Annotated in this window: 56 protein-coding genes and 2 pseudogenes (1 of these 58 running past the window's edge); 29 read left to right on the forward strand and 29 right to left on the reverse strand. The window is 57.7% G+C overall.

Annotation, left to right across the window (positions count from 1 at the left end; all coding sequences use genetic code 11):
- Positions 1–216, forward strand: a 216-nt coding sequence (locus CLV97_RS18345) for a hypothetical protein (RefSeq protein ID WP_211295714.1), incomplete at its 5' end; no start/stop codon positions are given.
- Here the strand turns inward: CLV97_RS18345 and CLV97_RS09210 are convergent.
- Together CLV97_RS09210 and CLV97_RS18580 are read right to left on the reverse strand one after the other, a co-directional pair.
- The gene (locus CLV97_RS09210) at positions 195–1,808 is read right to left on the reverse strand and encodes a glycoside hydrolase family 43 protein (RefSeq protein WP_106345238.1); all 1,614 of its coding nucleotides are present in this window, start codon (positions 1,806–1,808) and stop codon (positions 195–197) included. The genes CLV97_RS18345 and CLV97_RS09210 overlap by 22 nt on opposite strands.
- 693 nt (positions 1,809–2,501) lie before the next feature.
- Positions 2,502–3,029 (reverse strand): annotated as a pseudogene (locus CLV97_RS18580) (MFS transporter).
- Between the two features lie 982 nt (positions 3,030–4,011).
- Between CLV97_RS18580 and CLV97_RS09220 the strand changes: the two are divergent.
- The 8 genes and pseudogenes from CLV97_RS09220 to CLV97_RS09250 all read left to right on the forward strand — a co-directional run bounded on the left by CLV97_RS09220 (position 4,012) and on the right by CLV97_RS09250 (position 10,103).
- Positions 4,012–4,809, forward strand: a complete 798-nt coding sequence (locus CLV97_RS09220) for an SDR family oxidoreductase (protein WP_106345239.1) — start codon at positions 4,012–4,014, stop codon at positions 4,807–4,809.
- Between the two features lie 84 nt (positions 4,810–4,893).
- Positions 4,894–5,073: pseudogene (locus tag CLV97_RS18950) on the forward strand (HTH domain-containing protein); the annotation flags it as partial.
- Positions 5,074–5,163: 90 nt separating this feature from the next.
- Positions 5,164–6,810 carry a BglG family transcription antiterminator gene (locus tag CLV97_RS09225; protein ID WP_245891450.1) on the forward strand — a complete coding sequence of 549 codons (1,647 nt, stop codon included), beginning with the start codon at positions 5,164–5,166 and terminating at the stop codon, positions 6,808–6,810.
- Between the two features lie 22 nt (positions 6,811–6,832).
- Positions 6,833–7,288 carry a transcriptional regulator GutM gene (locus tag CLV97_RS09230; protein WP_245891451.1) on the forward strand — a complete coding sequence of 152 codons (456 nt, stop codon included), beginning with the start codon at positions 6,833–6,835 and terminating at the stop codon, positions 7,286–7,288.
- Between the two features lie 14 nt (positions 7,289–7,302).
- Positions 7,303–7,848 carry a PTS glucitol/sorbitol transporter subunit IIC gene (gene srlA / locus CLV97_RS09235; protein ID WP_106345321.1) on the forward strand — a complete coding sequence of 182 codons (546 nt, stop codon included), beginning with the start codon at positions 7,303–7,305 and terminating at the stop codon, positions 7,846–7,848.
- Positions 7,849–7,874: 26 nt separating this feature from the next.
- Positions 7,875–8,894, forward strand: a complete 1,020-nt coding sequence (srlE, locus tag CLV97_RS09240) for a PTS glucitol/sorbitol transporter subunit IIB (RefSeq protein ID WP_106345241.1) — start codon at positions 7,875–7,877, stop codon at positions 8,892–8,894.
- A gap of 106 nt (positions 8,895–9,000) precedes the next feature.
- Positions 9,001–9,363: a PTS glucitol/sorbitol transporter subunit IIA gene (locus CLV97_RS09245; protein ID WP_106345242.1), complete on the forward strand. Its 363-nt coding sequence runs from the start codon at positions 9,001–9,003 to the stop codon at positions 9,361–9,363.
- A gap of 59 nt (positions 9,364–9,422) precedes the next feature.
- Positions 9,423–10,103 (forward strand): transaldolase family protein, encoded by a 681-nt coding sequence (locus tag CLV97_RS09250; protein WP_106345243.1) that lies wholly within the window; start codon positions 9,423–9,425, stop codon positions 10,101–10,103.
- 440 nt (positions 10,104–10,543) lie between these two features.
- On the opposite strand, the gene CLV97_RS09255 is transcribed toward CLV97_RS09250, so the two are convergent.
- The 16 genes from CLV97_RS09255 to CLV97_RS09335 form a co-directional block, all read right to left on the reverse strand.
- Positions 10,544–11,065: a hypothetical protein gene (locus tag CLV97_RS09255; RefSeq protein ID WP_211295716.1), complete on the reverse strand. Its 522-nt coding sequence runs from the start codon at positions 11,063–11,065 to the stop codon at positions 10,544–10,546.
- Between the two features lie 77 nt (positions 11,066–11,142).
- Complete coding sequence (locus CLV97_RS09260; protein ID WP_106345244.1) at positions 11,143–12,297, reverse strand: epoxide hydrolase family protein; 1,155 nt, start codon at positions 12,295–12,297, stop codon at positions 11,143–11,145.
- A 376-nt stretch (positions 12,298–12,673) separates the two neighbouring features.
- Complete coding sequence (locus CLV97_RS09265; protein ID WP_106345245.1) at positions 12,674–14,455, reverse strand: acyl-CoA dehydrogenase family protein; 1,782 nt, start codon at positions 14,453–14,455, stop codon at positions 12,674–12,676.
- A gap of 26 nt (positions 14,456–14,481) precedes the next feature.
- Positions 14,482–15,663: an acetyl-CoA C-acetyltransferase gene (locus CLV97_RS09270; protein WP_106345246.1), complete on the reverse strand. Its 1,182-nt coding sequence runs from the start codon at positions 15,661–15,663 to the stop codon at positions 14,482–14,484.
- 42 nt (positions 15,664–15,705) lie between these two features.
- Positions 15,706–18,105, reverse strand: a complete 2,400-nt coding sequence (locus CLV97_RS09275; RefSeq protein WP_106345247.1) for a 3-hydroxyacyl-CoA dehydrogenase/enoyl-CoA hydratase family protein — start codon at positions 18,103–18,105, stop codon at positions 15,706–15,708.
- Positions 18,106–18,400: 295 nt separating this feature from the next.
- Positions 18,401–18,634, reverse strand: a complete 234-nt coding sequence (locus CLV97_RS09280; protein WP_106345248.1) for a ferredoxin family protein — start codon at positions 18,632–18,634, stop codon at positions 18,401–18,403.
- Positions 18,635–18,728: 94 nt separating this feature from the next.
- A complete protein-coding gene (locus CLV97_RS09285) occupies positions 18,729–19,631 on the reverse strand; it encodes a DMT family transporter (RefSeq protein WP_106345249.1) in 903 nt (300 codons plus the stop codon).
- A 500-nt stretch (positions 19,632–20,131) separates the two neighbouring features.
- Positions 20,132–21,202, reverse strand: coding sequence for an S-methyl-5-thioribose-1-phosphate isomerase (mtnA, locus tag CLV97_RS09295; RefSeq protein WP_425440558.1), 1,071 nt, complete (start codon positions 21,200–21,202; stop codon positions 20,132–20,134).
- Between the two features lie 2 nt (positions 21,203–21,204).
- Positions 21,205–22,422, reverse strand: a complete 1,218-nt coding sequence (gene mtnK, locus CLV97_RS09300; protein ID WP_106345251.1) for an S-methyl-5-thioribose kinase — start codon at positions 22,420–22,422, stop codon at positions 21,205–21,207.
- Positions 22,423–22,614: 192 nt separating this feature from the next.
- The gene (locus tag CLV97_RS09305) at positions 22,615–23,310 is read right to left on the reverse strand and encodes an LPXTG cell wall anchor domain-containing protein (protein WP_106345252.1); all 696 of its coding nucleotides are present in this window, start codon (positions 23,308–23,310) and stop codon (positions 22,615–22,617) included.
- A gap of 125 nt (positions 23,311–23,435) precedes the next feature.
- Entirely contained in the window at positions 23,436–24,119 is a 684-nt protein-coding gene (locus CLV97_RS09310) for a site-2 protease family protein (RefSeq protein WP_146130454.1), read from the reverse strand.
- A gap of 45 nt (positions 24,120–24,164) precedes the next feature.
- Complete coding sequence (speD, locus tag CLV97_RS09315) at positions 24,165–24,566, reverse strand: adenosylmethionine decarboxylase (protein WP_106345253.1); 402 nt, start codon at positions 24,564–24,566, stop codon at positions 24,165–24,167.
- Between the two features lie 185 nt (positions 24,567–24,751).
- A complete protein-coding gene (gene fabI / locus CLV97_RS09320; RefSeq protein WP_106345254.1) occupies positions 24,752–25,525 on the reverse strand; it encodes an enoyl-ACP reductase FabI in 774 nt (257 codons plus the stop codon).
- 127 nt (positions 25,526–25,652) lie between these two features.
- The gene (locus CLV97_RS09325; protein ID WP_146130455.1) at positions 25,653–26,333 is read right to left on the reverse strand and encodes a hypothetical protein; all 681 of its coding nucleotides are present in this window, start codon (positions 26,331–26,333) and stop codon (positions 25,653–25,655) included.
- Positions 26,334–26,370: 37 nt separating this feature from the next.
- Positions 26,371–28,173: an ABC transporter ATP-binding protein gene (locus CLV97_RS09330; protein WP_106345256.1), complete on the reverse strand. Its 1,803-nt coding sequence runs from the start codon at positions 28,171–28,173 to the stop codon at positions 26,371–26,373.
- Positions 28,174–28,188: 15 nt separating this feature from the next.
- The gene (locus CLV97_RS09335) at positions 28,189–29,931 is read right to left on the reverse strand and encodes an ABC transporter ATP-binding protein (protein WP_106345324.1); all 1,743 of its coding nucleotides are present in this window, start codon (positions 29,929–29,931) and stop codon (positions 28,189–28,191) included.
- Positions 29,932–30,442: 511 nt separating this feature from the next.
- On the opposite strand from CLV97_RS09335, the gene CLV97_RS09340 reads away from it, so the two are divergent.
- Entirely contained in the window at positions 30,443–30,814 is a 372-nt protein-coding gene (locus CLV97_RS09340; protein ID WP_106345257.1) for an iron chaperone, read from the forward strand.
- A gap of 68 nt (positions 30,815–30,882) precedes the next feature.
- Here the strand turns inward: CLV97_RS09340 and CLV97_RS09345 are convergent, their stop codons facing one another.
- The 3 genes from CLV97_RS09345 to CLV97_RS09360 all read right to left on the reverse strand — a co-directional run bounded on the left by CLV97_RS09345 (position 30,883) and on the right by CLV97_RS09360 (position 33,357).
- A complete protein-coding gene (locus CLV97_RS09345; RefSeq protein WP_106345258.1) occupies positions 30,883–31,962 on the reverse strand; it encodes a Gfo/Idh/MocA family protein in 1,080 nt (359 codons plus the stop codon).
- Complete coding sequence (locus CLV97_RS09350) at positions 31,959–32,612, reverse strand: ThuA domain-containing protein (RefSeq protein ID WP_106345259.1); 654 nt, start codon at positions 32,610–32,612, stop codon at positions 31,959–31,961. Before CLV97_RS09350 ends, CLV97_RS09345 begins: the two co-directional genes overlap by 4 nt.
- A 409-nt stretch (positions 32,613–33,021) precedes the next feature.
- A complete protein-coding gene (locus CLV97_RS09360; RefSeq protein WP_170070431.1) occupies positions 33,022–33,357 on the reverse strand; it encodes a DUF2512 family protein in 336 nt (111 codons plus the stop codon).
- A gap of 125 nt (positions 33,358–33,482) precedes the next feature.
- Here CLV97_RS09360 and CLV97_RS18120 point away from each other — a divergent pair, with 125 nt between their 5' ends.
- A complete protein-coding gene (locus tag CLV97_RS18120) occupies positions 33,483–33,656 on the forward strand; it encodes a hypothetical protein (RefSeq protein WP_170070432.1) in 174 nt (57 codons plus the stop codon).
- A gap of 61 nt (positions 33,657–33,717) precedes the next feature.
- Positions 33,718–34,122 (forward strand): L,D-transpeptidase, encoded by a 405-nt coding sequence (locus CLV97_RS09365; RefSeq protein WP_106345262.1) that lies wholly within the window; start codon positions 33,718–33,720, stop codon positions 34,120–34,122.
- Positions 34,123–34,262: 140 nt separating this feature from the next.
- On the opposite strand, the gene CLV97_RS09370 is transcribed toward CLV97_RS09365, so the two are convergent.
- Positions 34,263–34,649, reverse strand: a complete 387-nt coding sequence (locus CLV97_RS09370) for a hypothetical protein (protein WP_106345263.1) — start codon at positions 34,647–34,649, stop codon at positions 34,263–34,265.
- Positions 34,646–35,578, reverse strand: coding sequence for a hypothetical protein (locus CLV97_RS09375; protein ID WP_106345264.1), 933 nt, complete (start codon positions 35,576–35,578; stop codon positions 34,646–34,648). The genes CLV97_RS09370 and CLV97_RS09375 overlap by 4 nt, the downstream gene beginning before the upstream one ends.
- 120 nt (positions 35,579–35,698) lie before the next feature.
- Between CLV97_RS09375 and CLV97_RS09380 the strand changes: the two genes are divergently transcribed.
- The 4 genes from CLV97_RS09380 (at position 35,699) to CLV97_RS18125 (ending at position 37,900) form a co-directional block, all read left to right on the forward strand.
- Positions 35,699–36,016, forward strand: coding sequence for a DUF1811 family protein (locus tag CLV97_RS09380; protein WP_106345265.1), 318 nt, complete (start codon positions 35,699–35,701; stop codon positions 36,014–36,016).
- Positions 36,017–36,050: 34 nt separating this feature from the next.
- The gene (locus CLV97_RS09385) at positions 36,051–36,764 is read left to right on the forward strand and encodes a 5-formyltetrahydrofolate cyclo-ligase (protein ID WP_342749790.1); all 714 of its coding nucleotides are present in this window, start codon (positions 36,051–36,053) and stop codon (positions 36,762–36,764) included.
- Between the two features lie 107 nt (positions 36,765–36,871).
- Positions 36,872–37,618, forward strand: coding sequence for an FHIPEP family type III secretion protein (locus CLV97_RS09390; RefSeq protein ID WP_170070433.1), 747 nt, complete (start codon positions 36,872–36,874; stop codon positions 37,616–37,618).
- A 111-nt stretch (positions 37,619–37,729) separates the two neighbouring features.
- Entirely contained in the window at positions 37,730–37,900 is a 171-nt protein-coding gene (locus tag CLV97_RS18125) for a hypothetical protein (protein ID WP_170070434.1), read from the forward strand.
- A 272-nt stretch (positions 37,901–38,172) separates the two neighbouring features.
- On the opposite strand, the gene CLV97_RS09395 is transcribed toward CLV97_RS18125, so the two are convergent.
- Positions 38,173–39,120, reverse strand: a complete 948-nt coding sequence (locus CLV97_RS09395; RefSeq protein WP_106345268.1) for a 4-hydroxy-3-methylbut-2-enyl diphosphate reductase — start codon at positions 39,118–39,120, stop codon at positions 38,173–38,175.
- 350 nt (positions 39,121–39,470) lie between these two features.
- On the opposite strand from CLV97_RS09395, the gene CLV97_RS09400 reads away from it, so the two are divergent.
- The 9 genes from CLV97_RS09400 to CLV97_RS18790 all read left to right on the forward strand — a co-directional run bounded on the left by CLV97_RS09400 (position 39,471) and on the right by CLV97_RS18790 (position 48,779).
- Positions 39,471–40,325 (forward strand): hypothetical protein, encoded by an 855-nt coding sequence (locus CLV97_RS09400; protein WP_106345269.1) that lies wholly within the window; start codon positions 39,471–39,473, stop codon positions 40,323–40,325.
- A gap of 7 nt (positions 40,326–40,332) precedes the next feature.
- Positions 40,333–40,950, forward strand: a complete 618-nt coding sequence (locus CLV97_RS09405) for a class D sortase (RefSeq protein WP_106345270.1) — start codon at positions 40,333–40,335, stop codon at positions 40,948–40,950.
- 202 nt (positions 40,951–41,152) lie between these two features.
- Positions 41,153–41,959, forward strand: a complete 807-nt coding sequence (locus CLV97_RS09410) for a conjugal transfer protein (RefSeq protein ID WP_146130456.1) — start codon at positions 41,153–41,155, stop codon at positions 41,957–41,959.
- 15 nt (positions 41,960–41,974) lie between these two features.
- Positions 41,975–42,247, forward strand: a complete 273-nt coding sequence (locus CLV97_RS09415) for a hypothetical protein (protein WP_106345272.1) — start codon at positions 41,975–41,977, stop codon at positions 42,245–42,247.
- 12 nt (positions 42,248–42,259) lie between these two features.
- Positions 42,260–42,694, forward strand: coding sequence for a hypothetical protein (locus tag CLV97_RS09420; protein WP_106345273.1), 435 nt, complete (start codon positions 42,260–42,262; stop codon positions 42,692–42,694).
- Between the two features lie 34 nt (positions 42,695–42,728).
- Entirely contained in the window at positions 42,729–45,416 is a 2,688-nt protein-coding gene (locus CLV97_RS09425; RefSeq protein WP_106345274.1) for an ATP-binding protein, read from the forward strand.
- Between the two features lie 68 nt (positions 45,417–45,484).
- Positions 45,485–47,221, forward strand: coding sequence for a hypothetical protein (locus CLV97_RS09430; RefSeq protein WP_106345275.1), 1,737 nt, complete (start codon positions 45,485–45,487; stop codon positions 47,219–47,221).
- A complete protein-coding gene (locus CLV97_RS09435) occupies positions 47,218–47,814 on the forward strand; it encodes a hypothetical protein (RefSeq protein ID WP_106345276.1) in 597 nt (198 codons plus the stop codon). Before CLV97_RS09430 ends, CLV97_RS09435 begins: the two co-directional genes overlap by 4 nt.
- Positions 47,811–48,779 (forward strand): peptidoglycan DD-metalloendopeptidase family protein, encoded by a 969-nt coding sequence (locus CLV97_RS18790; protein WP_106345277.1) that lies wholly within the window; start codon positions 47,811–47,813, stop codon positions 48,777–48,779. Before CLV97_RS09435 ends, CLV97_RS18790 begins: the two co-directional genes overlap by 4 nt.
- 456 nt (positions 48,780–49,235) lie before the next feature.
- Here the strand turns inward: CLV97_RS18790 and CLV97_RS09445 are convergent, their stop codons facing one another.
- Positions 49,236–49,790 carry a helix-turn-helix domain-containing protein gene (locus CLV97_RS09445; protein ID WP_106345325.1) on the reverse strand — a complete coding sequence of 185 codons (555 nt, stop codon included), beginning with the start codon at positions 49,788–49,790 and terminating at the stop codon, positions 49,236–49,238.
- A gap of 221 nt (positions 49,791–50,011) precedes the next feature.
- Between CLV97_RS09445 and CLV97_RS09450 the strand changes: the two genes are divergently transcribed.
- The 4 genes from CLV97_RS09450 (at position 50,012) to CLV97_RS09470 (ending at position 52,522) form a co-directional block, all read left to right on the forward strand.
- Complete coding sequence (locus tag CLV97_RS09450; RefSeq protein WP_106345278.1) at positions 50,012–50,701, forward strand: AzlC family ABC transporter permease; 690 nt, start codon at positions 50,012–50,014, stop codon at positions 50,699–50,701.
- A complete protein-coding gene (locus tag CLV97_RS09455) occupies positions 50,694–51,011 on the forward strand; it encodes an AzlD domain-containing protein (protein WP_106345279.1) in 318 nt (105 codons plus the stop codon). Before CLV97_RS09450 ends, CLV97_RS09455 begins: the two co-directional genes overlap by 8 nt.
- Positions 51,012–51,501: 490 nt before the next feature.
- On the forward strand, positions 51,502–52,116 hold the full coding sequence (locus CLV97_RS09465) for an FMN-binding negative transcriptional regulator (RefSeq protein ID WP_106345281.1): 615 nt from the start codon (positions 51,502–51,504) through the stop codon (positions 52,114–52,116).
- Positions 52,117–52,159: 43 nt separating this feature from the next.
- A complete protein-coding gene (locus tag CLV97_RS09470; RefSeq protein WP_106345282.1) occupies positions 52,160–52,522 on the forward strand; it encodes a hypothetical protein in 363 nt (120 codons plus the stop codon).
- Positions 52,523–52,744: 222 nt separating this feature from the next.
- Here the strand turns inward: CLV97_RS09470 and CLV97_RS09475 are convergent, their stop codons facing one another.
- The 4 genes from CLV97_RS09475 to metH all read right to left on the reverse strand — a co-directional run.
- Positions 52,745–54,016 (reverse strand): ABC transporter permease, encoded by a 1,272-nt coding sequence (locus CLV97_RS09475; protein WP_170070435.1) that lies wholly within the window; start codon positions 54,014–54,016, stop codon positions 52,745–52,747.
- Between the two features lie 12 nt (positions 54,017–54,028).
- Entirely contained in the window at positions 54,029–54,730 is a 702-nt protein-coding gene (locus tag CLV97_RS09480; RefSeq protein ID WP_106345284.1) for an ABC transporter ATP-binding protein, read from the reverse strand.
- Between the two features lie 324 nt (positions 54,731–55,054).
- Positions 55,055–56,917 carry a bifunctional homocysteine S-methyltransferase/methylenetetrahydrofolate reductase gene (locus CLV97_RS09485; RefSeq protein ID WP_106345285.1) on the reverse strand — a complete coding sequence of 621 codons (1,863 nt, stop codon included), beginning with the start codon at positions 56,915–56,917 and terminating at the stop codon, positions 55,055–55,057.
- A 125-nt stretch (positions 56,918–57,042) separates the two neighbouring features.
- On the reverse strand, positions 57,043–57,671 hold the final stretch of the coding sequence (metH, locus tag CLV97_RS09490) for a methionine synthase (RefSeq protein WP_211295718.1). It continues 2,827 nt past the right edge of the window; only the last 629 of its 3,456 coding nucleotides appear in the window; its start codon lies beyond the right edge, outside the window; its stop codon occupies positions 57,043–57,045.

Consider the following 57,671-nt stretch of genomic DNA (forward strand, 5'->3'; position numbering starts at 1 on the left):
AAACATCAAAAAAATGACCTTGCTCCTCTCGAAGAGAGGAAAAGGCTTTGTGATCCGCCTAATTTACCAAATCTAATTTCCTTTATCTGTTTATTTCCCATAAACATGCAACCCTTGGCGCTTTTCTTGCGAAAAGAGCCAGGGGGTTTGTCATCAATCTCAGGTTGCCAAGGGGATTGGCAACCTTTTTTCCTTTACTCCTCCTCCGGTTTGTAAATAAAGTAATCAAAATCGGCGGGCAGGTTTTGCCCGGAATTGTCCTGACATTGCATTCCGACAAAAGCTCCGGTGAAAAATCCGCCGCCCCTCACGTAATCGTCCGACAGCTTGTAGGAATAAAAGTCGATCGGGATCTCCGTCCAATGCTCGCCGTCGAAGGAATAGAAATAGCGATAGGTGTTCGTCCGGACTTTGACCCGGAGATACACGTATTCAAGTTCGTCCGGAATCTCGATTTCTCTTCCTTTCAACGGCTGATCAAAGGCAAAGTTGTCGCAGGTCGTGATGGCGAGGATCCTTCCCTTTTCCTCGTCCCACGTGATTTGCAGGGCCGTCCAGTTTTCGGTATTGTAGTAGTTCACCAAACCTGCTGCTTGCTGGAACGTATTCGGCCTGAAGGCAACCTTCGTTTCCGCGGTGAAGCGGAAATGCTGCCAGCGCCTGGCAACCAGCGCCTGCTTGAATTTCGACGTCAACGATTCTTTTCCGTACAGCCGGAGATGTCCGGGGCGGTCCGCCAGGGACAACGTATCTTCCCCAAGCGGAATGCGCAAGGTCTGAAAATGCAGATTCAACCGGTCGCCGTCAAAATCGTCTTTTTCCGGATAATCCCTTTCCCATTTCACTTCTTCGATGTCGGGTCCCTCGATCGTCAAAGAGGGCTGATTTCCTCCGACGACATACGGCCAGCCGTCTCTCCATTCCAAACGCTGGATCGCCGTCTCCCGCCCCAGCGGACAATAGCCCCGCGGGCTGAGGAGCGGCTCGTTTTCCTTGGGAAGCGGCCGTCCCGTCAGGTGAACCAAAAACCATTCATTGGTATGGGTCTGCACGATCGACGCGTGTCCCGCCTTTTGCAGGGGATTTCTCGGATAAGGATAGGACGTGATCAACGGGTTGTCCGGATGCACTTCATACGGCCCCCACAAATTCCTCGAACGGGCAATCGTCGCCTGATGTTCGTACCTCGTTCCCCCTTCCGCCGTCAACAAATAGTAATACTCGCCGATCTTGTACAGGTGCGGTCCTTCCACCAATTTGACGTCGGTCCCCTTGAAGATGACTTTCCGCTCTCCGACCAGCTTTTTCCGGGCGTGATCGTATTCCTGCATCACGATTCCGTAAAAATGGTGATTCCCGACGCGCGGATCCCAGAGCATGTTGAGCAAATACTTTTTGCCGTCCTCATCGTGGAACAAAGACGGATCAAATCCGGAACTGTTCAGATAAATCGGGTCCGACCATTCACCGTCAATCCGGTCACACGTCACCAAATAATTGTGACAATCCTTCCACTGGCCGTCGGTCACCTTCACATCCGTGTATATCAACCAAAACAGCCCGTCATGGTACGACAGTTGCGGCGCCCAGACCCCGCCCGAATTCGGATTTCCGATCATGTTCAGCTGGCTCAGCCGATTGAGGGGTCTGGCAACCAGGCGCCAGTTCTTCAAATCCTTTGAGTGGTAAATCCCCACTCCGGGAAACCATTCAAAGGTGGAAACCGCAATGTAATAATCTTCCCCGGCACGGCAGATGCACGGGTCCGGATGGAAGCCCGTCAAAATCGGATTTCGGATCGTTGCCATCATGTCCACCCCGCATCAATTTTTTGCTTACCTTTCCACAATGCTTTCGTCGCGTCTTTCGCCGGCGTTTTCTCTCTTTCACGCGCGGAAGGAACCTTTCATCATTGAGCCCGGCCATGGGGACCGGTATGAGTACGACCATGCCGGACGGGAAGTAGCCTTGCATCGATTTCATGGCGCAGATGGCCCTGTCCGGCCGGACCGAAGCCCCGGCGATATACCCTCCCGGCGAGAGGGACCAGGCAACCATCGCAGAGGTGATTCCCAGCCCCCGCACCCGTCAGACTGAACACCGAAACTCGCACGAAAACTCCCGTATTCCAGCACACCAACTCGCCGACATCGGCAACAATCGCTGTGAGTGCCGCTTGCAGCGGAACCGGCCCAGTCGAGTTAATGACAAGGCCAATGAGCATCACCCGGCAAATTTTCGGAGAAGGCGGCCATGATCACATAAACAACAATCAAAATTCCAGGCCCCCAATTGACACATCTGCGACCCCCCATTTTCCGGCCAGTTTGGGAGCAACCAGCGCCCCAGAATCATTGGGGCCGGCGCCGCAAGACTCATCAGTGCCATGACGTTTGCATCATCGAAGATATACGTGGCGTAATAAACCCGGATTCCGTTTTCTGTTTGCCTCGAATACCACAACAGATACAAAACAAGCGCCAAAATGAGGTACTTGTTCGTTAAACAAAGCTTTGAAAACAGCAAGAAACGAAACCTTTTGTTCCTCTTTCGCAAACCAACCGGTAATCATGAGCGGGTCGGTGCAGAACAATGCGACGTCCATGTCCAGCCTTGTTGTCCGCCTCCAAACATTGAAACGAGATCGTCGTAAACGTTGCGATCGACAGCACGGCGGCGTTTGCAAAAATAAAGCGGATACTGCCCAAAGAAACGCGGTTTTCCTCATCGTTGGTCATCAAAGGCGGCAACGAGAAATATGCGATGTTATTCGCCGTATAAAAGGCGGCGGATAGCAGCAGATAAACGATAAACACCTATGCAACCTGTCCTGTTTCACCTAAAAAACCCGGGACATTAAATAACATAAACGTCAAAATTCCCAAAATTGGCGCCGTCCAAAAAATCCGCGGTTTTGCTTTTCCCATTTTTGTGTTCGTATTATCGCTGATTGTGCCCTTGAACAGATCGGTGAATCCATCCGCAATACGCGCTATTAAAATAATTGTCTCGATTACCGCGGCATTCATGCCGACTGTATCCGTCAAATAAAATGAAAGATGTGATAAACGTCCAACTAAAATCTGCTCCAAAATCGCCAAAACCAAATGATTTTGTTTGGTTTATAAACATATTAATTCCTTGGTGTGTATGCGCTTTCAAGTCAGACGCGCTCACCTTATCCCATTGCGCAAACAGACATAATTTGCCCTAAAATCGCGAAAATAAGCGTTAACTCCTCACCGTTTTAGTTTTTTATCAACAGCACCTCACCAACCTCTCCTTTAAACTCACCCCGCTTTGTTTGTTTACTAAACTAATAGTAACTCCCTGTGTAAGCGGTGTCAATCAAACCCGCCCTTTTTTGAATAAAAGTCACGACGGATAATCAGGTGTGTTGACTGGCCAACACTCGGATTTATTGTAGATATTCCATCATTGATAGCTTGAGAAATGCGATTTGAGCTGCTGCCTTACCCATTTCTCGGAGGGGTTGAGCGATCGCCGTCAGGAGAGAAACGGTTAACCCACCGTTTTGATATTGTCGTAGATGATAATGGACAGCTCCTCCGATACCTTGCCGCGCGGTTTATACACGGCGGACAGAGCAGAAACGTAATTCCCGTCGCTTGTGACAAACACTGCGGTAAATCTCCAAGACGGAGAACAAACGTATGGAAGACAATAAAATTCCTCATCAAAGCCCGCTTTTGCAGACGATATAACGGGGCGCAAACCGGAAGATCGCGTTCCCTGAGGGTTGCTATATCCTTCCCACTGTTACCATCCACAGTGTTCCATCTTTGCAATCTTCACTGCAAAATAGTGTATTAATTGTTTCCTGGCAATGATTTATATATTAAGTGAAGAAATCTCTGGCATCTTGTAGAACCAGCCGTGGAACCAATCCTCGCTGTTTCAATGACGCGTAAAATGGAAATTTTTTGATGCATTTCCAACACCAGAATTCGCGCAAATTTTTCAGCTTCTCTCGTCAAGGGGGTTCAACTTGTGAATGATTGGCTTGGTTTAAAGGACAAAGTGGCGATCATAACGGGCGCAGCATCAGGGATTGGTGCCCATATCGCCAAAGAATTGGCGGAAAACGGAGCCAAGGTCGTTGTTGCCGATTTGAAAGTGAAAAATGGCTTTTCAGAGGACGGAACCTACCACTGCCAGTGCGACATTACGAAAAAGGAACAGGTGGATGAGCTCATCCGCCAGACGTTGGACGTGTTCGGCAGGCTCGACATTTTAGTCAACAATGCCGGTATCAATCTTCCAAGACTTTTGGTCGACTATCGGAACGAACGGCCGGAGTACGAGCTGAGTGAAAGGGATTTTGATTTGATGATGGCAGTCAACGTCAAAGGGACGTTCCTTTGCGCCCAAGCCGCGGCACGGGTGATGATCAAACAAAACCGGGGCGTCATCATCAATATCAGTTCAGAATGCGGTCAGGAAGGATCCGTCGGCCAAAGCTGCTATGCGGCAACGAAAGCAGCCATGATGGGATTCACTCGTTCCTGGGGAAAAGAGTTGGGTAAATTCGGCATCCGCGTCGTTGGGATTGCCCCCGGAATCGTGGAAAAGACGGGTTTGCGGACGGACGCCTACAATGAGGCGTTAGCCTACACCCGGAACACCACCGTTGAAGGTTTGAATGCGGATTACAGCAAATCCATCCCCCTCGGACGGGAAGGTAAATTGGATGAAATCGCCAATTTAGCCGCCTTCTTGGCTTCCGACCGGGCCAGTTACATCACCGGTACAACAATCAATATTTCCGGCGGTAAATCCCGCGGGTAAAATATACCAACACGTTGAACACCTTCTTTTAAATGATAAAATATAGTAAAAACTGGTGTTTGTTTCAAAAAGAAGGTGTGATCAATGCCTGTTATTTTTGAAAGCGAAAAACACCTGCAAATCTTGGATTTGATAGAAATGAAGGATTACCTTACCCCGGATTACTTATCCAAGCAGCTGAATATCAGCCAGAGGTCGATTTTCAATTACATCGACCAATTGAATTCCGACCTCGAAGGAATCGCAACCATCCGCAATAAACGTGGGAAAGGGTACTTTTTGACGATCTTCGACAGAAAAAAATTCAATGAGGTAATACAGTACAACAAAGAACGTACAACCGAGAGTGACAGCTTGATCAAACGAATCGCGTTCATCGTCGGTTGTTTGATCGAGGATACCGGTGTAGATACCTTGGATGAACTGGCCTATAAATTGAACATCGCCCGTTCGACATTGGTGAAGGATTTGAAAAAAGCCTCCGTACTGCTGAACCCTTATGATTTGAAAATTGCGGGCAAACCCAACAAGGGCATGAAAATCGAAGGTAGCGAGCTTTCTTTACGGAGCTTCATCATCGAACACCTGTATGAATATTTGTACCGTCGCTCCTCCATTGAGTCGGAAGTAGAAAAGGCCCTGAAAGGCATCATCCAACAGCTCAATTTGGAAGCGGCCACGGAAAAACGATTCATCCGCACAATCGTCGTTTCTTTGGACAGGTTGAAGGGTGGCCATCGGGTTGCCCTTCCGGAGAAATACCGGAAATTGTGCGGATCGACGGGATATACGATTGCTCGGGAAGTGGGGAAGGAAATTGAAAAACGGTTTTCGATATCCATCCCGGAGGAAGAAGTGCTCTTCCTCACCCTTCCCATAGCCGGAAGACACACACCGACCGACATCACTTCGGTCGCCCATATCCCCGTTCCGGCGGAGATTACCGAGCTGATCAATGACATCGTGGAACGGATCGCCTTTGAGATGAACTTTTTGCTAGACTTGAAAAGCATTAAAAGAGAATTGGAGTACCATTTGTATTTCATGATCAACCGATTAATTTTCGGCATTCATTCCCCGAACCCCCTTTTGAACCAAGTGAAAAGAAAATATCCATTGGCCTTCAAAATGGCAGAAATTGCCGGAGAAGTGATCCATGAAAAAATCGACTTAAAACCTTCTCAGGATGAATTGGGATATTTGGCCCTCTATTTCGAAATTTATCTGTCAGAAAATGAATTCAAAATCAAAACCTTTAATCGGGTAGCGGTTGTATGCAGCACCGGGAGGGGATCGGCAAAACTCATCTCCATCCAATTGAAAAAGGTGTTGGGGAATAAACTGACCATCGACCTGTATTCTGACAAAGAAGCGGACCCGCGTATTTTGTCAAAATACGACATTATATTCACGACGGTTCCCTTGCCCGATTCCCCGGGTATGCCCGTGATTCGGATCGAAGAGATTTTCGACGAGGCAAAAATCACAAGACAGATTGAAAACCTGGTTTATTTGCAGAGTCGCAAGAAAACGGAAGCGCCTCCATCCCATTCATCTTTGCTGGGCATTCTTCTTTCCAGGGATCGCTTTTCTGTGCTGGATTCAGAGGACTATATTGAAAGCGTTCGAATCATGGCCGAAAAGTTGGTGGAGCAAGGCTTCGTCGATGATGGATTTCCCGAACGGTTAATCGAACGGGAAAAAAAGTCGACGATGGTTTTCGACAATTTCATCGCTTTACCCCACACGATCAATCACGGGTCCGACCATATCATCCTTTCGGTCGGCGTCTTCAGGAAGACGGTTTTGCACGGGGACAAGCCTATCCGGATTCTCTTCCTGTTGGCGCTCCCCGAAAACATCGGGGAGGAAGAGGGGCTACTGGTCAAATTGTATAACGAAATCATGCGGATTTCTCAGGATGAAAAATGGGTCTTACGATTAGGCGACAGCAGGACGTATGAGCAATTTTTGCTATGTCTGGGAGAAGGTTCAGAGTGATGACAAAAGGGAGGTGATGATCATGATGGAAATGTTGGTTTTGGCCCTGTTCATCGGTGGCGCTTTCATCATCCAGCAGTTACTGGGATTCATCCAGGTCAAACATTTTACGAATGAATTTGTAGCAATGAGAAAAAAGGGGAAAGTCGCCATCGGACGGAGGCCGGGGAAATTTCGTGCCGGAACCATCGTTATGTTCGCCATCGACAAGACGGGGAAAATCCTCGAGGCGAAACGGTTGCAGGGCGTGACAATCATGGCCCGGATGAAAACCTTGGAAGGTTTTAAAGGGAAATATTTGAACCGATTGACGCCATCCGACATGGCTCACTGCAACAAATTGCTCCGATTGGCCATCGAAGATGCACAAAAAAATTACCGGACAGTTATCTCGGGCGGGGTTATTCCTGAAAAGCCCAGTCCGTTCAAAAGCATTTTGTTGAAAGCGGAGCGAATGGTCACTGCAAAAAAATCATGAAGAGGTGACAAATGATGGATTTTCTAGTTAAAGCCGCGGAAGTTTTCATGAATCTATTCCAAACCGGCGCGAAAACGTTTATCAGCTGGATGACTGACATCGTCCCTGTCGTATTGTTGCTGTTGGTGGCGATGAACACTTTGATCCAACTGATCGGGCAAGACAAAATCAATGCTTTGGGACGGGTGTCGGCGAGAAACCCGATCTTGAGGTACATGATCTTGCCTTTCGTCGGTTCTTTCATGTTGGGCAACCCGATGAGCCTGTCGTTAGGACGGTTCCTGCCGGAAAAATACAAACCGAGCTATTATGCGGCCGGCGCGTATTTCTGCCATACAAGCAACGGTTTGTTCCCACACATCAATCCGGGCGAATTGTTCGTCTGGCTCGGCATCGCCCAAGGGGTCGAAGCCCTGGGTTTAAGCACAGCGGATTTGGCGATCCGTTACATGTTAGTCGGTCTCGTCATGAACTTCTTCGCCGGATGGATCACCGACTTCACGACGACAATCGTTGAAAGGCAACAAGGCATCAAATTGAAAACCAAGGTCGACGTGTGAGAATCACAAGGAAAGGAGCAGAAACTATGGCAAACTATCGCTCTGTGAAAGTTGTCAAAGGACCCGGCGGATTCGGCGGTCCTCTGATCATAACCCCCACGGAAAAACGGAACAAAATCGTCTATATTACCGGGGGCGGGGCAAAACCGGAAATCGTGAATAAGTTGGCCGAATTGACCGGCGCGACACCTGTAAACGGATTCAACACGAAGGTGCCGGATGAAGAGATTTGCGTGGCCGTCATCGATTGCGGCGGAACGTTGCGCTGCGGAATCTACCCGCAAAAACGGATTAAGACGATCAACATCATGAACACGGGGAAAGCCGGCCCATTGGCCAAATACATCACGGAGGACATCTACGTGTCCGGTGTCGGGCCGGATCAAATCACCCCGGTGGAAGGGGAAGAAGTTGCGGCGACCGCGACGGAAGACACCTTCGCTGCATCTTCGGCCGAAAAGGAATATACCTACAGCGCCGACAAAAAAGTCTCACAAACCTTAGCGGAAAAGAAAGATAAAAGCTTGTTGACCAAAATCGGCCTCGGTGCGGGAAAAGTGATTCACACATTCTATCAAGCGGCCCGGGAAGCGGTACAAACGATGTTAAACACAATCATCCCGTTCATGGCATTCGTCTCCCTGCTGATCGGTATCATTCAAGGATCCGGGATTGGCGACTGGTTTGCCCACTTGATGACGCCACTGGCGGGCAACATTTGGGGCTTGATTTTGATCGGTTTCATTTGTTCGTTGCCGTTCCTTTCCCCGCTGTTGGGGCCGGGAGCAGTTATCGCTCAAGTCATCGGGACTTTGATCGGCGTGGAAATCGGCAAAGGCAATATCCCTCCCCAATTGGCGTTGCCGGCTTTGTTCGCAATCAACACGCAAAACGCCTGTGATTTCATCCCGGTCGGTCTGGGCTTGGCGGAAGCGGAACCGGAAACCGTGGAAGTTGGCGTGCCTTCCGTTCTGTACTCCCGGTTCCTGATCGGCGTCCCGCGGGTAGTGGTGGCCTGGCTGGCAAGCTTTGGATTATATTCGTAATTGTACTATATAGGGTGATCCTGCAAAATCCATTCCGGATTTTGCAGTTTCCTTTTTCAAAACAACATCAAATACAGAAAAATTTTTAGAAAGAGTGATAGGAGTAATGGCTGAGATTTTTGAAACACAAGTTGTGAACATCGGGAAAAATGCCGATGAATTCCTGAGTGAAAAAATGATTGTGTTGTTCGGGGAAAACGCTCCGGAGGAATTAAAAAATTACTGTTACATGATCCGTGTCACGCAGGTGGTCGGGGAAATTGTGCCGGGCGCAACGTTATACCTAGGCGGCGAACCATTTGAAATCACTGCGGTCGGTGATGCGGTGGTCAAAAACCTAGGGCAACTCGGACACATCACAATCCGTTTTGACGGATCCCGGACGGCCGAGCTTCCGGGCACCTTGTACGTGGAGGCAAAACCGATCCCTTCCATCGCGATCGGAACGACAATAAAAATCATCAAATAATGTTTCCCTGTTACTTAAGGAAACGCAATGGGAACAAGATTGAAAAAGGAGAATGACCGATGAAACTGTACATCGATTCGGCCGATGTAGAAAAAATCGCCAGGATCCAAGACTACTATCCAGTGACCGGCGTCACTACGAATCCAACGATTCTTGCCGCAGAAGGAAGGCCGTATTTGGAAACGTTGAAAGAAATCCGTTCCATCATCGGCATGGAAAAAGAAATTTTCGTTCAAGTGTTGGGAAATTGGGCGGAGGAAATGTTGGAAGAGGGGAAATACATCCTTGACACCATTCCGGGGAACGTGTTGATGAAAGTGCCGGTAACGGAAGAAGGCTTGAAGGCCATTCGGATGCTCTCCTCGGAAGGTATCCCCGTTTTGGCCACAACCATTTACACGGGGATGCAAGCCTTACTAGCGGCCATGGCCGGGGCTAAATATGTGGCCCCTTATGTAAACCGGATCAACAACTTGCCCGGCAATGGAAGGCAAGTCGTTTCCGAAATCGTGGCCTTGTTCGACAGATTTGATATGGGATGCGAAGTGTTGGCCGCTAGTTTCAAGAATGTCCAACAAGTGTATGATGCCGTGTTGGCCGGGGCCCATGCCGTGACGGTCGACCCCGATATCATCGAAAAGTTCGTCGCCTTCCCGTCCACTAAGGAAGATGTCTCCGACTTCCAGCAAAAATGGCAGGCAGCGTTTGGACCGGATCATACGAATTTGATGAAGGGCTGAAAAGCCCATGAGGCACACCGGAGCATGATCCGGTTGGGATCGAACATTGTATACGCCTGCTTGAAGGTCTTGTTACGAAAATCACCCCTTAAAGTAATTTTTACAGGTTGTTTTCCTGTGTCTACTTTAAGGGGTGATTTTTAACCAAACCGAGAATTTGCTAAGCTGACACCTAATAAAGGGGACGATTTTTCTTCCATCGGGAAATTTCGAGACGGAAAATCAATTCTTTCTTGGCAATTTGTCAAAACTAAAAACTCCCGGTTCGATCACCGGGAGTTTAAACTGCTGACAACCCCAAGGTCAGGAGACGCTTTTCCGTCTCGGCTCCACGCAGTGGCGAGTCGCCGGACGAAAAATTGCCTCCCTCCCGAATCGACATTCTGGCATCATGAGACTCCCATTTTGATCACCGGGAGTTTCTTTTAATTACAGGCCCCTTAAACCACATACCCTTCCGCTTCGAGGACCTGCTTGGCGATGGAACGCTTGAGGGCGGCTTCGTTGATCGGGGTGTAACGGGTCAATTTCTTCAGGACGGAAAGCTGGGTGCGGAGGACATCCCCTTCCTCCATCGCCGACAGGATGTGGCGGGCCCGCTGTTCGACCCGCGGGAAGGCTTCGTAGACGTGGGCCCGGGTGAGATCCGCCTTGAGCCGGGCTTTTTCTTCGCCTTCCTTGTCCAGGGCTTTTTTCGCCCGGAGCCGGGCGCTCTCCATGGCGTAAATCTCGATGGCGATGTCGGCGATGTCCCGCAGGATCTCCTGCTGTTTTTCCAGCTCCATCTGGTACTTCTCGACGGCGAGACCGGCGCTCATCAGAAAGATCTTCTTGGCGTTGTCGATCAGGTTGGCCTCTTCTTCCAGCAGGGCCGGTTCCTCTTCCGGCAGCGTCGGCATCATCGTCAGCAGTTCTCCCTGCAGGGCCTGGACGGCCTGGATCAGGGGCAGCTCTCCCTTCATCGCCTTGCGCATCAGGGTGGCGGGAATCAGGAGCCGGTTGATCTCGTTGGCCCCTTCAAAGATGTGGTTGAAAGGGATTAACGGAAACGGCGGAAAAATTTCCGCACGTCTTCCACAAACAAATCAGGTGCCTCTAACGCAGCAAAATGACCACCACGATCAAATTCAGTCCAATGGACAATGGAGTATTGAAGCTCAGCAAAACGACGAACAGGAAGGTTAATATCGTACGGGAAAACAGCGATTCCCACAGGTACTGGACATGACTTGGATTGTACTTTGGACCGGGCATTTTCATAATAAAGAAGGGCCGATGAACCAGCAGTACCTGTGAGCCAGTAGAGCATCACGTTCGTAAGTAGATAATCCTCTGCAACCGGACAAGCTGGATCAGTCCATTCGATAAATTTCTCCGCGATCCAAGCCAGCTGCCCGACGGGCGAGTCAGTAAGGGCATAGGAAATTGTTTGGGGACGAGTGGACTGAAGCCTCATGTAACCAGGAGGAGCCTCTCTTAACCGTTTGGTATTGACGATTCTGGCCTTATCTTCCTCCGATAGATCGCTAATGTCAGCGGACGGAGGAGGGGGAGTCGGCAGATAGTTGAGATGTACACCACAAACGTGTTCCGAGTCTATGGCTCCTAAAGCTCTGGAAATTGCGGAACCCCAATCCCCGCCCTGGGCTCCGTACCGGTCATAACCAAGCCTCCTCATCAATTCAGCCCAGGCGTGAGCGATTCGATTGACATTCCACCCCTTCTCTTTCACGGGGCCGGAAAAACCGAAGCCCGGAATCGATGGGATTACCAAGTGGAAGGCATCCGCCGGATCACCGCCGTGGGATTTCGGATCGGTAAGCGGACCAATAATGTCAAGAAACTCCACAATGGAACCGGGCCAACCGTGGGTGATAATCAGCGGAAGCGCATTCTTCTCAGGAGAACGGACATGCAGAAAATGGATATTTGCTCCATCGATTGTCGCCGTGAATTGGGGGAAGGAGTTCAACAATGCCTCGTATTTTCGCCAGTCGTACGAGGTGCGCCAGTACTCCACCAGCTGTTTTAAACGGTCGAGTGGAACCCCGTAGTTTCTCTCAGGGCCAGGCAGTTCAGCGGGCCAACGGGTGCGGGCCAGACGGTTTTGCAGATCGTCCAGCTCGGATTGGGGGATGGCGATGCGAAAGGGTTGAAGAGAAAAATTCGAACGGTTCGGTCCCGGATGACTCATATCAAGATCACCCTTTTCAAGTAAAATGGGCTGCGATTGCACTTTGGCGCGTTGATGAACGTTCCGGATGACGATGCGAATTTCCCCGGCGTTTGTTCATGCAAACATCCTCTCTTTTGATGAGACGATCGCTGTCGACCGCGGTTTCTCTTTGATGCAACTACACTCAACCTTCCACACCGACTTTTAGAGTAAGTACTTACTTACATCCACTTTATTCCTCCTCTCTTCCGTTGTCAAGCGGGAGCTGCGGCGCCAATTCCTTTCCCATTCCACAAAAGTTCGTACCCCCGGTTGCCCGTTTGCATCCAAGAAAAAACGCCCCCGCTCAGGGAGCGGGGGTGTGTCGATTTCATCCCATTTTCTTCTTGCACCCTCATACCACATAGCCGTCCGCTTCGAGGATCTGCTTGGCGATGGAACGCTTGAGGGCGACTTCGTTGATCGGGGTGTAGCGGGTCAACTTCTTCAGGACGGAGAGCTGGGTGCGGAGGACATCTCCTTCCTCCATCGCCGACAGGATGTGGCGGGCCCGCTGTTCGATCCGCGGGAAGGCTTCGAAGACGTAGGCCCGGGTGAGATCCGCCTTGAGCCGGGCTTTTTCTTCGCCTTCCTTGTCCAGGGCTTTTTTCGCCCGGAGCCAGGCGCTCTCCATGGCGTAAATCTCGATGGCGATGTCGGCGATGTCCCGCAGGATCTCCTGCTGCTTTTCCAGTTCCATCTGGTATTTCTCGACGGCGAGGCCGGCGCTCATCAGGAAGATCTTCTTGGCGTTGTCGATCAGGTTGGCTTCTTCCTCCAGCAGGGCCGGCTCCTCTTCCGGCAGCATCGGCATCATCGTCATCAGTTCTTCCTGAAGTTCCTGTGCCGCCTGGATCAGGGGCAGTTCTCCCTTCATCGCCTTGCGCATCAAGGTGGCGGGAATCAGGAGCCGGTTGATCTCGTTGGTCCCTTCAAAGATGCGGTTGATCCGGGAATCGCGGTACATGTTTTCGATCTCGTACTCCTGCATGAAGCCGTAACCGCCGTGAATCTGCACCCCTTCGTCCACCACGTAGTCCAGCACTTCGGAGCCGAACACCTTGTTGATGGAGCATTCCAGGGCGTATTCGGCGATCGCTTTGGCGACGTCCGCCCCCTGGGCCCCTTCCACTTGGCTGAGGTTCTCCTCGAAATATCCGCCGGTGCGGTACACCATGCTCTCCAGGGCATAGGTCTTGGCGGCCATCGTCGCCAGTTTTTCCCGGATCAGCCCGAACTTGGCGATCGGAACCTTGAACTGTTTCCGCTCCTTGGCGTACTTGGCGGAAATTTCGATGGCCCGCTTGGCGGAACCGAGGCAGCCCGCCGCCAGCTTAAACCGGCCGATGTTGAGAATGTTGAAGGCGATCACATGGCCCCTGCCCGGCTCACCCAGGACGTTCTCCACCGGAACCCGGGCTTCGTCCAGGATCAGCGTTCGGGTGGAAGATCCCTTGATCCCCATCTTCTTCTCTTCCGGGCCGACGGAGACGCCCGGGAAGTCCCGCTCGACGATGAAGGCGGTGAATTTCTCGCCGTCGATCTTGGCGTAGACGATGAAAACGTCGGCGAAACCGGAGTTGGTGATCCACTGCTTTTCCCCGGTCAGGAGGTAGTATTTGCCGTCCTCGCTCAGCTTGGCCGTGGTCTTGGCCCCCAGGGCGTCGGAACCGGATCCGGGCTCCGTCAGGGCGTAGGCGGCGATTTTTTCACCCGTGGCCAGGGCGGGAAGGTATTTTTTCTTCTGTTCCTCATTGCCGAAGAAGACGATCGGCAGGCTCCCGATCCCCACGTGGGCGCCGTGGCTGAGCCCGAAGGAACGGCCGAGGGAGATCTTCTCGGTGATCAGGGTGGAGGTGATTTTGTCCAGTCCGAAACCGCCGTACTCCTCCGGCACGTCGGCCCCGAGCAGCCCCAGTTCCCCCGCCTGTTTCAAGAGGCGCACGGTATGGTCAAAGTTGTGGTTCTCGATCTCCTCCAATACCGGCCACACCTTTTCCTTGACGAAGTCTTCGGTGGTCTTGGCGATCATCTTTTGCTCTTCGTTGATGTCCTCGGGGGTGAAAATCTCCTCGGGAGCCGGCCGCTCCAGCAGGAAGCCGCCCCCTTTTTTGGCCACGCTTTCGGTCGTCGACATCTTTCCTCTCCTCCTTCAAAATTTTTTCAGGACACCATTTCGAACACGCCTGCCGCACCCATGCCGCCGCCGATGCACATGGTGACGACGCCGATTTTCTTCTTGCGGCGGGCCAGCTCATTGAGGATCGATACCGTCAGTTTGGCGCCGGTGCAACCCAGCGGATGGCCCAGGGCGATCGCGCCGCCGTTGACGTTGACAATCTCCGGATTCAGCTCGAGACGGCGGATCACCTCCAGCGACTGGGAAGCAAAGGCCTCGTTCAGTTCGACGAGATCCACCTGATCCAGCGTCAGCCCCGCCAGCTTCAGCGCCTTGGGAACGGCCACCACCGGTCCGATTCCCATGATGTCGGGATCGACGCCGCCGACGGCGAAGGAACGATAGACGGCGATGGGCCGAATTCCCAACTGCTCGGCCTTCTCCGCCGACATCACCATCACGGCGGCGGCCCCGTCACTGGTCTGGGAGGAGTTCCCCGCCGTGACGGTTCCGTCCACCCGGAAGACCGGCTTCAGTTTGGCCAGAACCTCCAGCGAGGTGTCGGGGCGAACCCCCTCGTCGGTGTCGAAGACGATTTCCTTCTCCCTCAGCTTGCCGTTTTCGTCGATGAACCGCTCCTTGACGGTGACCGGAACGATCTCATCCTTGAATTTGCCCTCCTGGATCGCCCGGTGGGCCTTCCGGTGGCTTTCCACGGCAAAGCGGTCCTGATCCTCCCGGGAGACGCCGAACCTTCTGGCCACTTCCTCGGCCGTGTGCCCCATCGACATGTAGATCTGGGGATAGTGCTCCATCAGGTAGGGGTTAGGGGAGGGCTTGTAGCCCGTCATCGGCACCATGCTCATGCTCTCCACGCCGCCGGCGATCACCACGTCGGCGAAGCCGCACATGATCTTTTCCGCGGCCATGGCGATGGTCTGCAGCCCGGAAGAGCAGAACCGGTTGACCGTCACTCCCGGAACCTCCGTGGGAAGACCGGCGCGGACCGCGATGATCCGGGCGATGTTCAGCCCCTGCTCCCCTTCCGGCATGGCGCAACCCATGATCACGTCTTCCACTTCCTTGGGATCCACCTGGGGAACCCGGCGCATCAGTTCCCTGACGACGGCGGCTCCCAGCTCATCGGGGCGGGTGTTTTTCAGCGTGCCCTTGTGGGCTTTCCCGACAGCCGTCCGGGCTCCCGCCACGATCACTGCTTCGCGCATACTCTCCTCTCCTCCCTTTGTATCCCTTTCGATCCGCCGGACTCAGTTCCGGAGCGGCTTGTTCTTGGTCAGCATGTGCATCATGCGCTGCTGGGACTTCGGCTCGCCGGCCAGGCTGAGGAAGGCCTCCCGCTCCAGATCCAACAGGTACTGCTCGTCAACCAGCGTCCCTTCGGGAACTTCGCCCCCCGCCAGGACGTAGGCCAGCTTGCTGGCGATCTTGTAGTCGTGCTCCGTGATATATCCCGACTGCAGCAGGTTGTAGGCGCCCAGTCTCAGCACGTTGTAGCCCGACTCGCCCACCACGGGAATCTTCCGGGGCTGCGGCGGCCGGTATCCGGCCCGGTCCATCGCCAGAACCGCCTGTTTGGCGTCGTACAGGAGATGATCCCGGTTGACGGTGATGCCGTCATAGGGCCGCAGGAACTTGTAATCCCTGGCTTCGTGCGCGCTGGTGGACACCTTGGCCATGCCGATGATCTCGAACACCTTGTTCACCAGGGGCTGCAGCAGGAGTTTTTCCTTCGGATCCACCCCTTCGGTCCAGCGGAGAAGCATCTCCTTGTTTCCGCCGCCGCCGGGGATCAGGCCGACACCCACTTCCACCAGGCCCATGTAGGTTTCCGCCGCCGCCTGGATGCGGTCCGCCGGGAGGCAAACTTCCACACCGCCGCCCAGGGCCATGCCGAAGGGAGCGGCCACCACCGGACGATCCAGGTAGCGGAGGGATCCCATCGCCTTCTGGAACTGGCGGACCATCAGGTCGAGCTCCGGCCAGTTTTGGTCTTGGGCCTCCATCAGGATCAGCATCAAGTTGGCGCCGACGCAGAAATTGGTCCCCTGGTTGCCGATGACCAGACCGCGGTAGTTGGCGGAAACCTCTTTCACCGCCGCGTTGATCATCATGATGATGTCGGCGCCGATGGCGTTTTTGGGCGAATGGAATTCGAGCAGGGCCACGTCGTCCCCGATGTCGATCAGGCTGGCGCCCTTGTTGGCCTTGATCACCCGGTTCTGCTCCTTCAGGCGATCCAGGGAGATGGTTTTGGGATGCTCTTCCACGTCACGGAACTTCCCGCCGACGTGGAAGTGGCGAACTTTTCCGTCTTCCTTGCCGTAGAAGGATTTGGCGCCGGAGGCGAGCAACTCCTCCACGAGGGGCGGGATCGTTTCCCCCTCTTCGCGCATGCGGGCGACGGACTTCTCCACGCCGATGGCATCCCACATTTCGAAGGGTCCCAGATCCCAGTTGAAGCCCCACTTCATCGCCCGGTCGACGCTCACGATGTCGTCGGCGATCTCCGGAATGCGCGCCGCTGAATAGAGGAGAGTCTTTTTCGTGATCTCCCAGGCGAAGCGTCCCGCCGCATCGTCGGCGTACACCAGGGCCTGCAGCTTTTCCGGCAAAGATTTGGCCCGTTTGGCCGCTTCCAGGGACGGGGCGCGCAGCTTCTTGCGCGGACGGTATTCCATCGTCTCCGGATCCAGGGCGAGAATCTCGCTTCCCTTTTCCCCCTTCACCTTTTTGTAGAAACCTTGCCCCGTCTTTTGACCCAGCCACTTCCGCTCCACCATGTTCCGAAGCAGCGGGGATACGACAAAGGTTTCCTTTTCGGCGGGGTCGCTCACGTTTTCCCGGACGTTGTCGGCGACGTGGACGAAGGTGTCCAAACCGACCAGATCCAGGGTGCGGAAGGTGGCGCTCTTGGGACGGCCCATCGCCCGGCCGGTGATGGCATCCACTTCATCCGGACCCAGCCCGGCCTCCTGCATCGCCTTCAACGTCACCTGCAGCCCGTAGACGCCGATCCGGTTGGCGATGAAGTTGGGGGTGTCCTTGGCCATGACGACCCCTTTGCCCAGCACTTCCTCGGCGAAGGCTTTCATCTCCTCCACGATTTCCGGACGGGTCGCCTCGGTCGGGATGATCTCCAGCAGCTTCATGTAGCGGGGAGGATTGAAAAAGTGCGTGCCCAGGAAATGGGAGCGGAACTCCTCCGAGCGCCCTTCCACCATGGCACGGATGGAGATTCCCGAAGTGTTGGAGCTGACGATCGTCCCCGGTTTCCACACCTGCTCCACCTTCGCGTAGAGATCCTGCTTGATCTTCAGGTTCTCGACGACCGCTTCGACGATCCAGTCCACTTCTCCCAGCTTGTCGAGATCATCCTCCAGGTTGCCCACGGTGATCAGGTTCGCCGCTTCCCTGTGGTACAGAGGCGACGGCTTTTCCTTCAGGAGGCGATCCTTACCGGCCTGGGCCAGCCGGTTGCGCACCCGGGGATCGTCCAGCGTAAGGCCCTTCTTCTTTTCTTCCTCCGTCAATTCCCTCGGAACGATGTCCAAAAGATAAGTGGGAATGCCCACGTTGGCCAAGTGCCCGGCGATGGCGGCCCCCATCACCCCGGCACCGAGCACGGCGGCCCGTTTGATCTTCGCCACAGTCGATCCTCCTCTCCCTATTTCGCCCTTCCGCGGAAAATCCTTGTGAATGAATGGTCATTCATTTCAGGCTGAGAAAAAAACACCTTCCGCGGATAGGCGCCTTCCCTGACATCCCTTGTCATGCATCCTCCGGGCAAAGGGCCCGAGTCTTCGAAAAAAAGTGCTTTCAAAGATTATTATTTATCTGATGAACCTCCGCCGTCAAGGGGGAACAAAAACTTTGTGTCCGCCGACAGCTCGGATGAAACCCTAGAAAAGCGCGGGTGCGGTATGCCGCACCCGCGCCGCCCGATCATTTGAAGAAGTTGGCATTGATCTCGATGTATTCCTGCTCCTCTTCCGGAACCATGTCCTCCTGGTAAATCGCTTCCACCGGGCAGACCGGTTCGCAGGCACCGCAATCGATGCAGGTGTCCGGATCGATGTAATACTGGACATCGTCGCCATGAATCGCGTCCACGGGACATACCTCAACGCATTCCGCAGCCTTTTCATCCTTACAAGGCGAAGTGATCACGTAGGCCATTGAATAAACCCCCTTGTCGTACTTTGCTCGGTTTCGTGATAAATCCTTGATGTCTACCGGCCCCCTCCACGGCGGTCGCCCATCATCGGCCTTCTCACGGGGACGGAGCTCGCTCTTGCCGCTTTACCTTCCCCGGGGAGGCCAACAAAAACAGGGAAAGGAACAGCAGGAAAGCTCCGACCCACTCCCAGGGGCTGAGACGCTCCCCCAGGAGGGCCACCGCGAGAAGGGTCGCCGTCAGCGGCTCCAGGAGGGCCGCGATGGAAGCCCGGGTCGCCGTCGTCCGGTTCAGCCCGGTAATGTAAAACATGTAGGCGACGCCCGTGGGCACCAACCCCAGATACAGGATCATCCCCCACGCTTCCCAGGAAGGACCGGGAAAGCGGAGGAAAGGGAGCAGAAACACCGCTCCGAGAGTGAAGGCGACGGCGACGATGCGAATCGGCGGCAGTTCGCCGGTCATACGCTTTCCGATCAGGATGTACCCGCCGTAGCAAATGGCGGCTGCAAGCGCCAGCGCATTCCCCGACCACCATCGAGGGTTCACCAGGCCGGCCAGGCTGTCGACACCGATCATCAGGATCGTTCCAGCCAGACCCAACACCAAAGCCCCCGTCACCCGAAAGGTGAGCCGCTCTCCGAACGCCCAGCGGGCCACCAACGCGACGAACAGCGGAGCGGTGCAGACGGCGAGAAGGGTCGCGGTGGCCACCATGGTTCGATCCACCGCCGAAAAATAGCCCAGCTGATACCCTGCCACCGCCAGTCCAAACAGCAGGAACCAGCCGGCATGGGAGCGCAGCGGTACCGCCGAGGTCCCGAGGCGGACTCCCTCCCGCCACGCGGCAAACAACAGCAGGGGCGAGCTGACCAAAAGGCGCCAGGCGGCGACGGCCAGCGGATCGAGCCCGTGTCCGTCCGTCAATCCCTTCCCCACCAGCCCCGCCGTTCCCCAGAGCACGGAGGCCAGACAGACCCATTTGATTCCTCCACGCAATGCGATCCCCTCCCGTTGATGGATACCGGGCGGGAATCGACAGCTGTCGGTAAACGTCTGTTTGACCGGCCGCGGGTCGCTCCCGCCCTAGAAGGACAGCGGGAGGTTGCTGGGCGGAGGCAAGACCCCTTTCAGGGCCATCGGCTCACCTCCTTTCGGGTCATGATCCCCGATGACCGGGAAATCCCCTTCCGGGAAAAAAGGAGAGAAGGCAGGCGGAAACGATTCTGATGCTTCAAAGCGCACCGCATTTTTCAGAAAACGGCGAAGGGCCGTCGGATGCAGTCTTCCGCCGCCTTCACGACCATTTTACCATAAATGGCAACCCACCCCCAGGGGGTCGACTCGACGCAGGGCCAATCCCCCGGGATATCCGGAAAGGGGGCCACCGTCTCCGTATCGGAAAACCCTCGCGCTTTCAGGGTCTCTCCGCTGCCGTTCCGACCGTCTCCGCAGGTCCCCATAATTACACAAAAAGGAAACCGGCGGACCGCATCCTCTCACTTCGACGGTTCTTCCATCGCCCGGCGAAGCCCCTCGGCGTAGGGTGGGCGGATCACCCCCCGTTCGGTAATGATCGCCGTCACGTATTCGGCGGGAGTGACATCGAAGGCCGGGTTATAGACAGACACCCCCTCGGGGGCCGTTCGCTTTCCGAAGCCCTGCGTGACCTCTTCGGCGGGGCGCTCCTCGATGGGGATGTCCGCGCCCGTCGGGGTCTCCAGATCGATCGAGGAGGTGGGCGCCGCCACGTAAAAGGGGATTCCGTGAGCCCGGGCCAGCACCGCCACGCCGTAGGTTCCGATCTTGTTGGCCACATCCCCGTTGGCCGCCACCCGGTCCGTGCCCACGATCACCGCCTGCACCCACCCCCTCTGCATGACGGCAGCGGCCATGTTGTCGCAGATCAGGGTGACGTCGATCCCCGCCTGCTTCAGCTCATAGGCGGTCAACCGGGCGCCCTGCAGGACGGGGCGCGTTTCGTCCGCGAACACCTTCAGCCGCCAGCCCCGTTCCTTGGCGAGATAGAGCGGTGCAAGGGCCGTCCCGTAGGCCGCCGTCGCCAATCCGCCCGCGTTGCAATGGGTGAGGACGCCCATGCCGTCCTCGAGAAGGGAAAGGGCGTGTTCCCCGATCCGCCGGCAAACCTCGGCATCCTCCCGCCGGATCGTCTCCGCTTCCTGAAGCAGGGCCTCCTTGATCTCCGAAAGGGGCTTTCCCTTCAGGCTTTCCGCCCGGCGAACCATCCGGCGCAGGGCCCAGTGCAGGTTGACCGCCGTCGGCCGGGAAGTGCCGAGCCGGTCGGATGTCCGATTCAACAGTTGCCAGAAACCCTCCTCGTCCCCCTCAGGAACATCCCGGACCCCCAGATACAGGCCGTAGGCGGCGGCGATCCCGATGGCGGGGGCGCCCCTGACGGCAAGTTCCCGGATGGCTTCCCGAACTTCCTCGGGCCGGGTCAATTCCAGGTAGACGGTTTCCGTCGGCAGGCGGCGCTGGTCCAGCAGCATCAAGCGGTCTTCCTTCCACGCCACCGCCGGCGGATGGGGCAGATCCATCCCTGGTTTCATCCTCATTCCGCCCCCCCTTCCCGGCGTACCAGATCCGTAATATCGCCGATTCGCCGCATTTCCCCGCGGCGGAGCACCAGCTGCGCCCCGATGCGGAGCGCCTGCCTTTCCGCGACCGCCCGCACCTCCGGCGGCTCGATCGTTTCCAGATCGGCCACGGGAGCGAGACCGATCACCCGGCGCATCATTTTGCAGCCGGCAAAACCGGCGGAGTCCTGCAGAAGGCGCAAAATATAAGCATCCCGATAACCCGGGGCGGACCACATCTCATCCTTCACGTGTTCGTCCCACAACCGGTTGAAGCGCTCCAGAAATCCGTTCCACACGTCCTCCGCCGTTCGGAGCAGCCATTGGCGGTAGGACTTTCGCTCCCCGGGGTCGGCGGTTTGCCCTTCGTGGGAAGCGTAGGAGAGGAACAGGTTGGCCAGCAGGGCCCCGATATCAAACCCCATCGGGCCGTAGTAAGAAAACTCCGGATCGATCACCTTGGTATCCTGCTCCGTCACCATGATGGAACCCGTATGCAGATCGCCGTGAATCAGGGCCTGGCCGCAGGTCATGAAGCTTTCCTTCAGGTTGGCGACCTCCCGCCGGAGATCCCCGTCGTTCCAGATCGCCTCCACATCCTCGCGGATGAGGGGGTTGAAGGAGTTGGTATCGGCGTCGTAGTAAGGATGGGAGAAGACCAGGTCCTCGGTGATCTTGCACATCTCCGGATTGATGAAACGGCGCACTCGGGCCTTTTTCTCCTCCGGAGACAGGTAAAGGTCGGAGGTGAAGAACAGGGTCCGCGCCAAAAACTCCGCCATGTGTTCCGCAAAACGGGGATACCGCTTCCGGGCGATCAACCCCTTCCGCATGATGATGTGATCGGAACAATCCTCCATCGCCGTCAGCGCCAGATCCGGATCATAATGATATACGCGGGGCACCAGGCCCGGTGCCAGCTCCCCCTGGATTTTGAGCGCCTCCGATTCGATGCGCGCCCGATCCAGCGTCAGCGGCCATGACTCCCCCACCACCCGGGCGTAGGGAAGCGCCTGTTTCAAGATGAGGCTGCGTCCGGTGGCTGCGTCCACCACGCGAAAAACAAGGTTCAGATTGCCGTCGCCGATCTCCCGGCTGAACAGCTGGGCATCGGAAGGAAAGAAACCGGGAAGTTTGCTGCGGACGTATTGCACCGCTTCCTCTTCCGTCAACGGATGGTATGCGGATGGCATGGGACGACCCCTTTCCCTCTGGATTTTTCACTTTCGATTTTTCGGATAATCCGACTCCTTGGGTCCATTTCGACAAAAGGAGACCATTCCCTCTTTTCATACCCATTTGCAAAGTCCGGTACTCCGAAAACAAAAACCAGCCCCCGTCGGGGGAAATCCCCGGGAAGGCTGGTATTCGGAAGGGCTCAAGGATTAGGCGAAGCGGCGACGGAAGGCCAGGATCCCTGCTCCCGCAAGGAGAAGCAGTCCGCCGAACAGCATGCTTTGGGGATGGGAAGTGGCCGTCTTGGGCAGTTTGCCACCGCCCTGTCCGCCCTTGTTGTTCGGAATCTCGCCGGATTTGTCCTCATCCTTGGACCCATTGTCATCCGGCTTGTTTTGATCATCCGGCTCGTTGCCGCCCGGCTGATCATCGCCTCCCCCATTTTGGGGCGGTTCGGCGGGTTGACCGTCACCGGGCTTGTCCGGGCAATCCACCTTGATCCCTTTGGTCCACAGGGCCTTATGCTTTCCTTTCTTGGAAAGCTTGAACCAATAATATCCGGACTTCTCCGGTTTATGGGTGAATTTGCCCACTTTTTCGGTGTCCAGTTCCAGGGTCCCGCTGTTCACCGGTTGGGCATCCTTGAATTTCCCGGTTTCGGACCAGAATACTTCCACCTGGATTTTCCCTGCGATTTTCCCCCAAACTTTGGGAAGCTTCACCTTGACAAAAATCTCATTGCAATCGCCGCCGTACCACTTCTTGAACGGCTTTTCAGGCCACTTGTCCGGCTTGCAGAAGGAATCCCAATCGTCGTGATGCTTCCCCGTCGCAAAGGTGGCCTGAGGGAACAGCATTCCAAGGGCCAAAACCGCAGCAAACAACAGGATGCCATAACGCTTCAAGAGTACCCCTCGCCTTCTGGAATTTGTTGGGATGTATATGAATTCTGTAAATCTAATGTACTACGGTGATAGGGGAAGTTCAATAGCCTTTTTCTCTTTTTCATGCAAAAATCAGAAGGCTCTCGTCACAGGCCGAACAGCGGACGGAGCACGGCTTCCATCCCGGCGTAAACGGAGGGGACCAAGGTGCTGAAAATCGGTCCGAAAACGCGGTCCCCGAGGGGCGTAACGAACAACACGAGAAAAAGGACGATCGCGTAAGTCTCCAACTGCGTCAGCCGAACCCGAAGGTGCGGCGGCGCCAGATCCTCCAGAATCCGGTACCCGTCCAGCGGCGGCAGCGGAAGCAGATTGAACACGAACAGCACGATGTTGATTCCGATCAAGGCGTCAAACATCCGGACGAGGGCGCTGTCCTCCGTCGGAACCACGCCGCCCCACTGGGTGAGGACATGCCAGAGAAACAGGCTCACAAAGGCGATCAGCAGATTGGCCAAGGGACCGGCCAAGGTTACCAGCACCCCCGCCAGGCGGGGACGCCGAAAATGGAACCGGTTGACGGGGACAGGCTTCGCCCAGCCGAATCCCAGCAAGAAGACGGCGATGGTCCCGATGGGATCCAGATGGACGAGGGGATTCAAGGTGACCCGCCCCTCCCTTTTGGCGGTGGGATCGCCGAATCGCCAGGCGGTGTAGGCGTGGGCAAACTCATGGAGGGCAAAGCCCGGCAACAGCGCAAGGGCGATGAAGAGGATCTGATCCGGGGGATAGGCCAAAAAACGCTCCAACTTTCCACCTTCTTTCACCATTAAAGAAGCCTCCGTTCCCGGGAACGGAGGCGGAGATTCAGTTCTTCAGACGGCGACTTCACTTGTCGGAAATTTAGGTTGGACAACCTCTATGGGACCGTCGCCTCTTCTGAGCACCTTGGGAAACGCCTGTGTCGGTTTCAGCACATCCATCAGGTACTGAATGGCCAACATCGGATCAACGGTATACCCGCAGGTATAGCAGTCGAGTGCGGCAAAGCCTTTTTCCGGATAGGTGTGAATCGAAAGGTGGCTTTCCGACAGGAGAACCAGCACGGTAGCCCCTTGCGGCTCAAACTTCTTGGACTGCACCGACAACACCGTCGCTCCGCACTTTTCGGCAGCCGTCACCAGGTGCCGCTCCAGTTGGGTGACGTCGTTGAGCAGATGATAATCGACGCCCCACGCATCCATCGCCACATGCCTTCCGAAAGTGGAATACTCCATCCTTCCGGCCCCCTTCCTAGCAAAAATTTGCGTTGAGCCAATTTAAGCTAGGATCTGCTCATTCACCACGGGGGAAGGTTAGTCCTCGGAGGTCCCAACCCTTTAAGTGAATCTTGGATCCTACTGACTCAGATTGACGCATATAACCGTATCACATTTTATGGGGGAGTTCAAGAGGGATTTCCTCACATCCCCATGATATTGTAGCCGCCGTCCACATGAATCACCTCGCCGGTGATTCCGCGGGACAGAGGACTGGTCAGGAACAAGGCGGTGTCCGCCACTTCGGCGGGATCCGTCGTCTTGCGGAGGGGCGAACGCTCCTCGACGATGTGCAGCATGGAGTTGAAGTCCTTCACTCCCTTTGCCGCCAGGGTGCGGATCGGACCGGCCGAAATGGCGTTGACCCGGATCCCCGCCGGCCCCAGATCGTGGGCCAGATAGCGAACGCTGGCCTCCAGGGCCGCCTTGGCCACGCCCATCACGTTGTAATTGGGGATGACCCGCTCCGATCCCATGTAGGTCAGGGTGAGGATGCTGCCCCCTTCGGTCATCAGGGGCTTGGCCGCCCGGGCGCAGGCCACCAGGGAATAGGCGCTGATGTCCTGGGCGAGGGCATAACCGTCCCGGGACGTTTCCACAAAGGGCACTTCCAAATCCTCCGCCTTGGCGAAGGCGATGCAGTGCACCAGCCCGTCGATGCGCCCCCAGACTTCGCCGATCTTGTCGAAGGCGGAACGCACCTGTTCGTCCGAGGTCACGTCGCATTCGATCAAGGGGGAGCCGGGCATCTCCGCGTCCACCAGTTCCCTCACCCGCCGCTCCAGCCGCTCTCCCTGGTAGGTGAAGGCCAGCTCCGCGCCGTGGTTGTGCAGGCTCTGGGCGATGGCCCAGGCGATGCTCCGCTTGTTGGCCACCCCCATGATCACTACGCGCTTGCCCTCCATCAATTTGGTCATTGTCCACGATTCTCCCTTCTTATTGTATGTAATCGCTCGTCTGAAGGATCACGAGATACTGGCGGATTTCCGATTTAGTACCTGCTACTAAATCCATATTCCAGCGTAGCGGAAAAGCATAGGGATGTCAATTGAGCGCTCCGGGATCGGATTTGCCATCTTCTTCTTTTCTTTTCACATCCAGCGGAAAGGTGAATTCCCGCCTTTGGGAGATGATCTTGCCCTTGGAGGTGTAGAGGATTCCCGTGGTCACCGACAGGCTGTTCACGCCTTCGACCGGCCGGCACAGAGGGAGATACAGCTCTTTGCCCCACTCTGTACGACCCTCAAATTCCAGTTCGGAAGCATTTAGGTCCCTTTCGGCCACATCAACCGCTTCGCCGCTAAACAGCTTCAACCGTTCAACCGGCATCCAGCGAAGCTTCTCCTCCCCGCCACCTTCCACTTTATAAAACAGGTTCAGGAGGTAAACTTCCTCCCCCGTGCAGGCTCCATTCGACAACCTCCGCCGATTCTCCGGACTCAAATTCGTCCATCGATGAAATTCCAGCGATACCAACTTTAGCCGCATGGGTCCCACCTGAACCGTTTCCCCCAAGGCCACCCTCCGGATCCATCGTCTTTTCCCTTTTTCCGTCACGATCCAATCTCCCTCGCGCACCGGCTCCCGCACGTTGCCTCCCACTTCGCCTTCCATCCTCTTCGGAAGGCTTTCCGCCCCCATCTCTTTGGAGAGGGATTGCCCGCTTTCACAGGAGGACAATATCGCAACCATACCTATGACCAGTATTGCCATCCACTTTCTCATCCGTAACTTCCCTGCTCCCCCAAAGAAACCGTCACCTTCATTCCGCCACCGGCACCCGGAACTGGGCCCGGACCAGGTTGAAATACTCTCCGCGCCGCGCCATCAGTTCCTCGTGGGTCCCCTGTTCGATCACCTTCCCCCGCTCCAGGACGACGATCTTGTCGGCATCCCGGATCGTGGACAGCCGGTGGGCGATCACGATGGCGGTCCGGCCGGAAAGCAGCGTTTTCATCGCCCGTTGGATCCTCTGTTCCGTCTCCGTGTCGATGCCGGCGGTGGCCTCGTCCAGGATCAGGATCCGGGGGTTCGCCAACAGGGTGCGGGCAAAGGAGAGCAGCTGCCGCTGGCCGACGGACAGCACGCTGCCCCGCTCTTCCACCTCCGTCTCATATCCCTTGGGCAGATCCCGGATGAAGGCGTCGGCTCCCACCGCCTCCGCCGCCGCCCGCACTTCCTCGTCGGTGGCCTCCGGCCGCCCGAAGCGGATATTCTCCATGATGGTTCCCGAGAAGATGAAGGTATCCTGCAGGACGATGCTGACCCGGCGGCGGAGGCTGTCCAGGCGGAGATCCCGCAGATCGCGGCCGTCGAGGGTGACGCATCCACCGGTGGGATCGTAAAAGCGGCAGATCAGGTTGACGATCGACGTTTTCCCCGACCCCGTGTGTCCCACCAGGGCGACGGTCTGCCCGGGCATGATCTCCAGATCGATCCCGTCCAGCGCTTTCCTCTTGCCGTCGTAGGAAAAGACCACCTTCTCCAGTCGGATATGCCCTCGGACCTCCTCCAGGTCGGCGGCATCTTTTTTCTCCGGGACGGAAGGCTCTTGATCCAGGAATTCAAAGATCCGCTCCGTGGAGGCCATCGCCATCAGGAGCTGGTTGTACACCTGTCCCAGCCGGGAGATGGGTTCCCAAAAGTTTCCGAGGTAATAGGCGAAGGCGACAAACACGCCGATGGTGATCGCCTCCTGTTGGATGAGATAGGCTCCGTAACCGATCAGGATGGCGGTGCCCGCCGCCCCGGTCATCTCCACGAAGGGACGAAAGGTGGCGCTCTTGCGGGTTGCGTCCCTCCAGGCTTCGTAGTTGTCCCGGTTCAGCCGGCGGAAATACTCCATGTTTTCCTTTTCCTGGGTGAAGGACTGGGTGACCCGCATCCCCTGAATGCTTTCGTTCAGATGAGAATTGAGCACCGACTGCCGGATGCGCACCCGCTGCCAGGAACGGCGAATCAAGCGACGCAGTTTGATCGATATCAGGAACATCAGGGGAAGAACCACCAGGACCGCCGCCGTCAGACTGGGGCTGAGCACCGTCATCACGATCACGATCCCGCACAGCAGGGCGATGTCCATGATGACGTTGACGATCCCGTTGGTGAGCAACTCCTGCAGGGAATTGATGTCATTGGTGATGCGCACCAGGATCGACCCCGCCGATCGCTCGTCGAAAAACCGGAGGGAAAGGCGCTGGATGTGGTTGAAAAGATCTTTTCGCAGGTCAAAAATGACCGATTGCCCCAGCCGGTTCATCCAGCGGATCCGCAGGGAGTTGGCAATCCAGTTGAGCAGGTACATCCCGGAGATGATTCCCACGAAGACGGCCAGGAGCTGTCCGTCCTTTTTCATCAGAGCCTGGTCGATGGCCAAACTGATGGTGTAGGGGGCGAAGAGCCGGACCGCCGTCGACAGGGCCATCACCAGGAGCGACAGGAGCAGCAGCGTCCCGGCGTAAGGCTTCACATACGACAGCAGCCGGGCCATCAGTGCCCAGTTGAAGGGTTTCTCGATCACCGTTTCCGGAGCGTACCGAAAGCGCTCCCGCGCAGGCGTTTCCATGGCGACTCCCCCTCCTCACAGCGGCACGGCGTGCCGGTCCCGGAATTGGATGTCGTAGATACGGCGGTAGATGCCCCCGTGCTCCAACAGCTCCCGGTGGGTGCCCCGCTCCACCACCCGCCCCCGGTCCAGCACCAGAATCTCGTCGGCGTGCTGGACGGAGGAGATGCGATGGGCGATGATGAAAGTCGTCTTTCCCCGCATGGCCTCCCTCAGGGCTTCCTGGAGGCGGGACTCCGTCACCATGTCCACGGCGCTGGTGGCGTCATCCAGAATCAGGATCGAAGGCTCCGTCACCAGCGCCCGGGCGATGGCAATCCGCTGTTTCTGTCCGCCGGACAGGCCGAGTCCCCTCTCTCCCAGCACCGTGTCATAACCGTCCGGAAAACCGGAGATAAAGTCGTGGGCCTGGGCCCGTTTCGCCGCCCGGATCACCTGCTCCATGGAGACGTCGGGACGCCCGTAGGCGATGTTGTCGCGGATGGTGGAAGAAAACAGGAAGGTTTCCTGAAACACCACGCCGATGTGGCGCCTCAGAAATTGAAGATCGTATTCCCCGACCGGCCGGCCGTCCACGAGGACCTCTCCCTCCGTGGGGTCGTAAAAGCGGGAAATCAGCCGGGTGAGCGTCGTCTTTCCCGCTCCCGTCGCCCCGATGAGCCCGATCACCTTCCCCGGCGGCGCGTCGAAGGAGACCTCCCGGAGGGCCCACTCCCCGTCCGGAGAATACCGGTGGGAAACCTTCACAAACCGGACATGGCCCCGGATTCGCTCCGCGACCAACGCCTGCGGAGGACTTTGGATCTCCTCGGGCTCATCCAGGATCTCCAGGAGCCTCTTCCCCGCCGCTTTGGACTGGGAATACGTGTTGATGATGAATCCCAAATACATCAGCGGGCCGATGATGTACCAGACCAGGCTGAAAAAGGCGACCAGCTCCCCCAACAGCAGCTCCCCCCGAATCACCAGCCACCCCCCGTAGGCGAGCAGCACCACCACGCTGATGTTACCGATCAACTCCATCAGGGGAAAATAGGCGCTCCAGATGTGGGCCGCCTCCAGGTTGGCCTCCATGTAGTGGCGGTTTCGGTCCCCGAACCTGGAGATCTCCAGGTCTTCCCGGGCCAGGGCCTTCACCGTGTGCATGCCGCTGATGTTTTCCTGCACCTTGGTGGTGAGATGTGCAAAGGATCTGCGAACCCCCAGAAAGGCGGGATGCACTTTCCGGTCGAACCTGTAGACGGTGACGGAAAGAAAGGGCATCGCCAGAAGGGTGACCACCGCGAGCAGCGGATGGAGGTACACCATCACTCCCAGCCCGAATCCCAGCAGGAGAAGAAAGTTGATGAACTGGGCGCATCCGAAGGAAAGGAAGAAGCGGAACACCTCCACATCGGCCGTCAAGCGGGACATGAGATCGCCGGTCTTGGCGTTGTCGTAAAACCGGAAGGGAAGGGACTCCAGCTTCCGATAGAGGGCGTTCCTGAGCTCGTAGACCGTCCGGATGCCGAACAGGTCCCCGGCATATTGCTGCACAAAGGCGGCGAGGGACTTGACCAACATCAACAACACAAAGCCCAGGGCGATCCAGGGCACCCACTCGTAACGCCCCGCGCCGATCACCTCGTCGATGGTGACCTTCAGGGCAAAGGGATAGAGCATCGTCAGCCCGGTCACCAGAAAGAGCGCCGCAAGGGAAACGAAAAAATACCCTTTGAAGGGCCAGTAAAAACGTTTCAACCGCTTAAAGGTTTCCAAGGACAAACATCTCCTTTGGCTCGCGGATCGTTTGGCCTGATCTCTCTCCCTCTCCGGTTGACATCCATCCGATCACATGAATTCCGACACCCCTTTAATACCGCCATGTGCCAATGTTTTCAGGTCCAGAAATATTCGGCAGCCGAAGGAAAAAGACCTTCCGGAGATTCCATTTTTCTCGAAAAACCGTCAGGGTTCGTAAAGGGCCAGATCCCCTGGCCTGCCCAAAATAAAAAAGCGGTGACGACCGCCGCCCGCCCCCGAACCGGACGGCGGGCCTTCGCCACCGCTCCTCCTGCAAGACGTCATCGGAGCTGCGGACAGAAGATCCCGACCCGGTTTTACATGGCGGAAAGATGGATACGATATGCTTGGTCCACCCTTTTGGAATAAAGGAGAAGCCGACGTCCGGGAAGAATGGGTCAAGGGATCACCGGTATCGGTATCCAAAAAAGCGGCACCTGCCGGCTCCGTAAAGAAGCCGGGGAGCGCCGGATGAGGAGGCGAAGTCATGGAAACCCTTGACGAGTATTTGGCGCGGATTGAGAATCCGTCACACCGGGAGAGGATGAGGGAGATTTTCAACTGGATAAAGGACAAATATCCGAATCTCAAACCGGTAATCAAATGGAATCAACCGATGTTTACGGATCACGGAACCTTTATCATCGGATTCAGCACATCAAAAAAACATGCGGCGGTCGCCCCTGAACAGGTGGCCATCGCCCATGCGAAGGACGATATCGAGAAGGCCGGCTATGACTATACCGAAAATATCATCCGCATCCCCTGGGAACGGCCCGTCCCCTATGCCCTGCTGGAAAAACTGATTGAGTTTAACATTCGGGACAAGGCGGATTGCAAAACCTTTTGGCGAAAATAGGAGCCGCACCGAACGGATGAAACCGTTCGCCGTCGGCCCCCTTTTCCGGATGCACCTCCATTCGGGATCTAAGGCAAAGGATCATCCTCCCCTTCCCAGGCGAAAACGGAACCGGAGCCGATCTCCCGGTGCGTCCCGCTCCGGGAGGATTGATGCAATTCGTGCATGATGTCGAGCACATGGAGCGCGAGCTCCCCGCTGGCTCGATGGGGACGGTTCTCCCGGATCGCCCGGACCATGTCGGCCAGACCGACCCCCCGGCTGTTCTCCCGGTACGGCCCCTCCGCCGGTATCTCCCGCCAATTCCGGTCGTCTTTCCCCCGAAGGCGGATCACGCCGTCGAACCGATTGGGATCGGGCACCACCAGTGTTCCCTTCTCCCCGTAAATCTCGATATGGGGCAGGGTGGAGCTCCACACGTCGAAGCTGGTGATGATCGTTCCCACCGCCCCGCTGGCAAAATCGAGCACTCCCGCCACGTGGGTGGGAACGTGGACGGAAAATCTACGCGGCCTGTCTCCCGGGCCGATCGCCTCCCGTTCGGGAAAGGAGATGGAAGCGGAACCCGTGACCCGGCGGACGGGACCCAGGAGAATCGCCAGGGCGGTCAGATAGTACGGCCCCATGTCGAACATCGGCCCTCCCCCCTTCTCATAGAAGAAATCGGGGTTGGGATGCCAGCGCTCCGGGCCGCGGCTCATCATGAAGGCAGCGGCGCCCACCGGCCGGCCGATCGCTCCCTCCCGAAGCAGCCTCCGACACGTCGAAAGTCCCGCCCCGAAAAAGGTGTCCGGCGCACATCCGACGCGCAGGTTTTTCTGTTTCGCCAGGGAAAGGATGCGGCGCCCGTCCGCCGGATCCACCGCCAGGGGTTTTTCCGAATAGACGTGTTTCCCCGCCTCCAGCGCCGCCAGACTGATGGCGGCGTGGGCCCGGGGAGGCGTCAGATTCAAAACCAGATCCACCTCCGGGTTGTCGAGCAATTCCTCCACGCCACAGGCGACGGGAATCCCGTAACGGGCGGCCTTTTCCCGGGCCCGCTCCGCGTCCAGATCCGCACAGGCCACCACCTCCACACCGTCGAACCGGAGGAGGTTTTCCAGATAAACCCCGCTGATGTTGCCGCACCCCACGATGCCGATGTTCATCCGCTCCGCTCCTTTCCCTTCCGGGAAGCCCACTTCATTCCCCGGACCACCATGGTTTTCACTTCCTCGATGCGCAGAACGTCCGGGGCGTGACCGAGGGAGCAATAAAAAACCCGGCCCTCCCCGTGGGATTTGACCCAGGCCACCGGCATCGCGACTCCGTTGTGGGCCGTCGTTTCCGCCAGCACCCGGATGGCCGGATCGACATGCATGTAATACAGTTCGGAAACCACGTCAAAATCGGAAATCCCTTCAGTGATCGGGTGGTGGCGTTCCGCGATGCGCACCCGATAGGCGACGGAATCCCCTCCCGGATGAGCGACAAACTGCCCCCCCACCATGTACTGAAATTCAGTCGCTTCCCGGAAGGCATCCCCCATGCCCCCGTGGAGGCCGGCCAGACCGGTCCCCCGCTCCACGGCCTCCGTCAGATTTCGCAGCGCTTCACCCCCGATGCGGCCCATGGTCCAGTTGGGAACGACGAGATCCGTTTCCAGAAGCTTTTCTCCATCCAGCAGGCAGTCCAGGGTGTCCGCCACTTCCACATCCATCCCCTCGTCGGTCAGCCATTCCTTCAGCATACGGGCCACTTCCTCCGGACGGTGCCCCGGCCAGCCTCCCTGAAAGATCAGAACCTTTTCCTTCTCCATCCTTCGTTCCCCCTTTCATGATCGCTGCCGCCGGAAGAGAAGCGGGGCGATTCGCAATCCGCACAAGATTGAGGGCGGTGACAACTTGCATATTCGCCGGTTTTGCGGCTCTTGCTCCGGCTCCCGCACTGGACGTTTTCCTCCAGCCTCTCCCGGTACGAAGGCGAAGGGTGATATATCGAAAATTTTAAATAATTTTATACAAATTGTATCATCTTTTTCGACATCCCGTCAACACAAAACCTCGGGGCTACCGCATCCCGAAATCCAACGAAAAAACCCCCGCAACCGGGGATTTTGAAAAACAGCTCCAGCGCAAAACGGTTCCGCGCTGACCTCCTCATCGGGCGCAGAGAGCGCAGTTTCTTCCGATCCGGGAGCCTGCGGTCCGCAGCCGGCGGGTCCGAATTCATTTGGATGTCGACACAAGCAGCCGGTGCATCCCGTACTCCGCGATGCCCAACAAAACGCCGGCCAGCAACGCTCCGTCCGGGGTCACCTCGGAATCCGGAAACAGATAGGCTGCCGCCCAAAGGGTGAATACCATGAATCCTCCCCCCAACAGAACGGCCAGGGGATCCCCTGTCCAGGGCAACACCCAGCGATCGGCAAAGTGGCCCACAACGGCCAGAAACAGGGCCACCAGCGCAGGGAGCCACCGGGGCTCGTAGTGGACTTCGGCGGAGAGGAAGTCCACGGTGTACAAGATGGCGCTGTAGAGAATAAATTTCAGCAACCCGTTCACAAATTTCCCTCTTTCCCCGCATGATATTATTTGAAAGTATTCCCAAATATGGATTCATCCAGTATTCTCCGCCTCCCAATCGGGGAAGACTAGAAAAAAACCCGGCCGCCGAGGAGGGGACATCCTTGTTCCTCAACCCTGAAGAGCGTCTGTTGGTGATTCGGGCACTGCAAAAGGTGATTGAAACCCAGCCACCGTATGCCCGATTTGACGAATACAAACAGCTTTTGGATCGGTTGAAGGGCGAGGAGCCCGAACAGACCATCGAAGAATCCCCCATCGATATCGACGAAGTGTAGGGGATGGAGCCACCAAGCGCTCCTGTTCTCCATAGAATGGGGAAAAAAGGAGTGTGGTTCCATGCCCCGCATCGTCGTTTCTCTTTCCCAACGACGCCTTTATCTGTTTGAGGGAAACCGCCTGATCCGCTCCTACCCCGTCGGCATCGGCCGGATCACCTCCCAAACCCCTACGGGCAGGTACACCATCATCAACAAGGTGCCCTACCCCTACTCCTGGCCCGGTGGCCCCTTGAGCGCCTACGGAACCCTGTGGATGGGGCTGAGCCGCCCCGGATACGGAATCCACGGGACCGATCGGCCGGACTCCATCGGACAGATGGTCTCCAGGGGATGCATCCGCATGCACAACCAAGATGTGGAGGATTTGGGAAGACGGGTGGGCATCGGCACGGAAGTGATCATCCAGGAAGGGCCCGTAACCGTTTCCGGCGGGAGAGACTACTCCTTTGCAGGCACCGTCTGAGCAGACGGGATCCGACATGCCAAAAAAGACCCCGGGGTGATCCGGAAACGGATCTCCCGGGGTCCTTCGAAGGGGGCGGTTCACCCCCGATCCGGATGTTGCCATCGCTCGTTACGGGCGCTTCCCGCCCGTTCCAATCCTTACCACCCCGCCTCCGGGTGGCGTTTCAGCACCACTTTCCGAAGGAGGAGCGACGGGCTGTCTTCGTCCGCATCGGCCAGGGACCGGGACGTGATCAGGATGGAAAAGGGTTCGTAGGCCCGGCCGTCCTGCAGGAGCAATCCGGCATGATCCTTCGGAAAGGCAACGGCCTGCTCCGTCCCGTCCTCCAGGCGAAAGCAGAAAATGTATGTCTTCTTCTCCCGGTCATACAGCCAAACGTAGCGGTATCCCCTGCAGGAGCGCTCCACCACCTCTGTCCATTCGGGAATCGACAGGACGAGCACGTTCTCATTTTCCAACTCCGCCCACGCCCCGTCTTCGGGAATGGCCGCCTCCTGCACCCGGGGGATGTAGCGCTTTGTCATTCTCTCTCCCCTTCCACTTCGTTCAGTCCTTCCGCCATTCGGATGAGCAGAGGGGCGATCGCCGTCAGGTCCCACCCTTCCGGCTCGATGACGTCCAACAGGCGGGAAGGACCGATGATCAACGTGGGAACCGGGTTCATCGTGTGGGTTTTCACCCGAAAATCCTCGCTGTTGCCGTGATCGCTCACCAGAACCACAACGTCTTCTTCCCGCTTTTGGCGGATCAGCTCACCGAGGAACCGGTCGTAGGTGTTCACGACCCAGGCGATCAGCTCGGTATCCTGCCTGTGTCCCGCCAGATCGCTGAGAAAAAATTCGTGGACGGCCAAATCGTAGTCCCATGCGGTCGCCAGCGTGTGATGGGCCGCTTCCTCCGGAGAAATTTCCGTTATGTCCGGCCGTCTCCCCGCCAGCGTTCGCCGGGTGAGATCGTGGTAAACGGCTCGCCCCGCAAGCAAATCCTCCATCATTCGCATCGGCTCACGGGCGCTCTGGATGGCCGCGGTCGACACGGAAACCCAGCCCCGACGCGTCGTCGGAAGGTTGAAATATTCCTCCGAATAGGCGTTGAGAAACGTGGCCCTTTTTCCCCGGCCCTCAAACTGCAGGTACACATTGTCCCGCTTCACCCATTCCCGCAGCCTGCGAAAGGGAAGTCCGCTCAGGTGCCTTCCCATCGCCGCAGGAGCGTTCCGGCCGGTGAAAATGGTTGCCTGTCCCGTGGCGCTCTGCGGGAGGCCGGCGACCCCCAGCGTCGCGTCCGTCTCGAGCAGCAGGGTGGATTCCGTCGGGCGGCCGACAGCGCTCCGCGTAAGGGATTCCCCCCCCAACAGGCGGTTCAGGTGGGGTGTCGGCAAAGTGAACCACGGATTGTCTGACACCTCGTCGCCCAGGCCGACTCCATCGATAAACAGCATGATGACCGACATTCCGATTCCCTCTTCCCACCGTCGGTTATCTATTTATTTTACCACTCTCCGGGCCGGTGTTGAGGAATATCGCTCAATATACTATCATAACATTCAGCGACAACAACGCGGGGGATTTGCATGCGCCTTTTCAGCGATATGAATCGGGAGGAACTCCGGCGGGAGATCGAGCGGCTCGAAAGGGAAATGCGACAGGCCAGGCAAAACGGCCTCGTCAGCGAACTGGAGATCCTCCGCCAACGGATCAACTTGGCCAAATCGTATCTGACCGATCCCGAGCGGATCCGACCCGGCTTGAGTTACGAGGTCGAAGGATCCGATAAACCCTTTTTCGTGGAATATCTCAGGGGTGTCATGGCCTGGGGGCACTGGGAAGGGGAAACGGAATCCGTCGCGCTTCCGATCGGTATCTTGAAACCTGTGGAGCCGTCGGATTGAGGGGGAACCAGCGATAGCCGCGGACAAGCAGGCGATACGGCTGAACGTTTGGAAGGCGATGGAAGAGGCCCGGGTCGGCCGCTTTCCCCTTCCCTTGGTCGGCCGCATTCCCAATTTTCAGGGCGCGGAACAGGCGGCCCACCGGGTCACGGGGCTGGAAGCCTACCGAAAGGCGAAAACGGTGAAAGTAAATCCGGATTCGCCCCAGCTCCCCCTTCGCGCCCAGGTGCTGAAAGACGGAAAAACCCTCCTGGTCCCCACGCCCCGGCTGAAGGCCGGTTTCGTCCAGGTGCGTCCGGAATGGGTTCCCCCCGGTGAAGAGCGGCGAGCGGCCAGCCTCTCCCGCCTTCGGGAATACGGGCGGGAGCTGTCCCTGTCGGACCTCCCGCCCGTCGACTTGATCGTGGTCGGCTCCGTCGCCGTGCACCGGGACGGGCGGCGGCTGGGAAAGGGAGAAGGGTACGCCGACCGGGAATATGCCATCCTGCGGGAATTGGGCAATCCCCCCGTTCCCGTGATCACCACCGTCCATTCCATCCAGGTGGTGGAGGAGGAGATTCCCTTCGAACCCTTCGACCTCGCCGTCGATTGGATCGTGACCGAGCGGGACGCGATCGCCACCCGAACTCCTTATCCCAAACCGACCGGGATCGATTGGGAGCGGGTCACCAACGACGAATTGAAGGCAATGCCGGTCCTCGAGGAGATCCGGTCGCTCAGCCTTTCAGACAGGCCGGATTCCGGCTGAATAAGGTCCCCGGAAGCCGCATTCGGGTATATTATTAAAGTAGGATGATAGGAACGGGAGCTTTGCGGCAAACGGCTGGCGCACCTGCGCAAGGAAGGAGGATTCCCATGGCAGACTGGAGCCTGTCCGATGCCTATACAGATCAAAAAGCGGATACCATCGGGCTGGAGATCGGGCCGACCCTGTATGAATATTTGATGAAAGAATCCGACTTCGCCACGACGATCCAGAACCTGCGGAAATCGGTTCTCCAGGAACGAGGCGTCTACCTGCCTGCCGTCCGAATCAAAACCGGTTCTGCCGAGGAACCCAACCGTTACATCATCCGCATCCGGGGAAGGCGCGTGGCCGACGGCGACTTGTATCCGCCGCTCCGCTTTTCCGAACGGCACGTCTCCGATCGCCCCGCCATCCACCCGATGAAACGGATCGAAGGATATTGGACCGAAAATGAAGGGGAAACGGCCCGGGAGATCATCACCGCCCACCTGCGCCACGTCCTCCACTCCCGGGTGGATGAGCTGTTCACCTACGAGTTGGCGGTCCGCTGGCTGAAACAGGCGCGGTCCCACATCCCCGAACTGGTCGATGAACTGAAGGAACGGGGGATGACGCCGGGTCTCCTCTGGTCGGTGGTCAAAATCCTGCTCCGGGATCGGGTCCCCATCCACCCCTTCGAGGAGCTTCTGGAAAACATCCTGGATTATTACATTTCCCACCCCCCTCAAGGGTATGCGCCGCCGGGATGGACGCATCCCCATCCCGAGTCCATCGCCAAATTTATCGCCGAAAAGCGGAAGCGGCGCATTCCGGCGAAAAAGGACACCGGCAACGTGATCGGTTTCGTCAAATGAACCCTCCGATGAAAGAGGGTTCTTTTTTGATGCGAAAGGTCTTTTTTGATTTGTGAAAAGGATTATCTTGGAATTTTTTTGAACATAATAGCCCCTAGGAGGTGCAAAGCGATGTATTATGTGATCCGCGATTCTGAAAAATATCCCCCGACCATCCTGCATGAAGACAATTACTTTCAGTGGTACAATCCCATGAAAAAGGATCATCGGGTGGAGTTCCGCGGTTCGATGAACCAGTGCTACGACTATCTGATGTCCCGGTATCCGGGCATGCGGGTTTAAGAACCGGAACTTCCCCGCACGGGCGCCCGACATGGGCGCAGGAGCACGGGCCGGCGGCTGAAACCCAGCATTTTCCGGCCCTTTGATTATTCATCCTCCGAACAAGAACGTCAGCCGTCCTCCCCCCCCTCCTCCCGCGCGACACCTCTCCCCCTGCCGGAGCACACGTCCCAATCGATAAAAAAACGCCAATAATATTTAAAATATTAAAATAATGTTTTGCAAAACCCAAAGCGAAAAAAAGCGAGGGCCAAGCCCTCGCAAAACCCGCTTCAAGCCTTCTTCTGCCGGACGGGGGGAAGCAGGCGGCTCTGATCCACCGTCCGTTTCGCCTTCCAGGTGGAAGGATCGTTCTCGTCAAACTGCTCCAGATACTGAATCACTTCCCGGGTGATCGGAGTCGGGGTGGAAGCCCCGGCGGTCACGCCCACCTTTTTCTTCCCCTTCAGCCACTCAGGATCGATCTCCGTCACGTCGGCCACCCGGTAGGCGTCGACGCCGGCGATCTCCCTCGCCACCTGGGCCAGCCGGTTGGAGTTGTTGCTGCGGGGATCACCGACCACGATCACCAAATCCGTTCCCCGGGCCTGATTGGCCACGGCTTCCTGCCGCAGCTGGGTCGCCAGGCAGATCTCATTGTAGATCTCCGCCTGGGGATATTTTTCCTTGACCATTTTCATCAAATGCTCGGTATCCCATTTGCTCATGGTGGTCTGATTGGTGACCAGGATCTTGTCGGCCTTCAGGTCGAGGGCATCCACGTCTTCTTCCTTCTCCACCAGGTGGACCCGGCCCGGAGCCACCCCCATCGCGCCCTCCGGCTCCGGATGGCCGCTCTTGCCGATGTAGACCACCTCATACCCCTTGGACACTTTCTCCCGGATCAATTCGTGGGTTCGGGTCACATCGGGACAGGTGGCGTCGACGACCGTCAGTCCCTTTTCCTGCGCGCGGCGACGCACTTCCGGCGAAACCCCGTGGGCGGTGAAAATCACCGTCCCCTTGTCCACCTTCTCCAGCAGCTCCAGGCGGTTCTCCCCGTCCAGAGTGATGATGCCTTCCCTCTTGAACGCTTCCACCACGTGGGAATTATGCACGATCATTCCCAAGATGTAGATGGGCCGCGGCAGGCTGGAATCCTTCGCCACCTGCTGCGCGAGCACCATCGCATCGACAACGCCGTAACAATAACCCCTCGGGGTGATTTTGACCACTTCCATAACCCATTTCCCCTCCCAGCCCCGCTTTCTTTTTTTCGGTCCGGGGCGGATTCTTCCTTATTATATCTCACCGGGCAGGCAAAGAACAAAAAGGCGGCTCCCCTCCGGAGGAAAAGAGGGCTTACAAGCTTTTGGAAAAGGATCAGAAAAATGTCGAATTTTGTATGTTGAGGGCACAACGTAAAAATCATTTTTTATTGGCCTGAATGATCGATAACCATTGATAAAATAAGAATAATATTATATGATTCTTTAAAGAGATAAACTCGTCGCTTACCGCGGATGAAGGAAAAAAAAGGAATCGGGGTGGGAAGCAAGGAGGGAGTTCTTCTTAAGGAGGGGTCCTTTCGTTGAGAAGCAAAAGTCTTTCAATTTTGACAGTCGTCCTCTCCCTGACGATTGTCAGTCCTTCCGTCTACGCCGGTTCACAGGAGCCGCCCATCGGTCCTGCCCCGGGACCTCCGAAGGCGCCGGTTGAAAAGGCCAAACCGCCTCAATCCAAGCCGTCGGAGCCGTCCGGGCAAAAGCGGATTCTGGAACCGCCCTTCGATCTTTCGCGGGAATCCCCGGTCACAAAGCCTCCGAAGCCGTCCAATGCATCACCTGATGCAAAACCCGATGCGACGTCCGACGAGAAAAGCCGGAAAGCCGCGAAAAATTCGCAGGACAAGGCGCGCCCCGATCCGAAGTCTTCCCCGCCCGATCCAAACCGGTCGGGTTTTGTCGGGAAACTGTTCCAGCCGAAGGATGCCGATCCGAAGCCCAAATCCGAAACGCCGGCTAAAAACTCCGGCCTTCGACAGGAGCGGGAAACGAAGGATCTTCCCGGACTTCCGATCTTGGAACCCCAAACCGCTCCCCGAATTGCAGAGGCAAAGCCCTCCGGAAAATCGCCGGAAAATCAGCCGCAGGGAAGGGAACCCTCCGGAAAAGCGGAGGCTGACCGGGTAACGGCAAGCACGGGAAAAACTTCATCGGAGCAATCGCTGACCGATTCCGGGAATAAGACGGCCGATCCCGTAAAAGAGCCGAAACCGTCCACGGAAGTGGCAGCAGCGTCTTCTCAAACCGATCGCCAACTCCCCCGGACGGAAAAAACCCCCATGCCGAAGACAGCCAGCCACGGTCCCCTCTTGATGGTCGTCGGCTTGCTGACGGCGGCAGTCGGCTGGGCGGGACGAAAAATCGTCTCCGCCAAGGGTTGACGTCGAAGTGAAGCGGCATGTCTTTACCCTCATCACCCTGGCGGGTTTGGGGCTTTTCTCCTTCGGTTTGTGGGAAGTCTGGCAGCTTTGGAACATGGACCGGGAAATCGCCCCCGTCTCCGCATCTCCCCAAACGTCCAAGCCATCGGCTCCGTCCGCGGCACCTCCTCCGGAAAAGGATTCGCCCGATTGGGTGGTATACGACCGCCACCCGAAGCGGGGACAAGTGTTCGGAAAGCTGATCATTCCCCGAATCGATGCGGAATTTCCCCTGGTGGAGGGGACGAAGGAGCCCCAGCTGCGCAAGGGAATCGGCCACGCGGAAACCAGCGTCCTTCCGGGGGAACCGGACACCTCGGTGATCGGCGGGCACCGGGAAACCCGGCTTCGGCAAATCGGAGAGCTGGAAAAAGGGGACTCCATTTATGTAGAAACGGAGGCGGGGCGGTTCACCTTCCGGGTGACCCGTTCATGGATTGCCGACAAATCGTACACCGTGGAATCCAACGGCAAAGGGCAGGCTAAACTGCTGCTCGTCACCTGCTATCCCTTTCACTACGTCGGCAACGCGCCCAAGCGCTATCTCGTCGAAGCAAAACTGACCCGAATCACTCCCAATTCCTGATGAACCACGGGACAGAGGCCCTCTGTCCCTTTCCGTTATAGCGAAAGTCGATAGTGGTTGTGGAGATCACCGCGTCCCTGACAGCTCGGCAAACCCTTGCCGGGGCGTCGGAGGGAACCGCGACCTTCGCCGTGACAAGGATTTCGCGGACCACCTCCCCTATCGATTCCCGATTCACTTCTGACCGAAAGGGGGAAAAGGCGTGTACTGGCGAAGGGTGCGGATGATCGTGATCACGGCGATCCTCCTCTTCCTCGCAGCCAAGGGAGCCTACGACATTCTCCACCCGCCCCGGGCCCCTGCCGCAACGGACAACGCCAATGCCAAAGACGCGCCCGTCATTCCGGAGAGCCGCAAGGGAGCGGAAAACTACGCCGTCTATTTCACCCACTTCTGGTTGACGGGCAATCTGGAAGAGGCGAAAAAATTTGCCGCGGCGGGCTTCGATCCGCCACCCTTCGGAAACCCCCGGAAGGTGGAAAACATCATCGCCTGGGACATGAGGTCATTGGGAGAAGAAAAAGTGACCGTCACCGTTCGCGCCCTCCTGGACGAGGGTCAGATCGTCTACCTGTCGGTTCCGGTCACTGTCCGTCAAAACCGGTTCGGGGTGATCGGTCTGCCGACCTTCGTTCCCGAACCGACGCCGGCGGAGGCTCCGAAGGAAAAATCTCTCCCGCAGGTGACGGATTCGTCCACCACCCGGGCGGCCCGTTCCCTGGTCGATTCTTTCTTCCGGCAGTACACCAAGGGAACTCCCCAGGACTTGGCCTTGCTCTTCAGCGACAGCCAGCCGCGTCGGGTGTTGTCCCCGTCGCTCAAGGCCGAGTACGAGGGACTGGAAAGGATTGAAGTCAGCCAGTCGGAGAGCGATCAGCTGCACATCGTCGCCCGGGTCCGGCTGACGATCGACGGAGAGGCGGTTCCTCAAAGCTTTGAATTCCAAGCAGAGAAAAGCGGAAACCGCTGGTTGATCAAAAAGACCATTCCGGAAATCCCGCGGGAGTAAAGGAGGATAGCAGAGATGGATCGGTTGTATCTCGCGATTGCGCTCTTGCAGGCTCCTCAGGAGAACAAACTGTGGAATTTCGTCAACAACTTTGAGAACTGGATTCGGCCCAACCTGGAACAAGCCTATTTTCTCATCGTGCCCATCATCTTCTTCACCATGCTGGTGGTCAAGAGCGCGCGTCCCAAATTGCCCGCCTTCATTGCGGGGGCTGCCATCGCCGGGGTCTTCATCTTGAAGGAGAACGCCCTTCGCAACACCATCGAATTTTTCGCCGGGTTTTTCTAAGGCGGTGGAACCGTGCAACGGATGGACGAAGAGTGGGTGCCTTCCTATCACGAGGGGTGGAACCGATCGATCCGCGTCTGGGTGTCGCTGATCTGGATACCCTTCTTCGGAAAATATCTGAAGGGGTTTTGGCTGGACTTTCAGACGGCCATCCTCTTCTTCCTGTTCGAAGGGATCGCCTACGTTCTGGATCAGTACCTGGGTCTCAGCCTCCTGCCCCTGAACCAGTACGTCACAGTGCCCGTCGGACTGGTCTTCCTGATCAACAAATTCATCAAACCCCGGGCCCGATCGCTCGTTCACGGGTTCATCTCCTTCATCGAATTCATCCGGACGGAAAAAAGGGTCTCCGGCAACCTGGAACCCGTCGATGCCGGTCGGGAGCGGTTCCGCATCCTGAGTCGACGCGTTCCGGTCCGGAACAAGCGCAAGAAAAGCGGCGGTTGAGTCGACCGCCGTTTTTCTCAAGGAGGGTCTGAAGGTGAAACGGAAACGGCTTGAGGTGCCCGCTCTCTTTCGTTCCGGCAACCTGATGGTCACCAAAGACGGGAGGGGTCAGGCCTTTTATCGGGTGCCGCAGGTAAACTACGAGTTTCTCTCCTCCTCGGAAAAGCGGGGATTGCGTGATCATCTGGCCAACTTCCTCAATGAATTTCCTCACACCCTGACCTGGTGGCAGGTCCCCGTCCCCCATTCCCCCCTGGACGTGTTGGAAGAGGGACGGCCTCAGGTTCCCGCCGACCGGATCAAGGCGTGGGAGGAAAACATCCGGTCCACGGCGGAGGCGATCCGGGAGATGGTTCCCTACCGGCACCCCCTCTATCTCGCCATCGACTTGGAACCGGTCACCGGGAACCTGGGAGAGGAAATCGCCCGCAACGTCTATGAGATCATCCGGGATCCCATGGCGCTCATCGATGACATCATCGGCGGCGAACCCTATCGCCTTCCCTGGAGCGAGTGGAAGCGCTTCGAACAGGCGGAGGAGGAGATCTTCCAGCGCCTCCGGCAGGAATTCCACGCCGGCATCGAGCGCTGCAGCGAAAGCGAAGTGCTTTGGCTGATCGAGCGCTGCGGCTGCCGCGGCACAAACCCTCCCTACCAGGAGGAACCGATGGAGCTGGTGGTGCAGGATGGCCACATCTACACCTCCCGGGCCGATCTGGAACGGGGGCTCCACGACGTCGTCCTGGACTTCGGAAAGCAGTTGGGCATGGTCAAGTGGACCAAGGAGTTCCCCGACGGCCAGAAAAGCGGCTGGTTTTCCCATCTTACCCTTTCCTGGCTGCCCTGGGGGCTCCGCTTTCCCGGCGGGGCGGAAATCTTTCAGCAGGTCCGGGAGCTGGACTTTCCCGTTGAACTGATGGTGCGGACCGTTCCGATCCCCCACGAGCAAGCCCTGTCCCAGCTGCAGAACGTCTTCCAGTACATCACCGGACAAATCCAACACGTCAAAGAATCAACCCGGGAAGGGGATTCCGACTCCGAGGACCTGACGGACTTCGAGCGGGACCTGGAGAGAAAGGACACCAACCAGGAGCTCCGGCAAAAGGTGAAGGAGGAACAGATCCCCCTGTTCCGGGCCCAGATGATTTTCACCGTGTGGGGAGACACCCCGAAGATGGTCCGGGAGCGCCGCCGGAAGCTGATCCAGGCGATGAAGGAGATCGATCTCCGGCTGGAGGTGCCGATCGTCAAGCAGAAGACCCTATACTGCTACACCCTTCCGGGATCGACGGAGATCGACTCCTTTTACTTCGTCCGTCCCACCGCCGAATTCATCGCCTCCTTCATGCCCATCGGCTGCAGCGAGGTGGGAGATCCCTCCGGCACCTTCGTCGGAATCACCGTCCCCTCGGGCAGCCGGCACGGGGAGCGCGCCGTCGGATGTTCTCCCGCCTATCTGGACGAATCCCGGGCGCGAAACCAGCTCTCCCTCACCTCCTCCATGCTGATCATGGGAACGCTGGGCCGGGGCAAATCGATGCTGGCCAACTGGCTCATCTACAATCGGCTGATGCGGGGGGTGAGACAGTTCGTCTTTGAGCCGAAGGACGAAAAGTGGGCCTGGGCCTTTGAGCTGCCGGAACTGCGCCCCCTGATGAACCTGGTTTCCTTGAGCACCTCCGTCCGGGACAAGGGGAAGCTGGACCCGCTGCTCGCCCTCGGCAAGGACCCCCGGCTGAGGGAGGACGTAAACGAACGGCAATACGTGGCCGATTTTGCCCTCACCCTGCTCCTCTACCTGGCGGGGGAACCGGACACCAGCCTGGCGGGACAGGCGATCGGCTACGCCGTCGACGAAACCCTGAAAAGCGACGACCACCCGACCATGATGCGGGTCATCCATTACCTGGAGGCCTTCCTCCGGGGAGAAGTCCGCTTCCCCATCAATCGGGAAGCCGCCCGCAGCGAAGTGGACCGGGTGGCATCCTTTCTGAAGCGGCAAGCCACCCGGACCAAGGCGCAACTCCTGTTCGGCAGCGGGGAGGAAGATCCCGTCGACCTTTCCTCTCCCCTGACGATCGTCCAGATGCAGGAGTTGCAGTTCCCCGACCCCAGCCGCCCCGACTACCGGCAAAACATGGCCGTCTTCACCTGCATCGCCGATCTGGGACGGCGCTTCGTCAACCGTCCGGGAAGCGCCAAATCGGTTACCTTCGAGGAAGGACACAAACTGCGGGATGAAAAGGTGGGCCAGATGACCTACCGGGAGCTGATCCGCACCTGTCGGAGCAAGGACGCCGACGTGGTGATGATCGTCCACAACACGCGGGACCTGCGGATCGACCCCTCGGCCAAATTGCGGGAAGGGGAGGACGGCGGGGAAGAAATCCGCTCCAACATGGGAAACCGCTGCATCTTCCGGGTGAGCGACGAATCGGAAGCGGCATCGGCCTGTGAGATCCTCGGCATCGAACCGACGGAGCGGAACTTGTCCGAAATCATGAACCTGGACGCCGGAGAATGGATCATGCGGGACGTCGAACAGCGGGTGGCCAAGGTGAAGTTTGACCTGCGCCGGGTCAACCCCCGCCTCTTCCGCGCCTTCGACACCCGCCCCGAAGCCGTGGCGGAGCGGGAGCGAAAATACGGACACCTGCGCAATCTTCCCCTGGAAGAGGCGTACCGGCTGCTGGATGAAGAGACGAAGGGAGCGGCGGGATAATTCCGCACACCGCGCCGGAAGAAGACCCCACCGGAATTCAGCATCTTGGTGAAGCGAGGTGAATAGCCGTGCCGAGGAAAGCCCGTCCCTTCGTCCTTGCCCTGCTCCTGTTCTCCCTCCTTTGCCCCCCGACGGCCCTTGCGGCCGAGGACAGCGCCGTGGAAAACATGTTTCCAAGCCGCTCGCCGGTGAACGGAGAGAACGAGCTATACGAGCAGTTCAACCTGGACAGCTATTACTTCGATGACAACTACGGCTTCACCGAAGTGTTCCGGGAGGCCTGGAACAGCCTGTGGGGAATGGCCTTCGTGGTGGAAATGGCCTTCCTCAAAATGGTGATCTACATCTCGCAGCTGATCATGGTCCTGAAAATCTTCGATCCCCTCGCCTCCCTGGTCTCCGATCAGGTTCAAAAGCTGGGGGGCTCCTTCTTCGGAACGGTCCTCGACGGATTGCTCATCATCATGAGCACCTGGATCTTCATCCAGCTGTTCCGTCGCCGCATCGCCCAAACCGCCAAGGATGTGGCCTGGGCCATCCTGGTCCTGGCGATCGGCACCTCCTTTTTCGCCAACCTGTACACCTACATGACCAATGTTCACGGGTTCACCCAGGCGGTGTCGGGCCAACTGCTCCTTCAGGCGATGGAAACCGCCAACGGCCGAGCCATCGCCACCGATGAACCGGAAAAGGCGGGACAAATCCAGGCCGGCAACAAGATCTGGGAAAACTACGCCATCATCCCTTGGCAACTGGCCACCTTCGGAAAGGCGATGAAACCCGGCTCGGAGATCTCCCCCGATTCCCCGGATCCGATCGCCCGGGATACCTACCTCCTCCTCTCCGCCACGGAGGAAGAGAGGGAAAAACTGGTCAAATCCTGGACCGAGGGGGACAATCCCCGTTACCCGTCCATGACCAGTTGGTCCGGGCTGATCGGGCGAACGGCGGTCACCTTTTTGAACGGGCTGGCCATTCTCATCTTCGGGTTTTTTTATCTCATCCTATCCCTGTTCGTCTTCGTCACGAAGATGCTCTTTCTGATCACCTCGGCGATGGCCCCCTTCGTCTTCCTCTTCGGGGTGCTGCCCGGAGCCGGGGTTTTCGCGGTCTTCAACTGGATCAAGGAATGGCTGAAAACCGGACTGTACGGCATCGTGGCGGCCTTCCTCGTCAGCATGTACATGTTGCTCTCCACCAAAATGTGGTCCTTCGTGGATGAATACGGCTGGCTCCTGGGCGGTCTGGTTCCCCAGCTCCTGTTGGTGGGGGTGCTGGCCTGGAAACCGGTGAGGGAACGGGTGATTCAATTCTTCAAGGCCCCCTTCGGGGCACCCGGCCACGTTATCCGGAACATCCCGGCCCAGCCTTTCCAGGTGGTGCAGGAAAAGACGGGCGAGTCGGTACAACGGGTGGTGGAACGAACCTTCGAATGGAGGAAACGGCGTCCAAAAGGAGGTTCCGGCGGAAAAAGCTCCGGCGGAGCACAAAGGGGTTACCTGCAGCGCGTCTTCGGGGGAGCGGCAGCCCAGTCTCCGAAAGGCGCCGCGCGTCCGGGACAAAGCGCCTCCCAGCCCCTCCGCGCCCGGTTGTCTAAACCGCCGGCGAGGCCGGCCAAGGCGCCTTCCTACGCCTTCTCCGCCTTTGCCTCGCAACCGGCGCCTGCCAGCGGACGGCTGCGGAACCGCCAGTTGATCTCTCCGAGAAACAATATCCGGGGACGGGTGAATCCTTCGGCCAGGGATCGGATCCGACCGGCGTATCGAAGCGGAAAAGTGAACATCAAGGGATTGAAGGGCCGATGAGGAGTAGACCTTCCCTCCGTCGCCCGCCCCGTTCCTATCGGCGCCTGTTTCTGTTTTCCCTGATCATCTGGCTCATCGTGGTCTTCTCCATCGTGGGGATCAGCCGCTGGATCAAGGAGCGGACGGCATCCCCCGTCCCGCCCGAAAAGGAACCGGCTTCGTTCGAACGTGCGGCGGCGAATGCGATTCCCGAGTCCGATGCGGAAGAAGAAGTCGCTCCGGAGGAGGGCGAAGAATCCGCCCGTCCCATCTCGGAGGAAGAGCGGCAGCAGGCGAAGCGGGTGGCTGAAAAGTTTGTCCGAAGAATCATCACAATGCCCGAAGGCGATTCGCCGGAAGCCGTGGCCGAGGCGGTCAAACCCTATGTCTCCCGGAGTTATTACGAAGCGATCCGGCAGTCGATGAAAGTGGGCGAACCGAAGAAGATCCGGGAGTTGACCCTGTGGCCGGTGGAACCCCCCTTGCTGGAAGGCGGGCTCAGCTTCGAGGCTGTGGTGATGACCTCGGACAACGAGGAGCTTCATCTGTGGTTTTCGATGAAAAAGGAGGAAGACCGCTGGATCGTGTGGCAAAGGGAGGAGGGTTTCCGGTGAATGTGGCCGGACGATGGCTTCTGTATTCCCTGCTGTCGTTTCTGCTGATCATCCTGTCCGTCGTCCTCCTGACGGTGCTGATCGTCATGGGCATCAACCGGGACCCCATCCACCACGTGGCGGGAAAGCCGAACAAACAGGCACTGAAACAGATCCCCTACGAATTTCTGGACATCTACCGAAAGGCGGGGGCAAAATACGGGATCCCGTGGAATGTCCTGGCCGCCATCCACAAGCGGGAGACCGATTTCGGCAAGACCACCAAACCGGGGGATCCCGAGCGGAAAAACATGATCTCGAGCAAAGGTGCGATCGGCCCCTTTCAGTTCCTGCCCTCGACCTGGGAAGCCTACGGCGTCGACGGAAACGGCGACGGCAAAGCCGATCCCTGGAACGTGGAGGACGCCGCCCACGCTGCGGCCAGGTACCTGAGGGATCACGGTGGACAGGAGAATCTGGAAAAGGCCCTGTGGCACTACAACCACGCCTCCTGGTACGTGAAGGATGTCCTCCGGATCGCCGACGGGTATCTGGATGAAGAGGAAAACCCGACCTTTGTCGCCGCCTTCCCCTTTCAATGGCCGGTGCCGGGAACGGATCCCGAAGGCATTTCCTCCGGCTTCGGTTACCGAACCCACCCGATTTTGAAAACCCGCCGCTTCCATGACGGGATCGATATTCCCGCCGAGAAGGGCAGGCCGGCGGTCGCCGCAACGGGAGGTATCGTCCGCTTCGCCGGAAAGCTCGGCGGATACGGCAACACGGTGGTCCTGGAAACGGTGGACGGGATTGAACTCCTGTACGGACACCTTTCCTCCATCGAAGTCCGCCGGGGGGAACACGTCAAGGGAGGACAAATCATCGGCGCCGTGGGAAGCACCGGGCTCTCCACGGGACCCCACCTCCATTTCACCGTGCGAAAAAACCGATTGCCGGTCGATCCTTTGAAATTCTTTCAACCCTAGGGACAAATAAAAAAAGCCCCACCCAAATTCCGAAGGTGAGGCGAATCCGTGATCGGATCAATCGGATTGGTTTTTTCCCCTTTCGCGAATGTATAAAGCCATCAGAATCAAGGAACCCAACAGCGACAACAGGAGCAATATTCCCGAAGCGTTCTCCACAGCCCGGCTCAACATCGGCACAAACCCCCCTCATGCTGTTCGTCCTTGCACGGGTTGCCTGCTCTTCGGGATATCCGTAGCACCTATACCACATATACTATATATTTTTCTCTTTGTACAGTGAAATTTGACGCCCGGGCGAGTCAGAGGGCCCGACCGTCCCCGAAGAACCGCGAAAAACCTCTGCCGCCTTCGCCTCCGAAGCGGAAAAGACGAAGAGGCGCGGGACTGCCGCAAAAACGGCAGTCTCTTTTTTCTCGGCCGAGTCGCATCCCCTGCATAGATCGGCACTCCCGTTCAAAGTCGGCTGTAGGAAATGACAAAATGCATGATCGCCAGGGAGGAAGAGGGGTTGGAGTACTTGTGGGGACGATCCCCCCTGAAACGGATGGAATCGTACTCCTCCAGACGATAGGTTTCGCCGTCCACCTCCACCGTCAAACAACCGGACATCACCGTCACAAATTCCGTCACCCCCGTCCGGTGCGCCTCGGAAACATATTCCCCCCGGGGCTTCAGGTATCCTCGGTACAGCTCGACCATGCCGTGGGAGCCGAACAACGGCTCGGCGACAAAAACATCGTCGGGACTCATCAGTTTGAGCCCATCCTTCTTCCGGGCGATGGCCACGTCCGATTCGAGGGAAAGCAAAGCGGTGATCGGAACCTCCAGACCGTTGGAGATTCTCCAGATGACGGACAAGGTGGGGTTGGCCTCCCCCCGTTCGACCTTGATCAAAGTCTGTTTGCTGACCCCGATTTGTCTGGCCAGCGCCTCCAGGCTGATTCCCCGGCTCGTCCGAATTTGCCGTAAGTTGGCGCCGATCCGCTTTCCCACATCCTGTTCTTTCATCATTTCCTCCTTCTTTCCGATCCTTGCCGGAACGGGGCGGGAAAATCGGTTTCCGCACCCGCCCGACAAGGCACTCCTTCCCTTTTTGCAAAGACCCGCCGTCTTGATTCCCTGGCTGTGGTATATTATAATTTACCTAAATTAACTTTTAATACACCATCTTCACCGGATTTTCCCGACTCCGCTCTCCGCGGACTTCCATCCAAAAGGGGGCTTCAGCTGTGGACAAAAAGAGCCGTATCAAAGCGGGTTTGGCGGAAGCTTTGCCCCTTGCCGTCGCCATTGCGGCTTATGGCTTATCCTACGGTGTGCTCGCGGTTCAAGCAAACCTGAGCGTGGCGGAAGCCGTAGCCATGTCCCTGTTGGTCTTTTCCGGATCCGTCCAAATGGTGTCCGTCGCCATGCTGACTGCCGGAGCCGGCCTCACGAGCATTTTTTTCTCATCGCTTCTGCTCAATTTGCGCAATTTGTTGTACGGGGCCGCCCTGGCCGAGGGCCTCGCCCCCGCAAAAAGGGGAAGGTGGCTGCTCGCCTTTGGCGTATCGGATGAACCCTTCGTGTTGGGAAGTGCGAGATTTAAAAGGCACGGACCGGACCCCCTCTACTTCGGAACGGTGGTCGTCCTCTTCTATGCAGCCTGGGCTTTTTCCTCATTCCTCGGCGCCTTCGCCGGAAACCAACTGGATCCCCAAAAATGGGGATTGGACCTGGCCTTCCCGGTGACCTTCACCGCCCTGCTCCTTCCGGTGCTGACGGAAAAACCGGTCATCGCAACGGCTGCCGCCGCCGCCATCATCGCCCTTCTGCTCGAATATCTCAGGCCGGGTAATGAATTGACCATCATCCTTTCTGGAGTATCGGCTCCCTGGGTGGGACTTTATATCCAAAGGAGGAAGCAGTCTCATGCCTGATGTCTGGCTCTTCATCGGATTGCTGGCGGTTTCCACCTATTTGTCGCGGATCGTCGGCCTCGAAATCCTGGCAGGACGAAGAATGAGTCCCGCCCTGCGCCTGTATTTTGAGCACGTCCCCGTCGGAATCATGGCGGCACTCATCATCAAACAGATTTTCACCCCCGCGGACGGACACCTTTCCGTGCCCGTCCTCGTCGGCTGTCTCGTCGCTGCCGTCGCGATCCTGACCACCAAGCGATTTCTTCCGTCCGTCCTGATCGGCATTTTGGCCGGGTGGTCGGTTCGCCACTTCTATTTTACCTCTTAGATTCCTACACGGAAAAACGGGTCCCGCGGCAAGGGCCCGGTTTTCCACGAAGACCCTCTCATCCCCGCACAAATCCCAGCTCGTTGCCGTCCGGGTCGCGCAAGTTCACCATCCGCGATCCGGACGGGGTAACAAAACTCCTCCACCTCTTCCACCCGGTCCTTCAGCCGTTCCCACAAGGCGTCCACGTCCTCCGTGTAATAGTTGAACCGGCCGCGGGAAGGAGACTCGTCGAATTCCTTGATTGCACGCCTCGGGGTGAACATATTTGGTGTTCTTCGGAGGCCAGGTAACCGCCACCTTGAACATTCCACCGCCCGTTTCAGGTCGGATCCGTAGTCCCGCACGCGCATCAAACGGGTTTTTGTCCTCATCCCCCTTTTTGCCGTCTCCATTTTTTCGGAACCTCGGAAAGCGGAGGCGGACAGGATTGGACCCGCCTCTTGTTGAAGGGAATAAAATCCCTCATATTCGAGGAGGAAAAGCAACCATGTATATACCCAAGCCCTTTGCGATGAACGATCGGGAAAGCATCGTCCGGTTCATCCGGGAAAACAGCTTCGGCATCCTGTTTTCCCAGGGAAACGGCAGGGCCGCCGCCACCCACCTTCCCTTTCTGTTCAAGGAAAGGGAAGGGCGGCTCGGAACCCTGTACGGTCACATGGCCCGGGCCAATCCCCAATGGAAATCAATCGACCGCGAGGTGCTGGTCGTTTTCCCGGGCCCCCACGCCTACATCTCCCCCGCGTGGTACGGCGAAGAGAACACCGTTCCCACCTGGAATTACGTGGCCGTGCACGTGTACGGCACCTTCCGGATCATCGAAGATGAAGAAACGATGAAGAGACTGTTGCGGGAAACGATCCATTTCTATGAATCAGAGAGGGAAGATCCGTGGCAGACCGATCCGAACCGAGAATTCTTCAAAAACCTGATGAAAGCCACGGTCGGGTTTTGTATCGAAATCACCGAGATCCAGGGAAAATGGAAACTGAATCAAAATCATCCGATCGAACGGCGGAAGCGGGTGATCGAAGGTCTGAAGCGGGAGGACCGGTATGATTCCGGTCAAATCGCCCGGCTGATGGAAGACCAAATCAAATAGCGCTCAGCCGATGTCCCAGTTTTCGCAGAAAGGGAGGATATCCTTGAAGTGGAAATGGATGCTTCTGGTCGCCGCCATCGCGATCATCCTGTTCTTTTTCCTCTACATTTCCCCCGTCTTTTCCCTGTCCTTCAAGCCGTCGGAGGTCGATCCCGACTTTCCGATCCCGGCCCGCAGCGAAAGGGTGGAAAAACCTCAGGCGGACAAGGGATGGATCTTTTACGAAATCAGGCCCTCCCTCACCGGTAAGCAGTTTGACCGATATCTTCGGGAAATCGAAAAGTGGGGTTGGAAGGAACGGAAAGAGGAACAGATGGGGCGCGCGCATGTCTTCGAAAAGGACGGAAAGCGAATGATGGCGGTCTTGTATCCCGATCAAATCTCTCTCCTTCCGGCTTCAAAATAGGGCATCCTGGGGAACCCGGTTTTCCTGCGGGAGCCGGGTTCTCCGCTTTGTCGGATTTCGGCCTTCTCGCCCGACGTATACCTGGTGAACACCCGGAGGATATGTGACGCAAATGTCTTTGCCATCGGGCGATAGGATCGCGGCCGGAGGGAGTGCCGCCGTTTCGCCCGCATCGCAAAGGGCACTCAGACACACCTCTCAGGGCATCCGAAAGGAGAGTGTTCATCGACCCTCCTCCACCTCAGATGGATATTCCAGCGGCTGCTTGGAAGGGGCTTGACACTCTCGTCGGGCGAACAGGGAAACGGTATACCAGGAGACGGCCCAACCGGCCCCAATCATCCATACCATTCCCCACGGTCCGAAGGTGACGGCTCCCATGACGGCGGACAACGGAAGAAAGCCGATCTGCTGAAGGACGAAAACGGCTTTTTGAAAGGCGCCCCGGACCTTAAAACCCGATTGCGCCCAGACGGCGAACATCCCGTTGAAGGAGCGCCACTCCCTCCAAACGGAACGCCCCCACAGGGAAAACAGAAAAGAAAACAAGATCCAGCATCCCCACCGCAGGACTGTCGGAGTCACCAGGAGGGCAACGGCACAAAACGCGACCAATTGGAAGTACGGAACCAGCTGCCGACCGCTTCGAAGGAACGATTTGATCACCGCCTCCGCCACGATGCGGGAAGCGGTCCGCCTGCGAAAGAGAGGGGTTGAGCGGGGAAAAAGCCAGGGCCGTTTCATGACCCAAAATCTTTGATGCACCACACCCGACGTCTGCAACAGGAGAGCGGCCCACCTCATCCGCTGTGCCTGATCATAATCGATCTCCGTGAAAAGAACCCCTTTTTGACGGCTTCGCAGCCACGCCAGCAGGCTCCAGCATCCCGCGAGCACCGCCGCCCCCGCGTAAAATCCGAAGGGATGGCCGTCTTCTCCGATCCACATAAACGCAGCCCCGCCCAGGACAAGGGTGAAAACGGTCATCAGCCCCTTGCGCAGCATTCCATCCATCCCGGCCAAGAACCTCCGAACCAGAGCCAGACAAGCCTTGGCCTGCCAAAGGAAAAGCCCCATTCCAACGAATGAAAGGGAAGAATCGATCTCGTAACGGAGAAAGGGCGAAAGAAGACCCAGAAACAGACCGCTTTCCAGGGCGCGCTTTCCCCAACCGAACCAAAGGCCCGTGACGGTGTATGTTCTCATCCAGTCCGATCGCTGCATCAAAAAGAGCTGGTCCGCCGGCTCCAGATAAAGGCGAAAAGGACCGGACCAGGAAAACAGAAATGCGGCCGCCCACAGCAAAAGCGACGGAACCTCCGCCACCCATGCCGCTTCCCCCTTCCACCAGGCGATGTACCGCTCGGCAAGCAGGATCAGGCAGGGAATCACCAAATACAAGGCGACCGTCCAATCCACCACGGTGCTGAAGACGCGGCACTGAAACCGCAGATCGGCTCTCCACCTTTTAAAAAACCATCGGCTCGGCGCCACGATCCACCCCCCTTAAGCCGAGGTGAACACATCGAAACAATCCATCAGCGACGCGTTTTCCCGTCCGATTTGCCGTCGGAGCCGCATCAGGCTCCCCCGGGCGACGCACCGTCCCTGATGGAGCAAGAGAAAGGAATCGCAGATTTTTTCCGCCGTGTCCAGAACGTGCGTGGACAGCAGGACGGCCGCCCCGCGCCTCCGCTCCTCCTCAAGCAGCTGAAGCAGCGTTTTTGTCGCCCTCGGATCCAAACCGATAAAGGGTTCGTCCACCACATAGAGGTCCGGTTGCAACAGGAAGCCCGTCACGAACATCAACTTCTGCTGCATTCCCTTGGAGAAGGCCCGGGGAAGATGGTGCATCTCCCCCCTCAGCTGAAACCGCTCCAAAAGCCCCAGAGCCCTCTCCTCAAAGGCCGCCCGCGGCATTCCCCAGACGGAAGCGGCCAGTTCGAGATGTTCCCACACGGTCAGATCCTCGTAAAAAACCGGATGTTCGGGGATATAACCGTACCGGCAGGCCTCCCGCAGATGTACCCGGCCCACCACGTGCTTCAAAAAACCCAGGATGGCTTTGATGACGGTGCTCTTCCCGGCGCCGTTGGGCCCGATCAACCCCATCATCTCCCCGGCTCGCAGGGAGAACGACACATCCCGCAGAATCTCCCGGCCTCGGCTGTAACCCGCCCGTTCCAGTTTGACCTGCAAAATCTCCATTCCGTTCCGCCCTTTCCGCCTCTCTCCCGGTGAAAGCATCTTCTAACGAGTATTTCGTCGCCGAAGGGGGCAATCCTCTTCCGGTCGCCCGGAGGCGTTGCGGAGGAGCGTCCGTTGCTCCGGCGGGAGCAGGCTTTGCCGGGTGCGGGACCGTATCGCCGGACCATCGGCCCTCTACGCGGCATTTGAAAGGACAGCTGTCCGGATCGGGATTGGACAATCCTCAAGGCTTGCGAGCCGAAAGGCGATTTTCCGCCCCGGCGAAAAACCGCTCCCTCCCTATACAGTCTGAATCCGGGCGAAGGCGCCCGGATCCGCATTTATCTACTCTCCCACCACCGCATGCCTCCTGTCCCGCTCCCGGATGTGACGGGTCAATTCGGCGGTCATCCGCCAGTGGAAGAAGGGGGTGATCAAATAGATACCCCGGAAGTGTTCCAGAGCCGCGTCCACCAGCTCCCGGGCGATGGCCACCCCTTCCCTGCGGCTCTCCTCCTTCCCACGGCACCGCCGCATTCGCTCCATGACCTCCGGAGCGATTTTGATTCCGGGCACCTCATTGTGCAAAAAGAGGGCGTTCCGAAACCCGGTGAGGGGCATGATGCCGATGAAGACGGGAATGCCGACATGCCGGGTCGCCTCATGGATCCGCCCGATGGTTTCGGGATCATATACCGGCTGGGTCATGACGAAGTCGGCCCCGGCCTCCACCTTTTTCTCCAACCGGCGGACGGCGGCCTCCAGGTTGTGAACGTGGGGATTGAAGGCCGCCCCGACGACGAAGCGGGCCCGCTGCTTGAGGGGCTTTCCCGAGAAGGAGATCCCCTCGTTCAATTGCTTCACCATCCGGATCAGGTCGAAGGAGGAGACATCGTAGACGGAACTGGATCCCGGCAGATCGCCGATCCGCGTGGGATCCCCGGTCACCACCAGCACCTGGTCGATCCCCAGGGCCCACAGCCCCATCAGATGGGACTGCTGGCCGATCAGGTTGCGGTCCCGGCAGGTGACGTGAACCAGGGGTTCGATGCCCCGGGATTTCAAGATGGCTCCGAGGGCCATGTTGCTCATCCGGGCCGTCGCCATCGAGTTGTCCGCCAGGGTGATCACGTCGGCCCCGGCCTCCTTCAGCCGAGTGGCGCCGTGAAGAAAGCGGGCGATATCCAGATCCCGGGGAGGATCGTACTCGACGATCACCGTCCGTTCGGCCTCCACCTTTTCGGTGATGGCCGGTTCCTTCCGGGGCGGCTGTACCGCGAGGGGGACGGAATCCCTTTCAAGGGAAGCGCCCTCCGGATTGATCCGCGGCAGGGGGGAAAGCCCTCTCAAAGCTTCCGCCATCGCCCGGATGTGCTGCGGCGTGGTCCCGCAACAGCCGCCGATCAGGCGGACGCCCTGCTCCCGGAGCCTCAGGGCGCTTTCCCGGAAATACTCCGGCGACGACTTGTACCGGTATTCGCCGTCGGTGATCCCCAGCCGGCCGGCGTTGGGAAAGGCGGACAAGTACACGTCCTCCGGCACCGCCGCCTGCTCCAGGGAGCGAAGGCATTCCGCCGGTCCCAGCCGGCAATTGAGCCCCACCCCGTCGACGCCGGCTTCCTGCAGCCGGCGAAAGGCCTCCGTCAGCGGGTAGCCGTCCCGGGTCCTTCCCACCTCGAGCAGGGCCAGTTGGGCGATGAGCGGAACCTCCGTCAGGGGGCGAATCACCTCCACCGCCAGCAGCAGCTCCTCCAGGTCCAAAAAGGTTTCCAGCAGAATGGCATCCGCACCGGCATGGAGCAGGGCCGTCGCTTGCTCTTCATACATGTCCCGGTATTCATCCCTGTCGTAGCGGGGCACCCGCCCCGCCAGGACCGAACCGATCGCTCCGGCCACGAAGGCTTCATTTCCCGCCGCCTCCCGGGCCAGACGGACGGCGGCGCGGTTGATCCGGGTCACCTTGCCTTCCAGTCCGTAACGGGTCAGCCGCTCCCGGTTGGCGCCGTAGGTGTTGGTCTCCAGGAGCCGGGCTCCCGCCTCGAAGTATGCCCGGTGCACTTCCAGGATCAGGTCCGGACGGGTGAGACACAGCTCTTCATAGCAGAGCCCGACCGGCACCCCCTGCTGGTACAAATAGGTGGCCATCGCCCCGTCCCCGACAATCAGGTTCTCTCGCAGGTGCTCCTTCAAACATCGCTTTTCCCCCACCGGTCTCCCCCCTTGGTTCTCGTTTTTCTAAAGAGGCGGCCGCAGGGGCACGCCGCAACCGTTCGCCCGCAAGCGGGGGCGGTCGCGGAACGCCCCCGGCCGGTTTCGAAAAGCCGGTCCCTCCATCACAGCACATTGAAATAGCGGGCCTCCGGATGCGAAAAAACCATCGCCGACACCGACGCCTCTGGTTCCATCATGAACCCTTCCGTCAACCGGACGCCGATCGCCTCCGGCTCCATCAGCCGGAACAACTTCGCCTGATCCTCCAAATCGGGACAGGCGGGATAGCCGAAGGAGACCCGGATTCCCTGATACCGGGCGGCGAACCGCTGTTTCATCGTCATCTCCGGCGGATCCGGAAAGCCCCACCGCTCCCGCATGATCTGGTGGAGCCGTTCGGCGAAGGCTTCCGCCAATTCCAAGGCCGCCGCCTGAAGCAGGTGGGACCGGAAGTAATCGCCGCGCTCCTTCCACCGTTCGGCCCGCTCCCGGATCCCCTCCCCCGCCGTCACCACCAGGAAGCCCACCGCATCCATCACCCCGGACCCGGCCGGGCGGAGAAAGTCGGACAGGCAGAGATACGGATCCTTTTTCTGCCGCGGGAACGAGAACCGCTCCAGCACCCGCCGCGGATCCCGGGGATCATAGATGAGGATGTCGTTCCCGTCCCCCTGGGCGGGAAAAAAGCGGTACATGCCCTGCGGCCGGATCCAGCCCTTTTCCTCCGCCTCCGCGAAGAAGGCGTCCACCT

Source organism: Planifilum fimeticola (assembly GCF_003001905.1).
Classification (GTDB): Bacteria; Bacillota; Bacilli; order Thermoactinomycetales; family DSM-44946; genus Planifilum; species Planifilum fimeticola.

Bases quoted from the DNA above. Each gene is read 5' to 3' on its own strand.
- CLV97_RS09210 (WP_106345238.1), bottom strand. From the start codon at position 1,808: ATGGCAACGATCCGAAATCCGATTTTGACGGGCTTCCATCCGGACCCG.
- CLV97_RS09230 (WP_245891451.1), top strand. From the start codon at position 6,833: ATGATGGAAATGTTGGTTTTGGCCCTGTTCATCGGTGGCGCTTTCATC.
- srlA (WP_106345321.1), top strand. From the start codon at position 7,303: ATGGATTTTCTAGTTAAAGCCGCGGAAGTTTTCATGAATCTATTCCAA.
- srlE (WP_106345241.1), top strand. From the start codon at position 7,875: ATGGCAAACTATCGCTCTGTGAAAGTTGTCAAAGGACCCGGCGGATTC.
- CLV97_RS09245 (WP_106345242.1), top strand. From the start codon at position 9,001: ATGGCTGAGATTTTTGAAACACAAGTTGTGAACATCGGGAAAAATGCC.
- CLV97_RS09250 (WP_106345243.1), top strand. From the start codon at position 9,423: ATGAAACTGTACATCGATTCGGCCGATGTAGAAAAAATCGCCAGGATC.
- CLV97_RS09255 (WP_211295716.1), bottom strand. From the start codon at position 11,065: ATGAAGGGAGAGCTGCCCCTGATCCAGGCCGTCCAGGCCCTGCAGGGA.
- CLV97_RS09260 (WP_106345244.1), bottom strand. From the start codon at position 12,297: ATGAGTCATCCGGGACCGAACCGTTCGAATTTTTCTCTTCAACCCTTT.
- CLV97_RS09265 (WP_106345245.1), bottom strand. From the start codon at position 14,455: ATGTCGACGACCGAAAGCGTGGCCAAAAAAGGGGGCGGCTTCCTGCTG.
- CLV97_RS09270 (WP_106345246.1), bottom strand. From the start codon at position 15,663: ATGCGCGAAGCAGTGATCGTGGCGGGAGCCCGGACGGCTGTCGGGAAA.
- CLV97_RS09280 (WP_106345248.1), bottom strand. From the start codon at position 18,634: ATGGCCTACGTGATCACTTCGCCTTGTAAGGATGAAAAGGCTGCGGAA.
- mtnA (WP_425440558.1), bottom strand. From the start codon at position 21,202: ATGAAACCAGGGATGGATCTGCCCCATCCGCCGGCGGTGGCGTGGAAG.
- mtnK (WP_106345251.1), bottom strand. From the start codon at position 22,422: ATGCCATCCGCATACCATCCGTTGACGGAAGAGGAAGCGGTGCAATAC.
- CLV97_RS09310 (WP_146130454.1), bottom strand. From the start codon at position 24,119: ATGGTGAAAGAAGGTGGAAAGTTGGAGCGTTTTTTGGCCTATCCCCCG.
- speD (WP_106345253.1), bottom strand. From the start codon at position 24,566: ATGGAGTATTCCACTTTCGGAAGGCATGTGGCGATGGATGCGTGGGGC.
- fabI (WP_106345254.1), bottom strand. From the start codon at position 25,525: ATGACCAAATTGATGGAGGGCAAGCGCGTAGTGATCATGGGGGTGGCC.
- CLV97_RS09325 (WP_146130455.1), bottom strand. From the start codon at position 26,333: ATGAGAAAGTGGATGGCAATACTGGTCATAGGTATGGTTGCGATATTG.
- CLV97_RS09330 (WP_106345256.1), bottom strand. From the start codon at position 28,173: ATGGAAACGCCTGCGCGGGAGCGCTTTCGGTACGCTCCGGAAACGGTG.
- CLV97_RS09340 (WP_106345257.1), top strand. From the start codon at position 30,443: ATGGAAACCCTTGACGAGTATTTGGCGCGGATTGAGAATCCGTCACAC.
- CLV97_RS09345 (WP_106345258.1), bottom strand. From the start codon at position 31,962: ATGAACATCGGCATCGTGGGGTGCGGCAACATCAGCGGGGTTTATCTG.
- CLV97_RS09350 (WP_106345259.1), bottom strand. From the start codon at position 32,612: ATGGAGAAGGAAAAGGTTCTGATCTTTCAGGGAGGCTGGCCGGGGCAC.
- CLV97_RS09365 (WP_106345262.1), top strand. From the start codon at position 33,718: ATGCCCCGCATCGTCGTTTCTCTTTCCCAACGACGCCTTTATCTGTTT.
- CLV97_RS09370 (WP_106345263.1), bottom strand. From the start codon at position 34,649: ATGACAAAGCGCTACATCCCCCGGGTGCAGGAGGCGGCCATTCCCGAA.
- CLV97_RS09375 (WP_106345264.1), bottom strand. From the start codon at position 35,578: ATGTCGGTCATCATGCTGTTTATCGATGGAGTCGGCCTGGGCGACGAG.
- CLV97_RS09380 (WP_106345265.1), top strand. From the start codon at position 35,699: ATGCGCCTTTTCAGCGATATGAATCGGGAGGAACTCCGGCGGGAGATC.
- CLV97_RS09390 (WP_170070433.1), top strand. From the start codon at position 36,872: ATGGCAGACTGGAGCCTGTCCGATGCCTATACAGATCAAAAAGCGGAT.
- CLV97_RS18125 (WP_170070434.1), top strand. From the start codon at position 37,730: ATGTATTATGTGATCCGCGATTCTGAAAAATATCCCCCGACCATCCTG.
- CLV97_RS09395 (WP_106345268.1), bottom strand. From the start codon at position 39,120: ATGGAAGTGGTCAAAATCACCCCGAGGGGTTATTGTTACGGCGTTGTC.
- CLV97_RS09415 (WP_106345272.1), top strand. From the start codon at position 41,975: ATGGATCGGTTGTATCTCGCGATTGCGCTCTTGCAGGCTCCTCAGGAG.
- CLV97_RS09435 (WP_106345276.1), top strand. From the start codon at position 47,218: ATGAGGAGTAGACCTTCCCTCCGTCGCCCGCCCCGTTCCTATCGGCGC.
- CLV97_RS09445 (WP_106345325.1), bottom strand. From the start codon at position 49,790: ATGAAAGAACAGGATGTGGGAAAGCGGATCGGCGCCAACTTACGGCAA.
- CLV97_RS09455 (WP_106345279.1), top strand. From the start codon at position 50,694: ATGCCTGATGTCTGGCTCTTCATCGGATTGCTGGCGGTTTCCACCTAT.
- CLV97_RS09465 (WP_106345281.1), top strand. From the start codon at position 51,502: ATGTATATACCCAAGCCCTTTGCGATGAACGATCGGGAAAGCATCGTC.
- CLV97_RS09480 (WP_106345284.1), bottom strand. From the start codon at position 54,730: ATGGAGATTTTGCAGGTCAAACTGGAACGGGCGGGTTACAGCCGAGGC.